Source organism: Capillibacterium thermochitinicola, assembly GCF_013664685.1.
Lineage (GTDB): Bacteria > Bacillota > UBA4882 > UBA10575 > UBA10575 > Capillibacterium > Capillibacterium thermochitinicola.
The window spans coordinates 56,007-113,677 of record NZ_JAAKDE010000003.1 but is presented as its reverse complement, the minus strand read 5'-3'; the positions used below and the strand labels follow the sequence as shown (position 1 = coordinate 113,677).

General features: G+C 49.6%; 62 protein-coding genes and 1 tRNA gene (2 of these 63 cut by a window edge). 49 read left to right on the top strand and 14 right to left on the bottom strand.

Annotation, left to right across the window (positions count from 1 at the left end; genetic code table 11):
• The 36 genes from G5B42_RS02010 to hpf form a co-directional block, all read left to right on the top strand.
• Positions 1-690, top strand: partial view of a DEAD/DEAH box helicase gene (locus tag G5B42_RS02010; RefSeq protein ID WP_181338779.1) — the final stretch only. The gene continues 1,095 nt to the left of window position 1, outside the view; the window shows 690 of its 1,785 coding nt (coding positions 1,096-1,785); the start codon falls outside the window, past its left edge; the stop codon is at positions 688-690.
• 46 nt (positions 691-736) lie between these two features.
• A complete protein-coding gene (locus G5B42_RS02005; protein WP_181338778.1) occupies positions 737-1,480 on the top strand; it encodes a ComF family protein in 744 nt (247 codons plus the stop codon).
• Positions 1,481-2,076: 596 nt separating this feature from the next.
• Positions 2,077-2,379 (top strand): flagellar biosynthesis anti-sigma factor FlgM, encoded by a 303-nt coding sequence (gene flgM / locus G5B42_RS02000; protein WP_181338777.1) that lies wholly within the window; start codon positions 2,077-2,079, stop codon positions 2,377-2,379.
• A gap of 2 nt (positions 2,380-2,381) precedes the next feature.
• Positions 2,382-2,792 (top strand): flagellar protein FlgN, encoded by a 411-nt coding sequence (locus tag G5B42_RS01995; protein ID WP_181338776.1) that lies wholly within the window; start codon positions 2,382-2,384, stop codon positions 2,790-2,792.
• Between the two features lies 1 nt (position 2,793).
• Positions 2,794-4,224, top strand: a complete 1,431-nt coding sequence (gene flgK / locus G5B42_RS01990; RefSeq protein WP_181338775.1) for a flagellar hook-associated protein FlgK — start codon at positions 2,794-2,796, stop codon at positions 4,222-4,224.
• A 30-nt stretch (positions 4,225-4,254) separates the two neighbouring features.
• Complete coding sequence (gene flgL, locus G5B42_RS01985) at positions 4,255-5,139, top strand: flagellar hook-associated protein FlgL (protein ID WP_181338774.1); 885 nt, start codon at positions 4,255-4,257, stop codon at positions 5,137-5,139.
• A gap of 35 nt (positions 5,140-5,174) precedes the next feature.
• Complete coding sequence (gene fliW, locus G5B42_RS01980; RefSeq protein WP_181338773.1) at positions 5,175-5,630, top strand: flagellar assembly protein FliW; 456 nt, start codon at positions 5,175-5,177, stop codon at positions 5,628-5,630.
• Between the two features lie 158 nt (positions 5,631-5,788).
• Entirely contained in the window at positions 5,789-6,022 is a 234-nt protein-coding gene (gene csrA, locus G5B42_RS01975; RefSeq protein WP_181338772.1) for a carbon storage regulator CsrA, read from the top strand.
• A gap of 143 nt (positions 6,023-6,165) precedes the next feature.
• Positions 6,166-6,765 carry a hypothetical protein gene (locus tag G5B42_RS01970; RefSeq protein ID WP_181338771.1) on the top strand — a complete coding sequence of 200 codons (600 nt, stop codon included), beginning with the start codon at positions 6,166-6,168 and terminating at the stop codon, positions 6,763-6,765.
• The gene (locus G5B42_RS01965) at positions 6,752-8,344 is read left to right on the top strand and encodes a motility associated factor glycosyltransferase family protein (RefSeq protein WP_181338770.1); all 1,593 of its coding nucleotides are present in this window, start codon (positions 6,752-6,754) and stop codon (positions 8,342-8,344) included. Before G5B42_RS01970 ends, G5B42_RS01965 begins: the two co-directional genes overlap by 14 nt.
• A gap of 79 nt (positions 8,345-8,423) precedes the next feature.
• Positions 8,424-8,606: a hypothetical protein gene (locus G5B42_RS01960; RefSeq protein ID WP_181338769.1), complete on the top strand. Its 183-nt coding sequence runs from the start codon at positions 8,424-8,426 to the stop codon at positions 8,604-8,606.
• 15 nt (positions 8,607-8,621) lie between these two features.
• The gene (gene pseB / locus G5B42_RS01955; RefSeq protein ID WP_181338768.1) at positions 8,622-9,611 is read left to right on the top strand and encodes a UDP-N-acetylglucosamine 4,6-dehydratase (inverting); all 990 of its coding nucleotides are present in this window, start codon (positions 8,622-8,624) and stop codon (positions 9,609-9,611) included.
• Positions 9,608-10,771 carry a UDP-4-amino-4,6-dideoxy-N-acetyl-beta-L-altrosamine transaminase gene (pseC, locus tag G5B42_RS01950; RefSeq protein WP_181338767.1) on the top strand — a complete coding sequence of 388 codons (1,164 nt, stop codon included), beginning with the start codon at positions 9,608-9,610 and terminating at the stop codon, positions 10,769-10,771. Before pseB ends, pseC begins: the two co-directional genes overlap by 4 nt.
• 22 nt (positions 10,772-10,793) lie before the next feature.
• Positions 10,794-11,531 (top strand): cytidylyltransferase domain-containing protein, encoded by a 738-nt coding sequence (locus G5B42_RS01945; protein ID WP_181338766.1) that lies wholly within the window; start codon positions 10,794-10,796, stop codon positions 11,529-11,531.
• 1 nt (position 11,532) lies between these two features.
• Entirely contained in the window at positions 11,533-12,654 is a 1,122-nt protein-coding gene (gene pseG / locus G5B42_RS01940; RefSeq protein WP_181338765.1) for a UDP-2,4-diacetamido-2,4,6-trideoxy-beta-L-altropyranose hydrolase, read from the top strand.
• Between the two features lie 5 nt (positions 12,655-12,659).
• Positions 12,660-13,061, top strand: coding sequence for a glycerol-3-phosphate cytidylyltransferase (gene tagD / locus G5B42_RS01935; RefSeq protein ID WP_181338764.1), 402 nt, complete (start codon positions 12,660-12,662; stop codon positions 13,059-13,061).
• Positions 13,062-13,090: 29 nt separating this feature from the next.
• Positions 13,091-14,122, top strand: coding sequence for a TylF/MycF/NovP-related O-methyltransferase (locus G5B42_RS01930; RefSeq protein WP_181338763.1), 1,032 nt, complete (start codon positions 13,091-13,093; stop codon positions 14,120-14,122).
• 39 nt (positions 14,123-14,161) lie between these two features.
• Complete coding sequence (locus G5B42_RS01925; RefSeq protein WP_181338762.1) at positions 14,162-14,974, top strand: hypothetical protein; 813 nt, start codon at positions 14,162-14,164, stop codon at positions 14,972-14,974.
• A gap of 17 nt (positions 14,975-14,991) precedes the next feature.
• On the top strand, positions 14,992-15,999 hold the full coding sequence (locus tag G5B42_RS01920; RefSeq protein ID WP_231133160.1) for a glycosyltransferase: 1,008 nt from the start codon (positions 14,992-14,994) through the stop codon (positions 15,997-15,999).
• 19 nt (positions 16,000-16,018) lie between these two features.
• Complete coding sequence (locus tag G5B42_RS01915; RefSeq protein WP_231133147.1) at positions 16,019-17,446, top strand: CDP-glycerol glycerophosphotransferase family protein; 1,428 nt, start codon at positions 16,019-16,021, stop codon at positions 17,444-17,446.
• A 101-nt stretch (positions 17,447-17,547) separates the two neighbouring features.
• On the top strand, positions 17,548-18,573 hold the full coding sequence (locus G5B42_RS01910) for a glycosyltransferase (RefSeq protein ID WP_181338759.1): 1,026 nt from the start codon (positions 17,548-17,550) through the stop codon (positions 18,571-18,573).
• A 32-nt stretch (positions 18,574-18,605) separates the two neighbouring features.
• Positions 18,606-20,045, top strand: a complete 1,440-nt coding sequence (locus G5B42_RS01905) for a CDP-glycerol glycerophosphotransferase family protein (RefSeq protein WP_181338758.1) — start codon at positions 18,606-18,608, stop codon at positions 20,043-20,045.
• A 1-nt stretch (position 20,046) separates the two neighbouring features.
• Complete coding sequence (locus G5B42_RS01900) at positions 20,047-21,192, top strand: glycosyltransferase family 4 protein (RefSeq protein ID WP_331274014.1); 1,146 nt, start codon at positions 20,047-20,049, stop codon at positions 21,190-21,192.
• 60 nt (positions 21,193-21,252) lie between these two features.
• Positions 21,253-21,993, top strand: a complete 741-nt coding sequence (locus G5B42_RS01895) for a cytidylyltransferase domain-containing protein (RefSeq protein WP_181338757.1) — start codon at positions 21,253-21,255, stop codon at positions 21,991-21,993.
• A gap of 17 nt (positions 21,994-22,010) precedes the next feature.
• Positions 22,011-23,186, top strand: coding sequence for a UDP-2,4-diacetamido-2,4,6-trideoxy-beta-L-altropyranose hydrolase (gene pseG, locus G5B42_RS01890; RefSeq protein WP_181338756.1), 1,176 nt, complete (start codon positions 22,011-22,013; stop codon positions 23,184-23,186).
• Positions 23,187-23,376: 190 nt separating this feature from the next.
• A complete protein-coding gene (locus G5B42_RS01885; protein WP_331274013.1) occupies positions 23,377-24,243 on the top strand; it encodes an ATP-grasp domain-containing protein in 867 nt (288 codons plus the stop codon).
• Between the two features lie 57 nt (positions 24,244-24,300).
• Positions 24,301-25,221: a class I SAM-dependent methyltransferase gene (locus tag G5B42_RS01880; protein WP_181338755.1), complete on the top strand. Its 921-nt coding sequence runs from the start codon at positions 24,301-24,303 to the stop codon at positions 25,219-25,221.
• Positions 25,222-25,234: 13 nt separating this feature from the next.
• Positions 25,235-25,807 carry an HAD family hydrolase gene (locus G5B42_RS01875; RefSeq protein ID WP_231133145.1) on the top strand — a complete coding sequence of 191 codons (573 nt, stop codon included), beginning with the start codon at positions 25,235-25,237 and terminating at the stop codon, positions 25,805-25,807.
• Between the two features lie 178 nt (positions 25,808-25,985).
• The gene (gene pseI, locus G5B42_RS01870) at positions 25,986-27,038 is read left to right on the top strand and encodes a pseudaminic acid synthase (protein WP_181338754.1); all 1,053 of its coding nucleotides are present in this window, start codon (positions 25,986-25,988) and stop codon (positions 27,036-27,038) included.
• A gap of 229 nt (positions 27,039-27,267) precedes the next feature.
• Positions 27,268-28,098, top strand: a complete 831-nt coding sequence (locus G5B42_RS01865) for a flagellin N-terminal helical domain-containing protein (RefSeq protein ID WP_181338753.1) — start codon at positions 27,268-27,270, stop codon at positions 28,096-28,098.
• Positions 28,099-28,229: 131 nt separating this feature from the next.
• Positions 28,230-28,607, top strand: coding sequence for a flagellar protein FlaG (locus tag G5B42_RS01860; protein WP_181338752.1), 378 nt, complete (start codon positions 28,230-28,232; stop codon positions 28,605-28,607).
• 11 nt (positions 28,608-28,618) lie between these two features.
• Positions 28,619-30,046, top strand: a complete 1,428-nt coding sequence (fliD, locus tag G5B42_RS01855; protein WP_181338751.1) for a flagellar filament capping protein FliD — start codon at positions 28,619-28,621, stop codon at positions 30,044-30,046.
• A 30-nt stretch (positions 30,047-30,076) separates the two neighbouring features.
• Positions 30,077-30,475: a flagellar export chaperone FliS gene (fliS, locus tag G5B42_RS01850; protein ID WP_181338750.1), complete on the top strand. Its 399-nt coding sequence runs from the start codon at positions 30,077-30,079 to the stop codon at positions 30,473-30,475.
• Between the two features lies 1 nt (position 30,476).
• A complete protein-coding gene (locus tag G5B42_RS01845; protein ID WP_181338749.1) occupies positions 30,477-30,851 on the top strand; it encodes a hypothetical protein in 375 nt (124 codons plus the stop codon).
• A 168-nt stretch (positions 30,852-31,019) separates the two neighbouring features.
• Positions 31,020-31,289 (top strand): zinc-ribbon domain containing protein, encoded by a 270-nt coding sequence (locus G5B42_RS01840; RefSeq protein WP_181338748.1) that lies wholly within the window; start codon positions 31,020-31,022, stop codon positions 31,287-31,289.
• 396 nt (positions 31,290-31,685) lie between these two features.
• A complete protein-coding gene (gene hpf, locus G5B42_RS01835) occupies positions 31,686-32,213 on the top strand; it encodes a ribosome hibernation-promoting factor, HPF/YfiA family (RefSeq protein WP_181338747.1) in 528 nt (175 codons plus the stop codon).
• A gap of 84 nt (positions 32,214-32,297) precedes the next feature.
• Here the strand turns inward: hpf and G5B42_RS01830 are convergent, their stop codons facing one another.
• The 4 genes from G5B42_RS01830 to spoVAE form a co-directional block, all read right to left on the bottom strand.
• Positions 32,298-33,269: a GNAT family N-acetyltransferase gene (locus G5B42_RS01830; RefSeq protein ID WP_407926895.1), complete on the bottom strand. Its 972-nt coding sequence runs from the start codon at positions 33,267-33,269 to the stop codon at positions 32,298-32,300.
• Positions 33,226-33,567: a GNAT family N-acetyltransferase gene (locus G5B42_RS01825; protein ID WP_181338745.1), complete on the bottom strand. Its 342-nt coding sequence runs from the start codon at positions 33,565-33,567 to the stop codon at positions 33,226-33,228. The genes G5B42_RS01830 and G5B42_RS01825 overlap by 44 nt, the downstream gene beginning before the upstream one ends.
• A complete protein-coding gene (locus G5B42_RS01820; RefSeq protein WP_231133144.1) occupies positions 33,567-34,484 on the bottom strand; it encodes a DUF2156 domain-containing protein in 918 nt (305 codons plus the stop codon). The genes G5B42_RS01825 and G5B42_RS01820 overlap by 1 nt, the downstream gene beginning before the upstream one ends.
• Before the next feature lie 84 nt (positions 34,485-34,568).
• Entirely contained in the window at positions 34,569-34,928 is a 360-nt protein-coding gene (gene spoVAE / locus G5B42_RS01815; RefSeq protein WP_181338743.1) for a stage V sporulation protein AE, read from the bottom strand.
• Between the two features lie 576 nt (positions 34,929-35,504).
• On the opposite strand from spoVAE, the gene G5B42_RS01810 reads away from it, so the two are divergent.
• Together G5B42_RS01810 and G5B42_RS01805 are read left to right on the top strand one after the other, a co-directional pair.
• Positions 35,505-37,364, top strand: a complete 1,860-nt coding sequence (locus G5B42_RS01810) for a transglycosylase domain-containing protein (protein WP_181338742.1) — start codon at positions 35,505-35,507, stop codon at positions 37,362-37,364.
• 143 nt (positions 37,365-37,507) lie between these two features.
• Entirely contained in the window at positions 37,508-38,047 is a 540-nt protein-coding gene (locus tag G5B42_RS01805) for a lytic transglycosylase domain-containing protein (RefSeq protein WP_231133143.1), read from the top strand.
• A gap of 123 nt (positions 38,048-38,170) precedes the next feature.
• On the opposite strand, the gene mnmA is transcribed toward G5B42_RS01805, so the two are convergent.
• From mnmA to G5B42_RS01775, 6 genes are all read right to left on the bottom strand, one after another.
• The gene (mnmA, locus tag G5B42_RS01800) at positions 38,171-39,253 is read right to left on the bottom strand and encodes a tRNA 2-thiouridine(34) synthase MnmA (RefSeq protein WP_181338740.1); all 1,083 of its coding nucleotides are present in this window, start codon (positions 39,251-39,253) and stop codon (positions 38,171-38,173) included.
• Positions 39,254-39,272: 19 nt separating this feature from the next.
• Positions 39,273-39,713 carry a Fe-S cluster assembly scaffold protein NifU gene (gene nifU / locus G5B42_RS01795; protein WP_181338739.1) on the bottom strand — a complete coding sequence of 147 codons (441 nt, stop codon included), beginning with the start codon at positions 39,711-39,713 and terminating at the stop codon, positions 39,273-39,275.
• Between the two features lie 17 nt (positions 39,714-39,730).
• On the bottom strand, positions 39,731-40,903 hold the full coding sequence (gene nifS, locus G5B42_RS01790; RefSeq protein WP_181338738.1) for a cysteine desulfurase NifS: 1,173 nt from the start codon (positions 40,901-40,903) through the stop codon (positions 39,731-39,733).
• A gap of 178 nt (positions 40,904-41,081) precedes the next feature.
• Entirely contained in the window at positions 41,082-42,026 is a 945-nt protein-coding gene (ligD, locus tag G5B42_RS01785; RefSeq protein WP_181338737.1) for a non-homologous end-joining DNA ligase, read from the bottom strand.
• Positions 42,027-42,839 carry a non-homologous end joining protein Ku gene (ku, locus tag G5B42_RS01780; protein WP_181338736.1) on the bottom strand — a complete coding sequence of 271 codons (813 nt, stop codon included), beginning with the start codon at positions 42,837-42,839 and terminating at the stop codon, positions 42,027-42,029.
• A 166-nt stretch (positions 42,840-43,005) separates the two neighbouring features.
• The gene (locus G5B42_RS01775; RefSeq protein WP_181338735.1) at positions 43,006-44,133 is read right to left on the bottom strand and encodes a GNAT family N-acetyltransferase; all 1,128 of its coding nucleotides are present in this window, start codon (positions 44,131-44,133) and stop codon (positions 43,006-43,008) included.
• Positions 44,134-44,311: 178 nt separating this feature from the next.
• Between G5B42_RS01775 and G5B42_RS01770 the strand changes: the two genes are divergently transcribed.
• Entirely contained in the window at positions 44,312-45,622 is a 1,311-nt protein-coding gene (locus G5B42_RS01770; RefSeq protein ID WP_181338734.1) for an N-acetylmuramoyl-L-alanine amidase, read from the top strand.
• Here the strand turns inward: G5B42_RS01770 and G5B42_RS01765 are convergent.
• The 3 genes from G5B42_RS01765 to groES form a co-directional block, all read right to left on the bottom strand.
• Positions 45,612-46,121: a DUF2284 domain-containing protein gene (locus tag G5B42_RS01765; protein WP_181338733.1), complete on the bottom strand. Its 510-nt coding sequence runs from the start codon at positions 46,119-46,121 to the stop codon at positions 45,612-45,614. The genes G5B42_RS01770 and G5B42_RS01765 overlap by 11 nt on opposite strands.
• Positions 46,122-46,299: 178 nt before the next feature.
• Positions 46,300-47,925 (bottom strand): chaperonin GroEL, encoded by a 1,626-nt coding sequence (gene groL / locus G5B42_RS01760; protein ID WP_181338732.1) that lies wholly within the window; start codon positions 47,923-47,925, stop codon positions 46,300-46,302.
• A 64-nt stretch (positions 47,926-47,989) separates the two neighbouring features.
• Entirely contained in the window at positions 47,990-48,277 is a 288-nt protein-coding gene (gene groES / locus G5B42_RS01755) for a co-chaperone GroES (RefSeq protein WP_181338731.1), read from the bottom strand.
• 476 nt (positions 48,278-48,753) lie between these two features.
• Between groES and G5B42_RS01750 the strand changes: the two genes are divergently transcribed.
• From G5B42_RS01750 to G5B42_RS01715, 8 genes are all read left to right on the top strand, one after another.
• Entirely contained in the window at positions 48,754-49,110 is a 357-nt protein-coding gene (locus G5B42_RS01750) for a P-II family nitrogen regulator (protein WP_181338730.1), read from the top strand.
• Positions 49,111-49,150: 40 nt separating this feature from the next.
• Entirely contained in the window at positions 49,151-50,332 is a 1,182-nt protein-coding gene (locus tag G5B42_RS01745; RefSeq protein ID WP_181338729.1) for a cation:proton antiporter, read from the top strand.
• A 67-nt stretch (positions 50,333-50,399) separates the two neighbouring features.
• Positions 50,400-50,486, top strand: a tRNA-Leu gene (locus G5B42_RS01740).
• 303 nt (positions 50,487-50,789) lie between these two features.
• A complete protein-coding gene (locus tag G5B42_RS01735; RefSeq protein WP_181338728.1) occupies positions 50,790-51,848 on the top strand; it encodes a TolC family protein in 1,059 nt (352 codons plus the stop codon).
• Positions 51,849-51,854: 6 nt separating this feature from the next.
• Positions 51,855-53,264, top strand: a complete 1,410-nt coding sequence (locus G5B42_RS01730; protein WP_181338727.1) for a TolC family protein — start codon at positions 51,855-51,857, stop codon at positions 53,262-53,264.
• 47 nt (positions 53,265-53,311) lie between these two features.
• The gene (locus tag G5B42_RS01725; RefSeq protein ID WP_181338726.1) at positions 53,312-54,352 is read left to right on the top strand and encodes an efflux RND transporter periplasmic adaptor subunit; all 1,041 of its coding nucleotides are present in this window, start codon (positions 53,312-53,314) and stop codon (positions 54,350-54,352) included.
• A gap of 16 nt (positions 54,353-54,368) precedes the next feature.
• Positions 54,369-55,052 (top strand): ABC transporter ATP-binding protein, encoded by a 684-nt coding sequence (locus G5B42_RS01720; protein WP_181338725.1) that lies wholly within the window; start codon positions 54,369-54,371, stop codon positions 55,050-55,052.
• On the top strand, positions 55,049-56,260 hold the full coding sequence (locus G5B42_RS01715; protein WP_181338724.1) for an ABC transporter permease: 1,212 nt from the start codon (positions 55,049-55,051) through the stop codon (positions 56,258-56,260). Before G5B42_RS01720 ends, G5B42_RS01715 begins: the two co-directional genes overlap by 4 nt.
• On the opposite strand, the gene G5B42_RS11755 is transcribed toward G5B42_RS01715, so the two are convergent.
• On the bottom strand, positions 56,251-56,418 hold the full coding sequence (locus G5B42_RS11755; protein WP_231133142.1) for a hypothetical protein: 168 nt from the start codon (positions 56,416-56,418) through the stop codon (positions 56,251-56,253). The two genes, G5B42_RS01715 and G5B42_RS11755, sit on opposite strands and share 10 nt — an antisense overlap.
• Positions 56,419-56,580: 162 nt before the next feature.
• On the opposite strand from G5B42_RS11755, the gene G5B42_RS01710 reads away from it, so the two are divergent.
• Complete coding sequence (locus G5B42_RS01710; RefSeq protein WP_181338723.1) at positions 56,581-57,087, top strand: nitroreductase family protein; 507 nt, start codon at positions 56,581-56,583, stop codon at positions 57,085-57,087.
• Positions 57,088-57,146: 59 nt separating this feature from the next.
• Positions 57,147-57,671, top strand: the beginning of a protein-coding gene (dnaX, locus tag G5B42_RS01705) for a DNA polymerase III subunit gamma/tau (protein WP_181338722.1). The gene runs 1,170 nt beyond the window's last position; only the first 525 of its 1,695 coding nucleotides appear in the window; the start codon lies at positions 57,147-57,149; its stop codon lies off the right edge, out of view.

Here is a 57,671-nt window from a genome sequence, read left to right as displayed (position 1 = left end):
TTGTATAACAACCCGGTGCTCAATGCCGCTCTGGACCGCGTCGTGCTGCCGACGGGAAAACAGGTTTACCTGACCGCGACCCCCGATCGCTCCTGGCGTCGCCGGGCGGCACAGGGGGCAATTGCTGTGACCAAGCTTCCCCTTCGCCACCACGGCCAGCCCCTTCCCGTTCCCCACCTGGTTCGTACGGCCATACCAAGTAGGGATGACCAGCCTCTTCCGGCGTTGGTCCGCGATTTTATCTTGACCCGGCGGACGCAAGGACGGAAAGGACTGATCTTCCTGCCCACCGTGGAAGCGGTCGAGACTTTCGCAATCCGCCTGAAAAAGGCCTTCCCCCATGAAGCTCCCTACATCAGTCATATTCACGCGCGGGATCCTTTCCGCCGTGCGAAGGTGGAACAGTTTTCCTCCGGGATCCTTTGGCTTTTAGTCACGACCACCCTCCTGGAGCGGGGGTTGAATTTTGACCGGTTGGATCTGATGATTCTCCACGCCGACCAGGAAGCCATTTTTTCGGAAGAGACTTTAATTCAGATCGCCGGCCGGGTAGGGCGCAAGGCTGAGGACCCCGGCGGTGCGGTTTATTTTGTCGCGCCGAAAATCACTCCAACCATGAAAGCAGCCCGCAACGCGATTTTACGGATGAACCGGGAAGGGGCGAAAGCCCGGCCCAATTTAAAAGATTAAAGAAAAAAGGCAATTAACCGATATACAAAATAAGTAGGGGGTTTAATTGCGGACACTCGTTCAATCATTGTTGAAACTGTTCTATCCCCCACTGCCTTCTTGTGTGGCGTGCGGGACAACTTTTACCTCCATTTATCCTCTGGCTTTTTGTCAGGGCTGCCTGGACCGGATTCCTTTTGTCACCAAACCGGTCTGTTCCCGTTGCGGCCGTCCTTTGCGTGGCGGAGATCATGAACCCTGCCATGAGTGTCAAAGTGAGATGTACTATTTCGAACAGGCAATGGCGGTGGCCGTGTACGACGGTTATATGCGGGAATTGCTTCATAGCGCGAAATATGATTTCCGGCCGGATTTGGCCCGGGGACTGGGTACGATTCTGGCGGTTTGGGCTGAGAACGAAATCCGCTTGGAGGGGATTGAGGCGGTGATTCCGGTTCCTCTGCATCCGGAGAAATTGGCCGTCCGTGGCTACAACCAAGCGAAACTGATGGCAGAGCCACTGGCCGCGGTCTTACGCCGTCCGCTGTATACCGGAGTATTGCAGCGGGTGAAACCGACGGTCAGCCAGAGTAAACTGAGCCGCCGGGCGCGGAAAGAGAACACCAGGAACGCTTTTGCCGTTGTGGATTGTCCGGCGGTTGCCGGCAAAGAGGTGCTGTTGGTTGATGATATTCGCACGACCGGGTACACCCTTTCCGCCGCCGCCCGTGCCCTTTTAATTGCTGGTGCGCGCCGGGTGAAAGCATTAACCATGGCGGTGGGGGTTACGACTGAGCGGTGGCAAGGATAGGTGCTCATGCTGGCTGTGGGTCAAGGTTCCCTGGAGATTCTCGGGGGAAAGGTTTTTATCGTAAACGTATAAAGATACAAACATGGATTCCGGTTGTACAAAGACCAAGGGTTAAGGCAAAAAAATTGTCTTTCCAAGGGACGGAACCAAAAGTCAGGAGGGGTCCTTTTTGAGTTTGCAGAACTGCAAGCGCTGCGGGAAACTTTTTAATTCCAAGGGGCATAGTGTTTGCCCGCAATGCGTGGAAAAGGATAATGCCGATTTTGAGCGGATTCGGGAATATATGTTGACGCATCCAAACGTCTCTGCTCTGGAGTTAAGCCGGGAAACGGGAGTAGAACCGTCGGTTATTACCCGTTTTTGGCGGGAAGGCCGTTTCATTACTCGGGAAAAGCAGGAAGGGGACTTTTTATGTGCGGTGTGCGGCGTCTTAGTTCCGGCCGGACAGTCTTGTCCGGAGTGTGCCAGAAGGAATAATTCCTTCCGACTAAAGTCCAACAAAAAATAAACAAAAAATTCCACTAAACATCTCCCGGGGGTCAACCGATATAACCCTTGAGAGATGAACCTATGGAATGGGAAAGGGGTAAAGTTAAATGCTCATCTCAAATCAGCAGGTTAACTCGGTAATCAAAGCCTATGAAGTGACGAGAAACCAAAAAAACCGGACTATTCAACCGACCGAGTCCGTCCGACGGGGTGATTCCTTGTTGTTATCACCGGAAGCAAGAGAGCTCCATTTGATTCAGAAAAATATTGCACAAACACCGGAAGTCCGTTCGGATCTTGTGGCCAAACTTAAAGAATCGATTGACAAAGGGGAGTATCAGGTCAGCAGTGAACAAGTAGCCCACCGGATGTTGGTGCGGAGTTTAGTCGACCGGATCGTGGGGGGATGACGTTGTCTACAGAAGTGCAAAAACGGATGACGGAAGAGCTTAATCTCCTCCAGCAATTAGTGGATTTGGCCGTCGCTAAAAAAGAGGCCCTCTTTGAAAATGATTTGGAAGCTCTAAGGAAGATTGTGGACGACGAGGAGAAAGCCCTGGCCAAGGCCGAGGGTTTACGCCCCCTGAACGTAGGAGAGATTGGTGACAGTACCGAAGGTCAGCGGTTGCGTCAAGAAAAAGCCGCTTTGATTGCCCGGCTAAAGGAGATTAATCTTTTAAACCAACAGTTATTAGAAGACGCTTTAGCGATCGTGGATTACTCTTTAAGGTTGATCCATGGCGCAGAAGAAAGTAATATGTACGGTGCCTCCGGTAAGGTTGAAACCGTTGGTAACCGTTCATTATTAAATTGGAGAGGATAACATGCGTTCCACATTTGGCAGTATCGAAACAACACTGCGGGGATTACGGGCCCAACAGTTGGCCCTGGATACAACGGGGCATAACATCAGTAACGCGAACACACCCGGTTATTCCCGGCAAGTGGTAGATATGACGGCGACTGACCCGTACGCGGTGCCCACCATGAACCGCTATCAGATCGCCGGGCAGATCGGAACCGGTGTTACGGTGACCCAGATTCGCCGGATGCGGGATCAGTTTGTCGACCGGCGGACCCAATATGAGAATTCCGCTTTGGGCTACTGGGATGCCAAACAGCGCAACTTCAGTCATTTAGAGGTGACGTTGGCGGAACCGGCGGATCTCGAAACCGGATCCAGTATCGGCTACCATCTCAATGAGTTCTGGTCGGCTTTGCAACAACTGGGGAACGCCAACCGTGCTGATAATATTGCCGTCCGTTCGGTGGTCCGGGAGAAAGCGAACAACCTTTGCGACTCGATCCGCAATACCTACCGGCAACTGGTTTCCTTGCAGAAGGACATCAGTGCGGAGATTGCGGTGAAGATCGGACGGATCAACTCGCTGGCCGAACAGATCGCCGGACTGAATGCGGAGATTGCAAAGATTACGGCGGTGGGGGACAACCCCAATGATCTTCTGGACCAGCGGGAAGTCTTAGTGGGCGAACTATCCACCTTGACCGCCATTTCAATCCAGAGTGACGAACTCAACCGTTACAATATCAGCATCTCCGGGATGCTTTTAGTTGCCGGCGACACCTCCTACCACCTGGACGTTGAGCCTGATGGTAGCGTGGTTTGGGCCCACAATGGAATGGACGTGCATTTTACCAGTGGTGAGCTCAAAGGTTTATTAGAGATGCGCGATGTGGAAGTCCAGCATTATATAGATTCGCTGAATGAATTTGCTACGACTTTGATTACAGAATTTAACACTATACATGGAGAAGGATACGATTTGGATGGTAACAACGGAATTAATTTCTTCGCCGGAACCAGTGCGGAGGATATTACCCTTGACAGTGCGATCTTGGCCGATGATGGTCTGCGGAGGATTGCGGCGGCCTATATTCCCGCTCCCGGCAGCTGGAACGGTGAAGTCGGTAACGGGGAAAATGCTTTGCGCCTTGCTCATTTGATTAAAGAAGAACCTTTGCTGCACGGGACCACCTTGTCTGATTTCTACGACAGTTTAATTGCCCAATTAGGGGTGGATGCCGAGAAAGCGAAGGTGACCCATGCCAACCAGATGACTTTGGTTGGTCACCTCAAAAACATGCAGGAATCGGTGGCCGGCGTCTCCCTTGATGAGGAAATGGCCAATTTAATTAAGTTTCAGAATGCATATAATGCCGCCGCCCGGATGATGACCGCCATCGACGAGGTTTTAGATCGACTGATCAACGGCACCGGTATTGTTGGCCGGTAGGGATAGTTTACAGCCAAGGAGGGATTTATCATGCGTGTCACGGACAGCATGATCCATATGGGCGTCCAGGATAATATTCAGAAAGCCATGGAACGCTTGAACAAAAACTATACCAGGCTGACCACGGGGAAGATGATCAACCGGCCTTCCGATGATCCGGTCGGACTGATTTTAGGAATGCGCTTAAAGAAAGGGATTAATGAGAACTCACAATACAAAGAGAACGCCAACGCCGCTTTGGCTTTGCTCAACGGGTCGGACTATGCTTTGGATGAGATGACCAAAGCTTTACACCGTTTATCGGAACTGGCGGTGCAAGCGGCGAATGGTGTCCTTGACCAAATCTCCTTGGATGCGATCGCCGATGAAGTAGAAGAACTGCGCAATCATTTATACCAGATTGCCAACACCAAACAGGAGAATACCTATATCTTTGGCGGGGAAAGAACCAATGCTCCCCCGTATGAATTGGACCCGCTGGCAACCCCGGACATTACTTGGCAGGGGTCTTCATCTCCGCTCAAAGCAGAAGTGGGAACGGGGATTGTCATGGATGTAACCGTCACTGGCGACCAGGTTTTTGGGGATTTCTTTGACCGGTTATCGGATTTTATCCACAATTTACGGAGTGGGGACCACAAGGCAATCTCCGAGAGTGACCTCGCCAACATTCATGCCCGCCTGGATCAGGTCTTGCAGATCCGGGGCGAGATTGGCGCCAAGGTGAACCGGCTGGAGAAGAATCTGGAGCGGATGGAGCTTATGGATGTTAATTTCCGGGAGCTCCTAAGTAAGATCGAAGATACGGATTATGCCGAAGTCACGATGAACCTGATGATGCAGGAAAGCGTTTATCAAGCGGCGCTGGCCACCAGCGCGCGGATTATGCGCAGTACCCTCGTCAATTACATATAAGTGCAGAGCGCCCATTGAAGTGGTGAGGTGGAAAAATGAAGGTTAAGACCAAGTTTTACGGCGAAGTTGAAGTTGCGGCGGAGGAGATTATTCATTTCCCCGACGGTTTGCCCGGTTTTGAAACGGAAAAAGAGTTTGTCTATCTCCGCGAGGAGGATGCGGTCTTTGGTTGTCTCCAATCCTGTCACCATCCGGAGACGGCCTTTATTGTACTTTCGCCGTTTAAGGTCTGTCCCGATTATGATTTTGAATTAGACGAAGAGAAACGGGAAGCGTTGGCCATCAAGAAGCTGGAAGAAGTACTGGTGCTGGCCATTGTCACCATCCCGCCGGGAAAACCGGAGGAGGCAACGGTAAATCTTTACGCGCCGATTGTCATCAATACTACTGTTAAAAAGGGGATGCAGGTCATCCTCAGCGAGAGTGGTTACCCCTTGCGGTTTAATTTATGGAAGAAAGAGAGCGCCACTTCCGTGGCCGCGGCCAAATAAGTGCGAAGTTGCAGGATCTTCCTTGGGTTTGGTGAACAGACAGATTGGAAGTATGATTTAAAGAAATCGGGGCAGTTTATCTAAGGTAAGTTAATGCTTAAGGTAACTCCTCGCCGAAAGGTTTCGGAAAACGGGAGGTTAAGTCAAGGAGGATTTAAATGCTGGTACTGACCAGGAAAATAAACGAGAGCATTATCATTGGCGACGATGTTAAGGTAACTGTGGTTGAGATCAAGGGGGAACAAGTGAAACTGGGGATCAGCGCTCCCAAACGGATCTCGGTCCACCGCGAAGAGGTGTACCTTGAAATCCAAAAGGAGAACCAAAAAGCCGCGGAGACTATGGTTGGCATCGAAGAATTGAACGCGATGTGGAGCAAGAAAACAAAGTAAAGACCAGGGTCTTTACTTTTTTTATCTAGTGGTGTTTTCTTTAAAAATAATAATTCCCAAGCTGCCCTTAACTTTTTTCCGGTTATTACCGATGAATTATATAGCTTATATAGCTTGGGAATAAAGAGCTTGGGGGAATCAACGTGCGCGTTAAAATTTTAGAACACGAGTTAGAACTGGCCAACCAACTCTCCGCCATTGAACAATTGTTTATGGCGATTGAAGAAAAATTAAAAGATACCGGTTATGCTTTTACCTCCTTAACCGTTGATGGAGAGAAAATCGAGACCGATTACGTTCTTTATCTTAGTCAGCGAATTGGGGAAATCAAGGAAATAGAGGTTGGGGTGGAAAGTTTCCGTACTATCCTGGCGGAGATAATGGCCAGTGCCGAAGATTATCTGGGAAGGGCCCGACCGGAGGTGGAAAAGCTGAGCGCCGAGTTTTACCAGGGGCCAACGGAGGAATCCTGGCATAAATTCACCCAATTGTTAGAAGGGCTCCAATGGCTTTTGGAGGTAGTGACCACCCTGGAAAGCTACCACCCGGAAAAACAGAATACTCCGGGTTGGAGCGGGGAATTTGATGAAAAAATTAAACAGCTACAAGAAGCGCTGCAAAACTCCGACCACGTGTTGTTGGGCGATCTTTTGCAATACGAAATATCACCGCTCTTTTCCGCAATAGATAAAGAGATTAAAGAATTAATGAAAACCGAGGGTTATGCCAATGATCCTAATTGACAACCTTAATTTTTTGACCGAACGGTTTCCCCAGCTTTGGCAGGCGATTAAACCCCTGGAGGGAAAGGTTTTTCCTGCGCTTGAAGTTACGACGGCGCGGAACGGGATGCCCACTTTAAAGGTGGAAAAGGACGGGAAAAGCCTTTATCTGCACAGTAGTTACAACCCGGAAGCGGAGGCCGAACGTTTTGTCGACCAATTTACCGGGGTCGAGAAATACCGCCATGTCTTCTTTTTTGGGGTAGGCTTGGGCTACCATGTAGAAGCTTTTATGCGCAAATACCCTAATTTGGGTTTTACCATTTACGAACCGGTGCCGGAGATCCTCGTTACTTATCTGGCGAGCCGGCCGCTGGCCAACTTGCCGTTAAAACAGCTGAAAAACTTTTATGTGGAAATGGAACCGTCCAATCGCCCAATCTTGTTGCAAAACTTTACTGACTTTAGCGACGGTAACGTCTTATTTGTAGCCCTGCCCAGTTACGAACAGGCTTTTCCGGAGCTGACCAAAGAATTTCTGGCCAGTTTCCAAAGGACGCTGGCGGCAAAGCGTTTCAATCTCAATGCTAACGCTACCTATCAGCGCAAATGGACGATAAACAGCATCCGCAACTTCAAGCATCTCTTAACTACCCCTAATATACTCCGGGAGAAGGACCGTTTTCAGGGGATCCCGGCGTTGATTGTTGCCGCCGGTCCCTCCCTGCTGGACGAGATTGAAAACCTGCGCCTAATCAAAGAAAAAGGACTAGCTTATATCTTCTCGGCCGGGTCTGGGTTGGTGCCGCTTCTCAATAACGGGATTTACCCCGATGCGGCCACTTCCTATGATCCCAACAGGTTTGACGGGGTTTACCAGCAGGTTTATGAAAAGCAAATTACCGAGATCCCATTAATCTTTGGCAGTACAGTCGGGATCTCTATCGATAAATACCCCGGGCCGAAGGCCCATATGATCAACAGCCTGGACACCGTTGCTCCGTATTACCTGCGGTTAAAAGACGGAGCTGAACTCCAGACTTTCCACGATAGCAGCACCGTGTCGGTGGTCCTGGTCCAACTCTTAAAGCACCTTGGGTTTGACCCGGTGATCTTTGTCGGCCAAAACCTGGCATTCCGCGGGGAATACCGCTATGCGGGAGGGATCCCTTATTATAAGCCTGAGGTGACGGAAAAGTGGCGAAAAAAAGCGATCCTGACCGAAGCGGTGGATGGCGGACAGGTTTATACACTCGAGGATTACAACCAGATGCGTTCCGAACTGGAACGGGTAATCACCCACCATCCAGAGGCGGAGTTTATCAACACCACCAAGGGCGGGGCGAAGATCGCAGGAACAACCTTTATCCCTCTGGAGCAGGTGATCGCGGAACGGTTGACCCGGCGCGTGGTCGAGCCCGGTTGGTTCCCGGCGGCAACATGCGAATATGACGGGGAGTATCTCCAGCAACAGCATAAAAAGATGGAAGCGGAGTATCGTTCTCTACCGGAGACGATTTCCAGGTTAACTAAAGCCTTCTCCGCCTTGGAAAGGTTGGGGCCGGGGGGGGAACAGTGCTCAACTCCACAAACAGATTGACCGCTTCAACCGGGAACTGAGGAAACTGAACCGGAACCAGTTTTACAAGGTCTTTATTCAGCCCAGCAGACGGGTGGAGTTGGAACTGATCGTGAAAGAGATCGATGAAATACGCTTTGAAACCGATCCGGTCCACAAGAGTGAAAAGATCACAAAGATCTTTAAGCGTCTCGTCACCAACTTGCAAAGTGACTTCCAAACGATGGCTAAAGAATACGAGACAATGAAGCAGTTTGTTACCGCATACGGTAAAGTTGAGTAGTTGGGGTGGGGTCAATTGTTTGATGGAAAAACCGTATTAATCACTGGGGGAACAGGTAGTTTTGGACGTTGCTGTGTCCGGACTTTACTGGAGAGGTATAAGTTAAAAAGATTGATCGTTTTTTCCCGTGACGAACTGAAACAATACGAAATGCAACAAGTCTTCAAAGCACCGCAGATGCGTTATTTTCTCGGCGATATCCGGGACGCGGACCGTTTAAGCCAGGCAATGCGCGGGGTGGATTATGTGATTCACGCCGCGGCGTTAAAACAGGTGCCGGCGGCGGAGTATAACCCGATGGAGTTTATTAAAACCAACATTAACGGTGCGGAAAATGTGGTGAAAGCCGCGATCGAAAACGGTGTAAAGAAGGTAATCGCCCTCTCCACCGACAAAGCGGTGAACCCGATCAACCTCTATGGGGCCACCAAGATGGTTATGGAGAAGCTTATTGTAGCGGCCAATAACATCGCCGGCGGACTCCAGTCCCGTTTTGCCGTAGTCCGTTACGGAAATGTGATCGGTTCCCGCGGTTCGGTGGTGCCCCTCTTTAAGAAACTGGTGGCCGAAGGAACAAAGGAATTACCGGTGACCGACCCGCGAATGACCCGGTTTTGGATTTCAGTTCAGGAAGGCGTGGATTTTGTCCTAAAAAATTTCGCCAGGATGCAGGGCGGAGAGGTTTTTGTGCCGAAAATTCCTTCGATGCGCATCACCGATTTAGTGAAATCCTTTGGTGAAGATCTGAAGATGAAGATCATTGGGATCCGGCCCGGGGAAAAACTGCATGAACTGATGATCCCGGCCGAAGCATCCCATTTAACCCTCGAGTTTACCGATTTTTACCTAATCCAACCACCGATCCACACTTTCGGCAAACCTGACTACCAACATCTACCAACGGGAGAGGTTGGACGCCAGGTTGTCGAAGGATTTGAGTACCGTTCCGACACCAATCCGGTCTTTTTGACGGTGGAAGAGCTAAGAAGGCTGGGTGCAGAATGAAGCAGATTCCATACGCCCGTCAGGATATTAACCAGGAAGATATCCAAGCGGTACTGAAAGTTCTCCAGTCCGACTGGTTGACCCAGGGCCCGGCGATCCAGCGGTTTGAAGAAGCGGTAGCGGCATACTGCGGAGCGCGTTACGCCGTTGCTGTGAGCAATGCCACCGCCGCCCTGCATCTGGCCTGCCTGGCGGCGGGCTTGGGGCCCGGTGATCTGCTCTGGACATCGCCCAATACCTTTGTCGCCTCGGCCAACTGCGGTCTTTACTGTGGGGCCGAAGTTAACTTTGTCGATATTGATCCGCAGACTTATAACATGAGTGTCGACGCTCTTGAAGAAAGACTTGTTCAAGCGGCCAAAAGCGGTCGGCTGCCCAAGGTTGTTATCCCTGTGCACTTTGCCGGGCAATCCTGCCGGATGGCGGAGATCCGGAAGCTGGCGGACCAGTATAACTTCACGGTGATTGAGGATGCCGCCCACGCCATTGGTGGCAGTTACCAGGGGAAAAAGGTCGGTGCCTGTCAGTTTTCCGACATGGTAGTCTTCAGTTTCCATCCGGTCAAGATCATCACCACCGGCGAAGGGGGGATGGTCCTAACCAACCGGGAGGAGCTCTACGAAAAGTTACTGCGCCTCCGGACCCATGGGATCACCCGCGACGAACGATTTATGGTAAGAACCAAGGAAGGACCTTGGTATTACCAGCAGATTGACTTAGGGTATAACTACCGGATGACCGATATCCAGGCGGCTTTGGGTTACAGTCAGTTGCAAAGGATTGATGAGTTTGTCCACCATCGCCGTTATTTGGCAAACCGTTACGATCAAATGCTCAAAGACCTGCCGGTGACCTTGCCGTGGCAGGATCCCGAGACCTATTCGGCTTATCACCTTTATGTGATCTGTTTACATCTTAATCAATTGCAAAAATCCCGGAAGCAGATCTTTGAAGAGCTAAGGGCAGCCGGGATCAATGTCAATGTGCATTATATTCCCGTGCACACCCAGCCCTACTATGAGCGGTTAGGCTTTAAAGCCGGCGATTTCCCTAAAGCTGAAGAGTATTACCGCGAGGCGCTTACGCTTCCGCTCTATTATGGACTGAGTGAAGAGGATCAGGATTATGTAATAGAGAGATTAGAGGAGATAATAAGATAAACGTGGATAGAGGAGGACAATGATGTCAACCGCAATAATTGTCCAAGCCAGGATGGGTTCCACCCGGCTGCCGGGGAAGATCATGAAAAAGGTCCTGGGTAAACCCTTACTCGAATATCAGTTGGAAAGGTTATTACGGGTAAAACAGGCGGATCAGGTGATCATTGCCACGACGGATAACGGCGAGGAACAACCGATTGTTGACCTGTGTCAAAGATTGGGTGTTCCCTACTTTCGTGGTCCGGAGCATGATGTCCTGGCCCGTTACTACAGTGCCGCAAGCCAATTTGGCGCCGATGTGGTCGTTCGGATTACTTCCGACTGCCCTTTGATCGATCCGGCGGTGGTTGATAAGGTGATTGGCTTTTATCTGGCGCATCAAGCGGAATACGATTACGTTTCAAACACCTTTTCCAATCGGACTTACCCCCGGGGGATGGATACGGAGGTCTTTTCCTATCAGGCGCTTAAGGAGGCATACGAAGAGGCGACAGACGAAGCGGAGCGTGAGCATGTTACCATCTTTATCAAGAGACATCCGGAACGTTATAGAATAAAGACTTTGCCTTATGAGAAAGATTACAGCCATTACCGGTGGACGGTTGATACACCGGAGGATTTTGCGCTGATCGAAAAGATCATTACCGCGCTCTATCCGGTTAATCCCCATTTTACCCTGGAGGATTGTTTGAAACTAATAGAAGAAAATCCTGAGTGGACAAAGATCAACGCGCACATAAAACAGAAACCGGTGAAGTAAAATGAAGGTGTTTATTCGGACTGATGCCTCCGCCCAGATTGGCACGGGACATGTCATGCGTTGTCTCACATTAGCCGGCGACCTTAGACAATTCGGGCTGGAGGTTTCTTTTATATCCCGGGTGTTGCCCGGAGATTTATGTGATTATGTGGAAAGCAAAGGGTTTACAGTCTATCGTTTGAACGATGAAATAAATTTAACGGGAGACTACTGGGCATGGCTGGGTGAAAACTGGCGGGCAGATGCAACGAAAACCCGGGAAATAATCCTTAACCAAGCTGGAGTGCAATCCGATATAGGTAATGATGGTGTTTCGAGGCAAGCTTCTTGCCTTGATGAGGGTCTAATCAACCAAAGTTCAAAAATTGCGGCGCAGGTGTTTTCTGATCCGGGTTTAAAACCGGGTCCAAACATAAATTTAGTTGTTGACAGCTATGCCATAGATTACAAATGGGAGCAGTTCCTTCGACCCTATGTTAACAGGATTATGGTCATTGATGATCTGGCCAACCGCCCCCATGATTGTGATCTGCTCTTGGATCAAAACTACTTCCGGGGGATGGTACACCGGTACAACGGCTTGGTTCCCTCGACCTGCCGGAAACTGTTCGGGCCCGAGTACGCTCTTCTTCGCCCCGAGTTCCACCAGGCGAAAAAAACTTTACGTAAACGGGACGGGAAGATCCGGCGGATTCTGATCTTTTTTGGGGGGAGCGACCCGACCAATGAGACGAAAAAGGCCCTGGAAGCAATCAAACTGTTGAACCGCCCCGAGATTGCCGTGGATGTGGTGGTTGGGGCAACTAATCCACATAAAGAAGAAATTAAGAAAATCTGTAGCGAGATGCCCAAAACTAACTACCACTGTCAGGTAGAGAATATGGCGGAGTTGATGGCGGCGGCGGATCTGGCGATCGGTGCCGGGGGTACCACCACCTGGGAGCGGCTTTACCTGGAATTGCCGACGATTGTTATTGCTGTAGCGGAGAATCAGGTGGAGACGTTAGAGACACTGGGAGAAGCGGGAATGGTGTGGTATTTGGGGAAAAATAATGAAATCCCTTTAAAAAGCTTAGCTAATAGGTTAAAAACCTTGTTCTCTGACTTAATGCAAAAGGGGTGAAGATAGTGAAAACCGTTATTACTTATGGGACTTATGACTTGTTGCATGTCGGGCATATAAACTTATTGCGAAGGGCAAAGAAATTAGGTGATTATTTAATAGTCGGTTTATCTACTGATGAATTTAACGCAATAAAAAGAAAAAAAGCTTACCATAGTTACGAGGAAAGAAAGGCAATTTTAGAAGCGATTAAATATGTCGATTTAATAATTCCGGAAAAAAATTGGGAGCAAAAGAGAGAGGATATTATTAAATACAAAGTGGATATTTTTGTCATGGGTTCGGACTGGGAAGGGAAATTTGATGATTTATCGGATTTATGCGAGGTAATATATTTACCCAGGACCGAAGGGATTTCAACAACGAAAATCAAGAAGGATCTGCAAGCTGCCAAGGCGGTAATTTAGTATCTATTGTACGCAAGGAAGGGATAGTGATGCAAGACAGTAAAATAAAGGTGTTAATTTTTGGGACAGGGGAAGGTTCAAAAAAAGCCTTAGAGATAATAGATTTGGAAAAAGTACAAATTCTTGCTTATTTGGATAATAACCGAGCCAAGCAAGGAACGGTCCATAATGGAGTTAAAGTTGAAAATCCTATAGCTGTTGATAAGTATGATTATGATTATATTGTAATTGCCAGTATATATAATCAGGAAATAACAGATCAACTTTTAAAAATGAATGTACAAAGAAGTAAAATTATCCAACTATTTCAGCCAAAGCCAAAAGGGGTAAAAGTTCTGGTAAAAGAAATTTATGAGGATAATATGAAATATATAAATATCCTGAAGGATGAATATTTGTCTGTTTATTTTAAGAATTATGCTATATGCAATATGATTCCTTTCGATATGGAAAGAAATAAGAAACTATATAATTATCCAGATTATTTAATTAAAGGGATAGATTATGTTCGTGTATCGACAGTAGAATTGATTGCAAGGGAAGTGAGGGAAAGAAAGATTGAAGGGGCAATTGCCGAACTAGGGGTCTATAAAGGAGATTTTTCCAAACTTATAAATGATTTATTTCCAGATAGAATATTTTATATATTTGATACTTTCGAAGGTTTTTCTCAAAAAGATGTTGAGATCGAAAAATCCAGAAATTTTTCACAAGCTAAAGCCGGACATTTAGGAGATACAAGCGTTGAAATAGTTGTGGACAAGCTGTCGCATAAAAAGAATGTAGTTATTAAAAAAGGGTATTTTCCCCAAAGCGCGACTGATCTAGCTGATGAATTATTCTCCTTTGTTAGTATAGATGTGGATTTGTACAAACCTACTTATGAGGGGTTGCATTTTTTTTATCCAAGACTTTCCAAAGGGGGTTATCTTTTAATCCATGACTATAATAATGCCTATTATTCCGGTGTGAAGGAAGCAGTTAAACAATTTTGGCGGGAAACGGGTATTAACTATATTCCGCTAAGTGATTATTTGGGTAGTGCCGTTTTTATTAAGTGAATAAATGATAATACGTCTAGTAATAAGGGAGTTTGATAAATGGAACTGAGTATTTCGCCGGAATTTGTTAAAAAATTTAGTATAGATAATATTACGTTTAAAGGCAACGTACTGGAATTTGATATTAATAATGAGTACCCTCGCGAGAATATTAACTGTTTTGTTAAGAGGAATATAATTAATTATTTTACATGCGAGAATTTATTTTTCCGCTTTATATTTAATGGTAAAATTATTGAGTTTGAGCCGGAGAAACAACCTTCCTATTATTTTATTCTTAATGGGCTTTTGCTCGAAAGTATTATTAACTATCAAAATACGGAATTCATTAAAAATATATATCAACTTCAAGATTTGTATAACGCTAAAATTAATAGATTGTTTCATTTATGGAATAGTATTGACCGAAAAACACAAAAAAAGATAAAAGAGTTCTTTCGCGATAACATTATTATCTTTACGATTTATATTAATGAATTTGATAAAATATACCGTTATAAAACAAATGTACAAATAGGCGAAAAAGTATTTGGTTTCCTAAGCGGGAATAAAACAAATATAAAATATTTGAATGAAAATACCAAAGTAGCCCTTTATGGCGTAGGGAAAATTGGAAAAATGTTCAGTCTTATTCTTGAGAAAAAAAACATCGAAGTATCTGTTTATATTGATGAGTACGATACGAACGAATCTTATAGGGGGATACCGATCATTAAGTGCAGTGATTTAATTGGCAGAAATGATTTGGACCTGATTGTAGTTACTCCTGTTTATGATTTTGAACAGATTTATGAAGAGTTGAGAACTTATACTGATAAACTTATACTATCCCTGGATGAAATCATAGAGTGAAGAGGGTAGAGAAAGTGATGAACAAACTCATATCTGTAATTATTCCAATGTATAATACGGAAAAATATATATCTGATTGTTTGAACTCACTCTTAAAACAAACATATACTAATTTTGAAGCAATAGTTATTAATGATGGGTCTACAGATAGATGTGGAGAGATCGTAAAAGAGTATATGAAAAAAGACAGCCGGTTTAAACTAATTGAGCAGAAAAACCAAGGAGCATCTGCGGCTAGAAATTTAGGGATTGAAATAGCGCGCGGAGATTACTTGTATTTTTTGGATAGTGATGACTTTATACATGAAAAAACCTTCCAAATCTGCATGTCTTGTTTCGAAGCTCAAAAAGTGGATATGGTTACTTTTGATGCTCAATGTGTATTCGAAGATGATTATTTAAAAAATAACCCTCCTGAGAAAATTATAAGAATGTCAAAGTTTTATGATCGAAGTGATGTCTCTAATGGTAATGGTCTTATGGAACTAAGCACATTTCTTAAGTTATGTTTGTTCAATAATAAATTCAGAGGGAATTTATGGATTAATATGATTGATATGGATGTAATAAAAAAGAATCGAATTAGATTTGATAATAAAATTACTTACTATGAGGATTGTATTTTTTTGTATTTCTTATCTAAAAATATTAAAAAAATTAAATATCTTCCTGAAAAACTATATTATCGGAGATTGACCGGAAGTTCATTGATGACGGAAAATAATACTTCGAAAAAAATAGCAGAAAATCTATTTTATTGTATAAATTTGTTGGAAGATGAGTATCAAGAAATAAATCATGAGCAAAAAATGGTAAACAAAATATTCAAGCAAATGCTTTGCGCAGCAGCTAAATTGTATAGGGATAAGAGTTTTTATGAGGCAAATGGTATAGTTGAAATCGAAAACGAACGATGGAAATTATTCTATCATTGTTTAGATAAGTACAGACAACTTATCGAAGAATATGAAAAGGAATATAATAAAGCCATAAGCGACATCGATGCTATTTTGAATCAAAACTAATGGTGGTGATAGAAATATGTTGAATATTATTATTTTCGGTACAGGAAGCAGCGCCCAGAAATTTGTAGAGATGCTTGATTCAACTAAAGTAACTATTTTATGCTTTGTTGATAATGATATCTCAAAACAATATAAAAAATTTAAAGATAGATATATTAATCCCCCCCAAAAGATACAGGATTTTCGTTATGATTACATTGTAATAGCCAGTCAATATTCCAACGAAATAATGGAACAGTTATTAGATATGGGAATAAAATACAATAGAATAATTCCTTTTGATTATGGACTCCATAATAAAAACAATATGGAATATTATAAGAAAGTTCATAGCTTAATGCTCAAGGATAAGCAACAGCATAATCACAAATTGAAAATTGCTCTTATTAATTATAATTATTCTAATTATAATGGTTTTGCCTTGTATAAATATATGCCTGATTTTATTAAGGGGAAATATGATGTGGAATTAGTTACCAGTAATGATAAAGAATATTTAAGTAAATTTGATGTAATTTGTTCTTCACATTATGATGGAATATATAATGGAGTACATTTAAATTTTGAAATGTGGCATGGATTTCCAATTAAAATATTGGGTGCTCTGCAAAAAACAGTAACTGAAAAATCCATTCAATATTATAGAAACCGCTCCCAACACACGGAACTAGTTTTTTCATATTCTCAGTTATACACTACTTTTTTTAATGCATGTTTCCCCAGTTGTGCCGATAAATATAGAATTACAGGAATGCCACGTAACGACTTATTATTTGAGGAAGGAAGTTTGGACAAACTAGAGAGTTTATGCAAAAGAAGTTTATCAGGTTACAACATAGTGTTTTATCTTCCTACTTGGCGAAAGGGAAAAAATCAGGTCATTGAAACCAGTTGCGAATGGACTAAATTATTTGGATTTAAAGATGAAGATACGGATAGAATTAAGGAGATTCTTGAAAAGAATAAATTATTCTTAGTGGTTAAACTGCATCCCTTTGAGTTTTACCAGTTCAAAAATTTAGATATATTCCAGCATGAACAGGTGTTTTTATTGTCTGAGGATATTCTTATGGAATATAAAATACATCTGTATGAGCTTATGGGATGTTGTAAAGTGTTGATAACCGATTATTCATCAATTTTCTTTGATACGCTTTTAATTGATACACCCTTAATCTTCGCGCCGACTGATTTGGATGAATATAGTGAAAATAGGGGGTTTTTATTGGAACCTTACGATTATTTAACACCGGGACCTACTGTTTTTACATTGGAAGAACTAGAAAAGGAGCTTAAAAAATACCTTAATCAGGAGGATGAATGGAAAGACAAAAGAGAGCAGGTTAAAAAATTGATATTCAAATATTATGATAATAAATCCAGCTTAAGGGTATGGACTGAAATTGATAAATATTTATCAAGCTATGAAATGAAATGGACAAATTAGGTTTGTTAATAAAAGAGGTTTGCGTATTTGGCTAAAATTTAAAAAATAAAAAGCAGGAGGACGGTTGTTTTATATATTCTATAGTCTTGAGGGAGAGAAAAATGTCTAGATTACCTGAAGTCTCCGTACTGATGTCCGTCTATAATGGGGAAGAGTATATCCGAGAGTCGATTGATAGTATATTAAAGCAAACATACTCTGATTTTGAGCTTATAATTGTTAATGATGGGTCGACAGATCAGACGAGAGAAATAATTGAGGGTTATCAGGATAAACGAATAAAATTGTTTAACTTCCAAGAAAACAAAGGGGTCGGAGCAGCATTAAAATTTGGGTTAACTCAGGTTAACGGGAAATATATTGCGAAAGCTGATTCTGACGATATTAATCATCCGGAGAGATTATACAAACAAAAGATATATTTAGATAATCATTCTGATATCGCGCTAGTAAAGACCTTGTTGGAATATTTCCCGCATAATGAGGCTGTTGCTAACAGTCAAAGATTTAACTATATCAAAAATATACTTGAGAAACAAAAGAATGATATTGTTACTCCCGAAGATATAGAAGAAAAGCTATATTGGTATTGTTGTATACCGCATACAACGATTATGGCACGAACAGAAGTAATAAAAGCTATTGGTTACGAAGAAATGAGGATTTGCGAGGATTATAAATTGTTCTATCAGATGAATAAGAAAGGCTTTAAAATGGCCACTATTCCTGAAGTACTTGTCCGAATGCGGGTTTCGGAGATTTCTGTAACTGCTGGCGCAGAAAATCAGGAATTTGTCAGTATAATGCATGATATTAAAAAGGAAGAGATAAATAGCTTGTTTACCAATCAATCGAAAGTTTACATTTGGGGTTCTGGGAGTATGGGACAGAATTTATTCAAGGTACTAAACAAATATAATCTCGAGATTGTTGGATTTGTGGACAGTGATAAAAAGAAATGGGGACAAACAATTGAGGGGAGAACTATTTTTCCTCCGAATGTACTTGAAAGTAATGGCACAAATAATAAAATTTTGTTGGCTTCACAACCAGGTAAATTTGCCATTGTCGATTGTTTAAAAAAGATGGGCTATAAACATTTACAGGATTATGTGGTTTTGTTTTAGTAATATAGAGTGACAGTGAGAAGGGATAAGTAATGGGAGAAAAAGCCATTCTCTTTGGGGCCTCGACTCTAGGGAAGGTTGCCTTGGAATATATACAGGAAACCGATGAGGGCTATGAGGTTGTTGCTTTTTGTGATAATGACAGCCGCAAATGGGGGACGAAATTTTTCGGCGTACCAGTAATTGCCCCAGAACAACTGGTAAGTTATAATTGCCAAATTATTATTACCAGCCAATACGATACTGAAATCGTTAAGCAGTTATTTGGTTTAGGGATTTACAGGTTTTCAGTATTTTTTCCTAGTCGGGGACAAAAAATAAAGGGAAAAGATGGCTATCAGATCAGGAAATATGATTATCATGGAGTCGATTTAAAAAGGGTTAATAATAAAATTGTCCTTCGTACTGTATCAAATTCTGGGTCCAATACTTTGGCTCTGTATAAGTTAATGCCTGCAGAGATATTTAAAAAATATCAAGTGGAATTGATTTCAGACCAAGAACGTGATGATAAATATTACTACAATCTGATAACCAGTAAAGCAGTTGTTTTTACTTATCCTTCAGCCATTGACCCGTCACAGATTAATATACAGTTATGGCACGGTTTTCCGCTGAAGGGAATGTCATATATGAGCAAAAGTGAAGGCCCCGGTGTTGAACAGAATCATCTTAACTGGAGTAAATTAGATGTTATTGCTTCTTATTCTCAATTCTACACTACATTGATGAATGCTTGCTACGGGGTCAGTTGGAGGAAGTATGTGGTGACCGGGATGCCAAGAAATGATTTTTTGTTCAAGGCTGACGGACGGAAAATACTGGCATCGATCCTCAAACAAGATTTTCGTGGAAAGAAAATCCTGTTTTATATGCCGACATTTAGGAGGACGATATATGGCGATGCGAACGGGAGTAGAGATATAAATTATCTTTTTGGGCTTGAAAATTTTGATGATTTAAGCTTTGATCATTTCCTTGATAAGCATGGTATCCATATGATCGTTAAGCTGCACCCTTTAGAAGAGAGTTTGGTTGTTAATGATATTTTAGAGAAAAAGCTACAGAATATTACAGTATTGACTGAGCAAAAATTAAAAGAAAAAAACATAGAATTGTATGAGACCATAAATGCAGCAGATCTGCTGATTACAGATTATTCTTCGGTTTATTTTGATTACCTTCTTTTAGACCGGCCGATAATTTACGTACCTGTTGATTTGGAAGAGTACATTAAAACAAGGGGGTTGTTACTGGAGCCTTATGATGCTTGGACTCCCGGGCCAAAATGCTTGGACCAAGCCCGTTTAGAACAAGAAATTATCCGAAATTTTACTCATCCTGAGGCGTATTCACAGGAGAGAAAGACCTTATGCAGAATAGTCCACCATTACCAGGACGGTAATTCTAGTGTTAGGGTTTGGAATTTGATTGATCAACTAATGCGTGATGATAACCCTAAAATGAATTGAGGTGAATGGGCTGAATATTTTACATCTTACTACATTTCTTCAAGGCGGGGCCGGCCGGATTTTAACAGATTTAGCTTTAGCCCAGAAGAGTAGAAACAATGAGGTTTATGTTCTCTCTAGTAAAACGTCTGAGCCAGGGTATTGTAGTTATGAAGAATATATTAATAAGTTACAGGATAATAATATACCTTTATATGAAGAGGACTCCTCTTTTAAGCGTGATCTTGGCTTGAATCTCCATTTTGCCAGCAAAGTAAGGGAGATCATAAAAAACTGTAATATTGATCTCATACACGCGCATGCTTCGGTTCCGGCTCTAACCGGTCTAATTGCTCGTTCTGGTCTTAAGAAATATATTCCGGTAATTCAAACCATGCACGGATGGGGAACGAACAAGAAACCAGAACACGAAAAAATGGATATAACAATTATGAATGGCCTTGATCAAGTTGTTACCGTATCGAAAAGTGACAAAGAGTTATTAATAGAGAAAGGGGTTCAAAAAGAAAAGATTAAGGTTATTTATAATGGGATTACTCTTGAACAAAACGATGAAGTAGATCCGGTTGTGGCCGCGGAGTTGTTAGAATATAAAAAAAGAGGATATAGAATTATTGGCTGTATTGGAACTCTCTGCGAAAGGAAAAACCAGCAACTTTTGCTTGATGCGATAAAACTGTTGGGAAAAGATTATAATCTGTTCTGTGCTTTTATTGGTGAAGGTGATTTGCTCCCCAAAATGCAAAAGCAGATTGAGCAAGAGAACTTGCAAAAGAACGTAAGGCTATATGGTTACAAACCAATGGCAAGCAATTATATCAAGTATTTTGATGTATTTGTTTTGCCATCAACGAGTGAAGGTTTTGGCTTAACAATTGTGGAAGCTTTTAAAGAAAAAACTCTTGTAATAGCCAGTGATATTAAGGTGTTTCAAGAACTGATCACTGATGGCCGGGAAGGTTTTTTATTCAGAAATAACATTTTGGATTCATTAATTGAAACATTAAAAAAAGTTTTGTGCCTATCACGCTCGAAAATTGAGGAAGTTATTGAAAATGGGTTTGCTAGATATCAAAAAGAATTTACCTTAAATAGAATGATTATGAACTACGAAGACTTATATACCATAATTGTTAGCCAAGATTGATTTATATGTAGGAAGATTATTGATTGCCAAACCTGCGGATATAAACAAAGGTGGGAGAAAATGAAGAAAGTCATCATTGTCCAAGCCCGGATGGGCTCCACAAGGCTGCCGGGAAAGGTTCTCCGGGAGGTACTGGGCAAGCCGCTCCTCGAATACCAACTGGAGAGGCTCGCCCGGGTCCGCTCGAGCGACATGGTGGTGGTGGCCACCACCGATAAAGAGCAGGACAAACCCATCGTAGACCTCTGCCGCCGCTTGGGGGTCCTCTTTTTCCGGGGGCCGGAAGAAGATGTCCTGGCCCGCTACTACCTGGCAGCCCGGGAATTCGGGGCGGAGATCGTAGCACGGATCACCGCTGATTGCCCCATCATCGACCCCGCCGTGGTCGACCAAGTCTTCCGGTTCTACCTGGACCACGCGGGGGAGTATGACTACGTCTCTAATGCCCGGCGGCGCACTTACCCCCGGGGCATGGATACAGAGGTCTTTTCCTTCCATGCTCTGGAAGAGGCCTACCGGGAAGCCCGTCGGGAAGCGGAACGGGAACATGTGACGATCTTCATTTACGAACACCCGGAACGGTACCGTTTGGGAGGTGTCGAATACCATCAAGACTACAGCCGGTACCGGTGGACCGTGGATACGGAAGAGGACTTCCAATTAATCGAAAAGATCATTACCGCCCTCTACCCGAAAAATCCCGAATTCACTTTGGAAGACTGCCTTCAACTGCTGGCAAAATACCCGGAGTGGGAGGAGATTAACGCCCATATCAAACAGAAACCGGTGCAAAACCGGTGATTAATGAGGCAAGACCAATGAGTAATAAGGCAGAACCGATGATTAATGCCTTTATCCGTGTGGATTCGTCGGAAGAGATGGGTACCGGGCACCTGATGCGTTCGCTGACCCTCGCCGGGGAACTGCGGCAAAGAGGCGTTCCGGTCCTTTTTATCTGCCGCCGGCTGCCCGGAGCCTTATACGATTACGTTGAGAAAAAGGGGTTTACTGTTCATCTCTTGCCCGCGCCGCTTCTGGGCAAAGAGGGCTATTGGGAGTGGGCCAGGCAGAACTGGCGGCAGGACGCGGAGGAGACCGAAGCGGTCATAAAAAAGCACCGGCTGGCGAGGAAAACCCGCCGGCCACCGCTGCTTTTCCGTGCCGCCCGGCCGCCGGCGCTTTTCGGCTGCGTCCGGCAGGGGCTGACTGAAGACGGCGCCGGGTTCATGGTCGAGACTATTCTGGCCTCCTTTGCGGATTCCCGGGAGCGGCCAGGGATTTTGCTGGTCGTTGACCACTATGCGTTGGATGCTGAGTGGGAGAGGTTTTTACGGCCGTCGGTTGACCGGATCCTGGTCATTGACGACCTGGCGGACCGCCCCCATGATTGCGACTTCCTGCTGGACCAGAACTTCTACCCCGGGATGGAGCGGCGTTATAAAGGATTGGTGCCGCCGGGATGCAAACAATTTTTGGGGCCGGAATTTGCCCTGCTCCGTCCGGAGTTTAAAAAAGCCCGCCGGAAACTGCGGCGGCGAAAAGGAAAGATCCGGCGGCTCCTGGTTTTCTTCGGCGGGACCGATCCCGGGAACGAGACCGCCAAGGTCCTGGCGGCGCTGGCCCTTTTAAACCGCCCGGAACTCAAAGTCGATGTGGTGGTCGGGACGAAGAACCCTCATAAAAAAACCATTGCCGAATCCTGCCGGAACCTGCCGGGCGTACGGCTTCATTGCCAGACGGGGAAGATGGCGGAGCTTATGGCCCGGGCGGATCTGGCCGTGGGAGCGGGCGGAACGGCGACCTGGGAGCGGTTGTACCTGGAACTACCCACTGTCGCGGTGGCGGTCGCCGTCAACCAGGAGGAGACCCTGGCGGCACTGGCGGCAGCAGAGAAACTTTGGTACCTGGGCAGAAGCACGGAGACAACTCCCGCCGTTTATGCGGAGGTTTTAGAGAAGATAATCAGCGCCAGTGAGAAACAGGAATCGCGTTGACGGGTAAAGAAAAGAATTGTTGCACAAAGAGTTGATGAGCAAATAGTTGATATGTATAGAGTTGTGAGTTAATTGGCTAAAGCCGGCAAGCATGGGGGTGGAAAAATGAAGATCCTGGTCACTAGTATCTCCCGGAAGGTCCCGCTCCTTTTGGCGGTGAAAGCGGCCGGCCGGAAACTGGGGGGGGGAAGTGACGGTTACCGGCGCCGACCTTGACCCGGCCTGCCCCGGCCAGTATTTTACGGATTCATTTTGGCTGATGCCCCCCCTTGAGCAACTGACGGTGGAAAAATTCCTTGGCGGCTGCCAAGAACGGGGGATCACCCATGTGATCCCCACCCGGGACGGGGAATTGCTTTATTTTGCCCGGAACCGGCATTACCTTGCCGGCCACGGGATTTGGGTCCTGGTTTCCGCCCCGGAGGCGGTGGAGACCTGCCTGGACAAACTAGAATTTTACCGGCGGCTTTCCCGGGCGGGCTTTCCGGTGATCCCCACTGCAGAACGGATTTCTGAGGTAAACAGCGACCGCCTGGTGGTAAAGGAACGCTATGGGGCAGGGGGTAAACAAATCGGGCTCAACCTGACCTGGGAGGAGGCGGCCAGGCACGCCACCGGCTTGTCGGCTCCGGTTTTTCAACCTTATATTCAGGGAGAGGAGATCAGCGCCGACCTTTACGTGGACCGGCAGGGGCGGACCAAAGGGGTCATCCTGCGCACCCGGGACCTGGTGGTCAACGGTGAGGCGCAGGTCTCCACGACCTTCCGCGATCCGCGCCTGGAGGAACTCTGCGCCGCCCTCGCCGGGGAACTGGGGCTTTACGGCCATGCGGTCTTCCAGTTCTTCCGGGACGAAGAGGGCGCTTACCATCTTATTGAGGCAAACCCCCGGTTCGGCGGGGCGTCAACCCTGAGTATCGCCGCCGGCCTGGAGAGTTTCTACTGGTTCCTGCTGGAGACCATTGGCGGTGATCTCGATGCCCATCTCTTCCAGCGGCGCGGGGAAAAAAGACTGGTCCGTTACCCCGCGGACTTAATTTTTGATTATGAAAGATAAAGATTTCACCCTATGGAGCGCTGGAATGCCTACACCATTTTCACAAGGGGAGTAGCGATGGAGAAGGAACATGTCTATATAGATTACTGGCAGGTCGGAGACAAACAGGTTATAAACTGTCAAACCTGCGGCTTTAATCATATTTATCCATTCCCCGATCGGGAGGAACTGGAAACGTTCTACAGGGAAGAATACCACCAGAAAGTCAAGGCCTTCCCGTATGAGAAAATGACTAGTGAGGCCGTACTAAATAAATTGGCGGAAGTGGGAAAAAACCGGCGGTTTCAGGAGATTTATGAAGATGTTGCCCGCCTCAAGCAAGCAGAAGGCCGGAGGATGCTGGACGTCGGGTGCGGTAACAACCTGCTGGCCAGGTTTTTTCTGGATAGGGGCTGGACAGTGTACGCGCTTGAGCCCAACAGAGCGGCTGCAGAATATCTCCGGAAGTTTAATCTGCAGGTATTTGAAACTTCTGCGGAAAAGATGGAGACCTGCGGCATTAAAGATGTTACTTTTGTTAACATGTCGTTTGTCCTGGAACATATTTATGAACCGTACCGGGTGTTGTCTTCCCTCCATAAAATCATGGCCCCTGGCGGGCTACTCCGTGTTTGCGTGCCCAATGATTTCAGTGAGGGGCAAATGGCCTACGCCGAGTATTACCAGGAAACCTACAGGTGGGTATATCTGCCCGACCATATCAATTATTTCACCTTCGATTCGCTCAGCCGGTTGCTGGCTCGCACGGGATTCCGGGAAGTCTACCGGACCACCAATTTCCCCCTGGAGTTTCTCCTTGCCGCCGGGCTTAATTACTATGCGGACGAAGAGGCCCGGAAAAAGGTCGGCCCTCTGGTGACCGGGTTTGAAAACTCCTTCAAGAAAACCGGCCGGGCTACCCTGTTGAAAAAATACTATGAAACCTTGGCCCGGTTGGGCTTGGGCCGTTCAATATTCATGTATGCTGTAAAAGAATAGCAGGTGGATTTAGATGATGGCAGGCTTGGTGCTGGTTTTTGACCTGGACGATACCCTCTACGAGGAATTGACTTTTGTCAAAAGCGGTTTCCGGGCGGTCGCCGGGTACCTGGGAGAAACCGGCCGGATCCCGGCAGCGGAGGCCCTGGAGTTTATGTTGGAACGGTTAAAACAGGGCAGGGAAGGGGTATTTGACGATCTCTTGCGGGAATACGGGATCTTCAGTAAAAGACTGGTCCGCAAATGCCTCTCGGTTTACCGGGGACACCGGCCGGAGATCACCCTGGCGCCCGATGCCCGGCGGTGCCTGGCGCGTTTCGCCCATTACCCCAAATACATCGTGACCGACGGCAACAAACTGGTACAGGCAAATAAGATCAAGGCCCTGGGGCTGGAGGATAAAGTTGTTTTCGCCTATATCACCCACCGTTACGGCCTTAAACACGCCAAACCGTCGCCCTATTGCTTCCTTAAAATTTGTGAGCGGGAGGGGTCCCCCCTGGAAAAGTCGTGTATTTCGGGGATAATCCCCATAAGGATTTTGTCGGGATTAAACCGCTGGGTTTCAAGACCGTCCGGGTCCTGAAAGGACCCTACCGGGGAGTGGAGAAGGGAGAAGAATACGAGGCCGGGCGGAGGGTGCGCACCCTGGATGAAGTGGATGAAGAGTTTTTACAGAGCTTACTCAGGTGAGACAGGGGACGGTTCCCTGTCTTAGGGTGAGACAGGGAACCGTCCCCTGTCTTAGGAAAGGAGAGAAAAGTGTGGATCCGATAAAGATAAACGGGCATTGCATCGGTAGAGAACACCCGCCTTTTATTATCGCGGAGATGTCGGGAAACCATAACGGCTCCTTGGAAAGGGCCTTGGCCATTGTTGAAGCGGCGGCGGCGGCCGGGGCCCATGCGGTGAAGCTCCAGACCTACACGGCAGATACCATGACTCTTGATCTTGAGGAAGGCGAATTCTTCATCGACGACCCGGAGAACCTCTGGCAAGGGAAGTCCCTCTACCGGCTTTACCAGGAGGCGGCCACCCCCTGGGAATGGCATGAAGCGATCTTCAAGCGTTGCCGTGAGCGGGGGATTATTGGGTTTAGCACTCCTTTTGACCAGTCGGCGGTCGAATTTCTGGAAACCTTGAATGTTCCCTGTTACAAGATTGCTTCCTTCGAGAACATCGATCTGCCATTAATCAAAAAAGTGGCGGCTACCGGCAAGCCTTTGTTTCTTTCGACGGGGATGGCGACTCTCGCCGAGTTGGACGAGGCGGTACGGGCGGCGCGGGAAGCCGGATGCCGGGACCTGATTCTCCTCAAATGTACCAGTACGTACCCGGCCGACCCGAAAAACACTAACCTGCGGACCATCCCCCATATGCGCGACCTTTTCGGTTGCCAGGTCGGGGTCTCCGATCATACTCCGGGTATCGGGGTAGCTACCGCAGCGGTAGCTTTGGGCGCGACGGTGGTCGAAAAGCATTTCACATTGAACCGGGCTGATGGGGGTGTTGATGCCGCTTTTTCTTTGGAACCGGCGGAAATGAGGACCTTAGTGGTGGAGACGGAGCGGGCCTGGCAGGCTTTAGGCCGGATTAGTTATGGCCCGGCAGAGGATGAAAAACCGTCGTTAAAACACCGCCGGTCTTTGTATATTGTCAAAGATCTGAAAGCGGGCGATGTTTTGACTGCGGAGAATCTCCGGGCGATCCGGCCGGGATTAGGTTTACCCCCGAAGTACTTTCCCATTGTGATGGGAAAAAGGGTAAAAAGGGATGTGCCACGTGGGACACCGTTGGCCTGGGAACTGCTCTTATGAAACTGATAAAGCAATCTAGTAATCTGAGTTAAGATATAATTATAGGTGGATTCAATCGGGTTAAAAATTTGATTCCGAAGAAAAAAATCTCAAGTATCCTCTAAAGCTTTTCGCCATCCTTCCGATATAGATAATGAAAGCGGAACACGGAATGTTTCGCGGCTCTTTGAACCTTTGGAGCGGCCGGCCAAAGGGGTAAAGAGAAAAAAATGTCAAGGAGGAATTTTTAATGAGAATTGTCAACAACATCTCTGCGATGAACACCAACCGGGTGCTGAGCGCGACCGACAACGCCATGGGGAAAACCCTGGAGAAACTGTCTTCCGGTTTGCGGATTAACCGGGCGGCGGACGACGCGGCGGGGCTGGCGATCTCCGAGAAGATGAGAGCCCAGATCCGCGGCATGAGACAAGCGATCCGTAACGCTCAGGACGGCATCAGCTTCATTCAGACCGCTGAAGGTGCCCTCAACGAAACCCATGCGATTCTAAACCGGATGCGGGAACTGACGGTGCAAGCGGCGAACGGGATTTATACTGATGAGGATAAGGACAAACTGCAGGAAGAATTTGACCAACTGCGTGCTGAGCTTGACCGGATTGCCGACACCACTGAATTTAATACGCAAAAGTTGTTGAATGGGACCTTTAGTGGAACGTCAATTGCATTCCAGGTTGGTGCTAATGAAGGTCAACGGATTAGTACCGAAATTGGCAGTATGAGAGCGGCAGATTTGGGCATCACTAGTGGTCTTAGTATCGGTGCCGGTACGAAATCTGATGATTTGGATAACGTCCTTGAGAAAATTGACGATGCAATTGACAAGGTCTCCGCCGAACGGTCCAAACTCGGTGCCATCCAGAACCGCTTGGAGCACACCATCGCCAACCTCAGCGTCACCATGGAGAACCTGGCCGCTTCTGAGAGCCGGATCCGCGACGCCGATATGGCGCAGGAGATGACGGAGTTCACCAAGCACCAGATTCTCATCCAATCGGCAACCGCCATGCTTGCCCAGGCCAACATGAAACCGCAGGCTGTGTTGCAACTTCTCGGTTAATTTTTCCAACCTATAGGTTTGGTTTCCGGGCCGGCCGGTTCTCCGGCCGGCTTTTCCATTATTACGTAATTGTCTTGTTGTCTTACGAATGGTCGTGGTTCTTATTCCCAATACTAGCGGGGGTGAAAAAAATGCGGGTCGAACGGATTCAACCCGAAATAAGGCAGGCAGAAGGATCTGTTGTTAAAAATAATATCCAAAATGAACAGGGCAAATTATTGGAACCTTTTTTAACGCCCCTCTCCCGTTTCGTACAACAAACAAAAGAGGAAGAGGAAACTACTTCTTTAGAGCGGCTGGAAGAAAAGGTCAAACAGCTGAATGAAATGGTGGAGATCTTTCATAAGCGGATCCACTTTCAGATACATGAAGAAACGAACCGGATCATGGTTCAGGTGATCGAAAAAGCCACCGACGAGGTGATCTCCGAAATTCCGCCGGAAAAGATCCTGGATCTGGTGGCGCGGATTGAAGAGATGATCGGTTTGATCGTTGACCAAAGGGTATAGGGGGGTAGAAGATGGCTGGGAGTTTGTCAATTACAGGAATTATCTCTGGCTTCGATACCGATGCCATGGTTAAGGCCATTATGAACCAGGAAAGGCTGCCCCTGACTAAACTGGAGTCGCAGAAGAATACGCTTAAGGAGCGTTCCGACGCTTGGCGTGAGTTGAACTCGCGGCTTTACAAGCTGAAGGACGCGGTGTACAACTTACAGTCTTTCATGGCTTTCCGTGCGCAGAAAGTTACTGTTTCCGATGAGAAAAAATTAACGGCAACCGCTACGGCAGAGGCGTTGCTCTCAACGTACCAACTTAACATTAAGAGTTTGGCCAAAGCCCATTCGGTGGCTTCCAACTTGATTGATGAAACAACCACCCTTTCGGGCGGAACGATCCGGATCACGATTAACGGGGAGAGTAAAGAGATTACGATCAATCCGGAGGGTGACACCAACGGGGAACGGCTAAACGCCATTGCCCGCCAGATCAACCAAGCCCAGGCCGGGGTCACGGCTTCCGTTGTTAAACTGGCCGAAGGAGAGTATAAGCTCTATTTGACCAGTAAGGAAACGGGCGTCGCCAACCAAATAAGCCTGGCTGATGTGGGGGCTGACCGTGTCCTCAAAGATTTGGGCGTTTTGACTGAAGGCGGTGACATCGCCCATGAGGCGCAAGCGGCTACTGATGCCATAATTGAAGTCAATGGTGATACGGCCAATCCTGCTGTCCGGTCCGGCAACCAAATTACCGACCTCATTCCCGGAATGACCATTACGTTAAAAGAGGAAGGCACTGTTACCTTGGGCGTCGCGCTGGATCAAGATAAAATCGTCCAAAACGTGAAGGCTTTTGTTGATGCTTATAATGCGGTAATCGATTATATCAACCAGCATAAGACCTTCAGTTATAATGAAACGACCAAGACCGGGAGCAAAGGAGCCCTGTTTGGTGATTCGGCTTTGCTTAGCATTGAAACGCAGCTAAAAGGGTTTCTGTTCCAAACAGTGGAAGGGGTCGACAAAAGCGTTGGTTTATTGAGCCTGATCGGGATTAAAGGCGCTTCCGGCGTTGAGGGGGCAAAATCAGGCCGCCTGGAGTTTGATCAGGAACTGTTCAAAGCAAAACTGGAGTCCAATTTTGACGATATTGCGAGACTCTTCGGGGCGGCTTCCGATGGAACGAAGGGGATTTTTACGCGCATGCACGACGCACTCTTTGACTGGACCGGTACCGGTGGAATTTTGAAGACCAAAACCGACTCACTCCAGAAACAGATGAGTGTTCTTGATGAACAGATGACCGCGATGGAAGACCGGCTGGCAAAGCGGGAAGAGTACTATTACGCCAAATTTACGGCGATGGAAAAAGCCTTGGCGACGGTACAATCGCAAGCGGCATGGTTGAGTGCGCAGCTGACTGCCATTTCATCGAATTGGAAGCGATAGGTGAGAGGCGAGCGGAGAGGAGGATGTTTAATGTTCACCGAAACCAATCCATATATGCGTTACCGACAAACCCAGGTGGAGACCGCCGGGCCGCTTGAGTTAATCATTATGATGTACGACGGGGCGATTCGCTTCTGTAACCAGGCGAAGATGGCGATTGAAGAAAAAAACTATTTTGAAGCCAACCGTCTTTTACAACGGGTCCAGGCGATCGTTGATGAGTTAAATTTCAGTTTGAACATGGATGCCGGAGAGATTGCTGTTAATCTGCGAAGTTTGTATGATTTTATCACGGCCAAACTGGTGGAAGCTAACATTAGGAAAGATATTGCGGAGATTGACCGGGTGGTCAATCTCCTGACCGAATTACGTAGTTCTTGGGCTCAGCTCCAAAGCCCGCAAAAAAAAGTAGTATCGGCAGGCGAGTAAGATGGAATGGGATGGTCTCGAGCTCATGGATGGGCTCCGCTTATTAGAGAACTGTTATGACCGGTTAGCACAGGTCGTCAAGGACGAACAAGCCGACCCCAAAGTAATTACTTCTCTTGTGGACGAGGCAGAACAAATTGTAGTATTACTAAACTCCATTCTGCAGAGAACACCGCTGGAAGGGGAAAAGGAAGAGACACTCAAGACGGTGAAGGAAAAAGCCGATGCCATTGTTCAGCTTCTTCAACAAGAGATGGGGACCATTGCCGAAAAGTATGCCCAGATTAAAACGGGACGGCAAGCAGTAGATGCCTATTATCCGCAGCCGGTCGGTTTGGGTTATTCCGAAGGGAAGTTTGTGGACCGCAAGGAATAAGAAGTGCATCATTTATTATTTTCCCTTTTCTACTTGCATATTTCCTGATTTAAGGTATAATTGTTCATGAAGGTGTCTTGGTTTGGCGTTCACAGGAGGGATACTTTAAGTATCAGAACGGATGGAACCCGGACAAATTTATCCTTAGGAAAGGAAGTAGTTTTTTTAATGGCTTACGAGGACAAGACATTGGTATGCAAAGAGTGCGGTGCGGAGTTTGTCTTTACCGCGGGCGAACAGGAGTTTTATGCGGAAAAAGGGTTCACTAATGAACCAGCACGTTGTCGGGAATGCCGTCAACAAAGAAAGCAAAGAGGCCGGACGATGACCGAGGTCGTATGTGCCAACTGTGGAGTAACAACTCAGGTACCGTTTACGCCCTCCCAGGATCGCCCAGTCTATTGTAAAGAATGCTATGATGCGATAAAAGCTAGCTAAATGCAACTTTAATCCAAGCTGATTAGCGATAATAAGAAGAACCTCCTCTGCCCTCCAGGGGAGGTTCTTTTTTTAGTTCTTTGGACAATTGCTCTTACAAAAGTTGTGGGATAAGCCGATTATTGAAAAAAGAAGATTCTTATGAGGTAGATTTGGTCAATTAGATGAGCAGATTTATAAAGTTACTATCAAAGGGAACCGGCGAGGTAAATTAAACGTTTCTCAATTTAAGGAATTACCATTATTTCCAGAGGAAGCGAAGGATTATTTTTCCCGACCGGGAATATATCTAATATAACCTTTCTACCGCTATAAGGGGGTGGGGAACCAAACCAAATTGGGTATATTATTCATGACGCGGTACCTCTCAAAACGACAAGGGAAGGAGTGGAAAGGATGGACATTAAGGTTTTTGGGAAAAACCTTGAGGTAACTGATGCGCTCCGTGATTATGCGGAAAAGAAGGTGGGGAAAATCGCCAAGTTTTTTGCGCAACCACCGACGGCGCTGGTTACTCTGTCGATCGAACGGGGAGTCCATGTTGTCGACATCACGATCTCCATCAACGGTCTTTTACTGCGCGGGGAAGAAAAAAGTGCCGATATGTACAGTTCCGTTGATGGGGCCGTTGAAAAGATTGAACGCCAGATTCATAAGTACAAAACGAAGATCAACCGGAAGATCCGGGAAGAGTACCGGATCATCTCTCCCACACCAGCTGATACTGTTGAGGTAACCGCTGAACCGAAGATCGTCCGCACCAAGCGGTTTGCGATTAAACCTATGTCGGCCGAAGAAGCCGTCATGCAAATGGAGTTACTGGGCCATGACTTTTTCGTCTTCTTCAATCCGGAGTTGGAAGAGGTCAATGTCGTATATAAACGCAAAGACGGTAATTACGGGTTGATCGAGCCGGAGTTCTAGGGAAGAAGAGAAACATATACAATTAGAAAATTTAGAAGGAAAAGAACCGGTTCTGGCCTTAGGCTGGAACCGGTTTTTTGGTTGCTAGAAATATTCGTTGATAAAATTGCTCGCCGGTGGAAACAGGGCCGTAAGTACTGCTAAGCATTCCGGGTGGTCAAGGGTGAGGTCACCGCGGGCGGCCAGCTCTGCCGGATGGGCGTTTCCCGTAACGAGGCGGGTGAGGGTGGCAACCGGGCAACGAACGGCCGGTTTCTCACCCGCGGTTTTTGTTACCCGCATTTTTCCCCCGGCCACGTTGATCCGGTACTGGCCGTTGTTTTCCGGAAGGAGAGGGTCGGTGACTTCCATTATCCATTCAGCAGTCAGCGGTGGATAGACACAGGCTTCCAGCATTCGCGGCACACTGGTGATCCGTCCGAGGAAGACCGGTTCTGTCCCCGGGGGAATGTACGGGGTTAGTTGTTCCATGCCGTTTGCCGGGACGGGGCAAATTATATTCGCTTGCTTGACACCTGCGTCCGCGCTTGCCGTTTGGGTGGCGGGGATGACAGGTGTGGCAGGGACGGTGTACGCGGCGGGCCAGGAGGCGCCGGTCAGTCCGGTGGCGAGATAATTCAGAAAAGGGGCTTTGAGAGATGGATCAAGGGTGATTAGCTCCCGCAGGATTGGCCGGCCGTTGGTCGGCGGCAGGACCAAAGCGTAACCCTGGGGGGTGCCGGTTCGGTCAGTGGCCAACCATGTTTTGCCTCCGTATAAAGTATGGTCCAAAAGGAGGCATGTCCAGTCCTGGGCCGAACGTCGTAAACCGCCGTCGATGCACGCAAAGGAACGTTCATAGATTTCGGCGAGCAGCTTAAGTTTTTCCTTCGCTTCGACTTGGCGGAACCGCCACGGGGAGTCGCCCATAGGGTTGAGGGATGTTTCAACCGTCCGGTTCGGGGCCGGCGGCAGGTAATAGAGGCGGTGGTCGGCCCATTCTCCCCAGCCGAGCCTGGTGTAAAACTTGGTGTTAAAGGGGAGCAAAAAAGTGAAGTAGATCCCTTTTGCGGCCAGGTGGCGAAGGGCGTACGTCAGTAATGTTTTCGCCAGCCCCTGTTGGCGATAGGGGGGGGGCGGTGGCCAAGGCGATCAAATAAGCCGAAGGGTAGTTCTGCCGGCGAATCTTGATCATGCGGGGGGACAGATGGAGGTCGCAGACCAATTGTCCATCCAGGAAGATCCCCAGCCCGTCGTCGGGTTGAAAACGGGCCTGGAAATACCAGTCTAAAAAGGCTGGGAGGTCCTCAAAACAGACCTCCCAGAGGGTACGGGCCTGGCCCATGTCGTGTGGTTTTAATGGCCTGATCTCCATTATGCGCCCACCTCAACCACGGTGAATTTTTCGACCATACGGAACGGATGGTAACGTTCTTTTGCCTGGCGCAAACCGGGGAGCCCCATATCATCTTCGCGGTTGATATACTTGGTGTCAGCCCATTCGCGCGCGATAAACTGTTGGTTGATGACCGCATAGATCCCGGAAAACTCGGCATTGGCCTTTTCGAAATGGACAATGGCGGTGTCTTTGTTCAGGCGGCTGCCGATGGCAAAAGCTTGGATTTCGCCGTAGACTTCCAAGGCCCCGCCTTTCAGGTTGAGGAGGGAAAAATGTTTAAATGCCTCTTTAAGGGCGAGACGCTCCTCATGCACCTCCGGCTGCCCGGTTTTCTCGGCCGCCCAGTGTTCAAACAGGCGCAGGCAGGCCGGAAAATGTTCCGGGGTCAGGGAGTGGTAAGTGAAGGGATAAAACTGTTGAAAACGGTTGATGTGGTTCCGCTTCTGCTGGTATTTCCGTCCGCGCAGTTCAATCAGGTCTTTTGTCCGGTAGAGGTAATCCCAGTATGTACGGTCGGGGATGATCCGGTACCGGTCGGTGGGAAACAGGGACAGCAACTCCCGGGGGACCGCCCGGAAAACTGCCGCTTGGTTCTGCCGGTGGAAATAGGCGTGGATCCGCTGCAGGATCGGGGCGGGGTCGACGCCGGGTTTAATGAGCGGTGCCAGGCAGTAGGTCGCCTCGTGGTAGGTACAGAGGAGTACGGCGTAGTCCGCAGTTTGGTCGATTTGGACTTGAAAAGAGTCCCGCCAAAGAAACAAAGAGGGTGGGGCCAAATCGGAGACTTCAATGTAAAAATCCTTTATGAAAGCGGAATACTGCTCTATGTCGTCTTCTGTTATCTGATGAAAATTAATGATCAAAACCCCCCCTGCTTGTACTAAAACCCCCATGCGTTTGGGGGTTCAATTTAATTATACCTCTTTCCTTACTTTAGAGAAAGGGGGGATTTTCCATCAATGACTTTACATGCGTGTTCAGCCTTTCGGCTTGAAGACCAGCGCGACGAGGAAGCCGAAAATAATTGCGGCCGTAATCCCGGTGCTGGTCAATTCGAACATGCCCGTCAAGACCCCGATGACACCGTTTTTCTCCGCTTCGGCGATGGCCCCTTTGACCAAGGCGTTGCCAAAGCTCAAGATCGGCATGGTCGCCCCACCCCCGGCGAATTCAACCAACCGGTCATAGAGGCCGAGGCCGCCCAGGATGCCGCCGATCACCGTTAACGTCGACAGAATGTGCCCCATATTCAGTTTGGTATAATCCCAGACCAGCTGGGTCAGGAGACAGATCAGACCGCCAACCCAGAAAGCATTGAAATAAGTTTGCCAATTCATGATGGACCCACTCATTTCTGGTGGAGAATTGCTCATCAACAATAGTCAGAATTACCATTGGGCTGGGGAAATATACAGGGAAAGGTTGTAACTTCCCCGTAATTTCAATTTGTTGATTTCGTAATCCCAATGATCTTAAAATGTTACCATAAGATGGTACAATGAAGTCGAAGAAAAAAGAAGGAGGTAATAAAAGATGAGACAATGTCCAGATTGCCAAGTCGAGATTAAAGGATGGGAGCTGTTCTGCCCGCGGTGCAGCAGAGCCGTTTACGGAGCAGAAAAACCACGGAAGGTTAAGGAGCGAAAGTGGAGATTATTCTGGTAATCTCCACTTTCTTTTTTGGGCGGCACGTTTAGTCCCGCTGAATAGCTGATTAATAGGCTAAAAACCTTCGCAACTTAGCAACTTTCCCGACCACAGTGTGGTCTTTTTTTATGGCCGTTTTGGCTAATTTTATTTTGCTTTGTGTTTTCCTCCATCCCCTCCGCATAAAAAACCATATATAGGACAGAAAACCGGGTTTGGAACGGACATACTACAAGTGATTGAGTTCCACCCGGGGAGGGAGAGCTTTGCCACACAACAACCAGCAAACCAAACCTCGGCGTTCAAGAGTCTTTAAACTCCTACGCTGGCTGGTGGTTTTGTTCCTGATCGGCGGTTTGTCCGGTACCGTCTTTGTTTTATATAACCCCTTTATCAGTGAGGTTGATCTGCGTCAACTCCTCCGGCCTAATCTGCAGGCTTCCGTCCTGCTGGACCGGAACGGTGAGGAGCTGTTGACCCTCAGTCCGTCGCGGGTCGCTTGGACACCTTTGGAGAAAATCCCGTTGTTTTTGCGCCGGGCGGTGGTAGCGGTGGAAGACCGGCGTTTCTATGAACACCGGGGGGTCGATTTCCAGGGCGTTCTAAGGGCTGTCTACTATAATTTACGCCGGCAAGAGCGGGCCCAGGGGGGAAGTACCCTCACCCAGCAGTTGGTGAAGAATCTTTTGCTCACCAATGTGAAGACGATCCCCCGTAAACTGGTGGAGATCGGTTATGCGGTGAAGATTGAGCAAAATTACTCGAAGGATGAGATCCTGGAGGCGTATTTAAACGGGATCTACTTCGGCCACGGTGTCTATGGGGTGGAAGGGGCAGCCCGCTTCTACTTTGCCAAGCACGTCTGGGATCTGTCCCTTGCCGAGCAGGCGACGCTGGTCGGTTTGATCCGGGGGCCGGAACTGTACTCGCCCTATCGCCATCCTGACCGGGCGTTGAAGCGCCGGAACCTGATCCTGGAAGTGGTGTTGGGGCAGGGTTTGCTCACCCGGCGGGAGTATGAACAACTGTCCGCCTTACCCCTGGAGGTGGAGGAGGATCCCAGTTATTTGACCATGGGCGGATATTTTGCCGATTATGTCGTGGACTGGTTGGCGCAGCAGTATGGTTGGTCCGTTCAGTATATCCGGGCGGGGGGCTTAAGGATCTACACCACCTTGGACGCTTATATCCAACGGATTGCCGAAGAGACGATCGCCGCTTTGCCCAAGGATGAAAAGGGAGGGCCGGAAGCGGCATTGGTGGCGCTCGACCCGAAGAACGGCCAGATCCTGGCGATGGTCGGCGGACGGAATTACCGGTTTTCCAAGTATAACCGGGCGGTCCGAATGCGGCGGCAGATCGGGTCGGCCATCAAACCGTTGATCTTTGCCGCGGCGGTGGAGAACGGATTTACCCCTGATACCCTGGTCGTAGATGAACCGGTGACCTATACCGTGAACGGGCGGCCGTGGACGCCCCAAAACGCGGATGATGAATACCGGGGGGTGATTCCGCTCCGGGATGCGCTGGCCTGGTCGCTTAATACGGTGGCGGTCCGTCTCGTGGATGAACTCGGTGTGCCGACGGTCTTCGCTTTTCTCCAGCGTTTAGGGCTGCCGTTGGTGGCAAGCGGCGCCCGCAACGACAAGGCGTTAGCTCCCTTGGCGTTAGGTGGCTTGACCGAGGGGGTTACCCCCTTGGAATTATGTACTTCTTTTACGGCCTTGGCCAACCAGGGCCTGCGCTCCCAACCGTTAGCGGTTCTGCGGGTGGAAGACGCCCGCGGCCGGGTGCTAAGGCGGGGAAGTATCCGCCAGGAACAGGTGATCCGGCCTGAAACGGCGCGGGCGGTGACCGAGATGATGCAAGGGGTTATCGCTTACGGGACGGGGCAAAGCGCCGATCCGGGGCGGCCCGCGGCCGGCAAAACCGGAACCAGCAACGAAAATACCGATGCCTGGTTTATCGGCTATACGCCGGAACTCTTGGCCGTCATCTGGCTGGGCAACGACGACCGCCGCCCGCTGCGGATCGACGGCCGGGACATTGGCGGCGGGACTGCCGGCAAGTACTGGGGGAGTTTTATCCGTCAGGCACTGGTCAGGAATAGTGTTAAGTATTTTTAGGGGGAATTTAAGGAAATAGGGATTGACGGAAAGAAAAAGTATATTTACAATAGATTAAACCATACACATAATGACATGTTCATACATATAATGACATGAGTCTTCAATGGAGTACTAAGGAGGTAGTCATGGTTTTCCGACGAATGTTAAAGATTACAACGCTGACCTTATTTTTCTTTTTCTTTACTTCGCCGGCGGTTATGGATTTTATCACCGGAAAGCACGAGGCTGGGTTGGTGCATGACCCGATGGTCAAGATCGAAAGGTTTATCCGCCGCCACCACCCGGAGATCCCCCAAGAGGACCTGGAGGAGATTACGGTTGCGGTTTTGGACGCCAGTGCACACTATAATATTGATTATTACCTGATTCTTTCTTTGATTGCCGCGGAGAGCGGGTTCCGCAAAACAGCGGTTTCCCGGAAAGGAGCCCGGGGTCTGACCCAACTGATGCCGTTTAATTGTTACGATTTAGATTGGAAGGACATTAGGGCCAATATTTTCCGGGGGACGGAGTACCTGCGGCAGCAGTTGGAACGGTTTGGGACGATTCCGACCGCTTTGGCCGCTTACAACGCCGGACCAACCCGTATCGCCCGTTCCAAGGAATGGCCGCGGGAGACCCGTCTGTATGTGCAGCGGGTTACCGGGTATTATCAGGACTTAATCGGTTTGGCCAACTGAGCGCCGAAAGGGGAAAAAGCATACATAACCGTGGCCAAACTAAAAGGTATAAACCAAAACGAAAAAAACTTAAAACGCCCCTGTTCACCTGGGAACAGGGGCGTTTTTTTGGACAGAGACGTTTTATTCGCCTTTGACAATCACGCCGCCGCCGATCACCAGCTCCCCGTCATAGAGAACCAGGGCTTGGCCGGGGGTAATCGCCCTTTGGGGAGTGGCGAAATCGCAACGGAGGGTGGTGTCATCGACCATCATCACCGTGGCCGGTGCGGCGTCGTGGTTATATCGGATTTTGGCGGTTACGGCCTGTTTCGCGGTCAGGCGGTCAAAGGGGATGAAATTTAACTGGTTGGCATAGACGGTTTGTTGGTAAACCTCTTCGGCAGTGCCGACAACCACTTCATTGGTTTCCGGCCGGATCTCCAGGACATAAAGGGGTTTGCCCACCGCCAACCCCAACCCTTTCCGTTGGCCGACGGTGTAATGGATGATCCCTTTGTGCTGACCAAGGATCCGTCCCTGGCGGTCGACAAAATGCCCCGGCCCGCTGGTGGAAGGGGCGTGCTCTTCGATAAAGCGACCGTAATCGTGATCGGGGATGAAGCAGATCTCCTGGCTGTCAGGCTTTTTGGCCACGCGCAGGCCAAGCGCGGCTGCGATCTGGCGTACCTCTTCCTTGGTGTAATCACCCAGGGGCATCAGGGTGCGGGCCATCTGCTTCTGGGTTAAATTATAGAGCGCGTAGGTTTGGTCTTTTTTGCTGGTAGCGGCTTTCTTTAAGAGGTAACGTCTGGTTTTTTGGTCATAGACAATCCGCGCGTAGTGCCCGGTGGCGATGTAATCGGCGCCCAACTGCAAGGCCTTGGTCAGGAGGGATTCCCACTTCACAAAACGGTTGCAGGCAATGCACGGGTTTGGGGTCCGCCCCTGTTGGTATTCACGGATAAAGTAGTCGATGACGTGTTTCTGGAATTCCTGCCGGAAATTAAGGGTATAATGGGGGATCCCCAATTGCTGACAGACCCGGCGGGCGTCGTCGACCGCCGTCAGGCCGCAACAACCGCCGCTTTCTTCCTGGGGGGCATCTTCCGGCCAGATTTGCATGGTGACGCCGATCACTTCGTAACCGGCTTCCTGTAAAAGGTGGGCGGTGACCGAACTATCGACACCGCCCGACATTCCGACGACAACTTTAAGCTTGGTCAATTTTTCACTCCATGATCAATCAGTTTTCACCGCTGTCGGCGGTGTGTTCTTCTTCATGAATATTGTCGGGTGGGGTTAGCCCGTCAATGGTGAGCCCGTTCTTCTGGGCATAATCCCATAAGGCGGCTCTGAGGGCCTCCTCGGCTAAGCAGGAACAATGCATCTTCACCGGGGGTAGTCCATCCAAGGCTTCCGCCACCGCCTTGTTGGTGATTTTCATGGCTTCGTCGATGGTTTTACCCTTCACCATTTCGGTCAACATGGCGCTGGTGGCGATGGCCGCCCCGCAACCAAAGGTTTTAAATTTGGCATCACGAATAATATTATCTTCTATTTGCAGATAAATTTTCATGATATCGCCGCATTTCGCGTTACCTACGGTCCCAACCCCGTCGGCATTTTCGATCTCCCCGACGTTTTTGGGGTTCATGAAACACTCCATCACTTTTTGGCTGTACATTTTTTCACCTCAATACTTTATGAATTCTGGCGCACAAATTCTTCGTAGAGGGGGGACATGGACCGTAACCTTTCGACGAAGGCCGGCAGTTTGGCCAGGACCACATCCATCTCCTCCCGGGTGTTATTCTCACCAAGGGTGAACCGGACCGAACCGTGGGCCTGCTCATGGGGAAGCCCCAGGGCCAGCAAGACATGGGAAGGATCCAGGGAGCCAGAAGTGCAGGCGGATCCGCTGGAAGCGGCGATGCCTTCCATATCAAGGAGGAGAAGCAGGGATTCACCTTCAATAAACTCAAAGGAAAAATTCACGTTATTCGGCAACCGCTTTTCCCGGTGTCCATTCAAGCGGCAATAGGGGATCCGCGCTTTGATCCCGTCGATCAGGTAGTCGCGGAGGGCCTTGATCTTCGCGTTTTTCGCCTCCATATCTTGACAGGCCAAGTCGAGTGCTTTGGCCAGCCCGACAATACCCGGCACATTTTCAGTTCCGGCCCGCCGGTTCCGCTCCTGACCCCCGCCGTGGAGCAGGGGTGGAAGCTTCAGGCCGCGCCGGACGTAAAGAGCGCCGGTGCCTTTCGGACCGTAGAATTTATGCCCGGACAAAGACAAGAGGTCAATATTTTGGGCGTGGACGTCGATGGGCAGGTGGCCGACGGCTTGTACCGCGTCGGTATGGAAGACGATCCCGTGTTTTTTGGCCACCGCACCGATCTCCGCAATGGGCATGATCGTCCCGATTTCATTGTTGGCATACATGATCGTGATCAGGATAGTCTCGGGGCGGATCGCCGCTTCCACCTGTTCGGCCGAGACCAATCCGTCCGGGTCCACTTCCAGGTAGGTGACTTCAAAGCCGTTTTTCTCCAGGTACTGACAGGGATGAAGGACGGCGTGGTGTTCAATGTTGGTGGTGATGATGTGGTTGCCTTTTTCCTTTAACGCTTCGGCCATCCCTTTAATTGCCCAGTTATCGGCCTCGGTGCCGCCCGAAGTGAAAAAGATCTCATTGGGTTGGGCGCCGAGGTGTCCGGCGACGACGGCACGAGCGTCATCGATCGCTTTCTTGTTGCGCTGGGCGACCTTATATATGCTGGAAGGGTTCCCATAGTGCTCGGTGAAGTACGGGAGCATTGCTTCCAACACTTCCGGTTTCACCGGGGTTGTGGCCGCATGGTCCAGGTAAATCATTTTTTGCGAGCTCCTTTCCGCCGTATCAAGATAAAACAGATGATAATCCGTAAAAAGCGTGTCAACACGGGGTTTTTTAATCCCTAGTTATTTACTAGGAATACCAAGACCAGAATAACATTCTCCTTTCTCTTTGTCAATGCTTTTATGGTTAAAATATGAATTTACCGGGCTGTGGTTAGCCCAGATTTTCGACCCGGCAGGCGGCGGGCGGACGGTTTCGCAGTCCTTTGTAGCGGGGATGACGCAGGTGCCGGTCTGGTGTAACGGCGAGATATTCCACTTCACAAACCAAACGGGGTTCCAGCCAGTGGAGGTTGGACAGCATTGGCGGGTCGGCCAGCGGGGACTCTGTCCGTTTTAAACCGGCGAAGAGGGTGAGAAGATGGTTGATCTCACTTTGACTAAAGCCGGTTCCGACCAATCCGTAGGAGTGGAGCTCTTTTCCGGCGTAGAGCCCGACCAGGATGGCGGAGAGATCGGACCGTCCTTGCGGGTTGGTGGTGTATCCGCAGATGACAAAGTCGTTGTTCCTGACGACCCGGGCTTTTTTCCAGTAAGGGCTTCTCTTGCCGGGAAGGTAAGGGCTGTTCTTGTCTTTGCCAACCACACCCTCCAGCCCTAAAGCGGCCACCTGTTTAAAGAGGGCGGTGCCCGCATGGGGGATGGGCGTGCTGATCATCAAATGAGGGCTGGGGTTAACGACTTTGTGGAGCAGTTCTTGCCGGGTGGCGAGGGGTTGGTTCATCAGGGATTCCCCTTTAAGGTAGAGGAGGTCGAAGGCGACGTACAGAACGGGATTGGTCCGGCTTGCTTCCCTGATGCCGGCCGCGGAAGTGGTGTGCATGCGGCTTTGCAGCCGGAAAAAACTGGGTTTACCGTCGGCGAGGGCGATGATCTCCCCGTCCAGGACCACATCGCTTACCTTGACCTGGCGGTGCAGGTTATCAAGCTCCGGATATTGGAAGGAGATCTCCCGTCCGTTCCGGCTTTGCAATCGGGTGGTTGCGGTCAAAAAAGCAAGACAACGGATCCCGTCCCACTTTAGTTCAAAGTGGTAGTCGGGGGAGTCAAAAGGTGGAGCGCTCACGGCGAGCATGGGTGCGATCTTTAAAGGCAGCATCTATCCGGTCTGTGTTTTCTTTCTTTTTTTCGCGGGTTTTTTCTGAGCTTCTGTTGCTTCTAAACTGGCACGGAGGGCTTCCATGAGGTCCACAACTTTGGCCGTTTCCGGAGCGGTTGGGACCGCCACTTCTTCTCCGGCGATCTTGGCTTGGATCACTTCCATCAGTTTGGACCGGTATTCGTTGTTGTATTTTTCCGGGTTGAAGGCGGTGGAAAGATTGCCGATGAGGCTGTTGGCCATACTGATCTCGTTTGGATGCAGTTTGACTTCTTTAACCTCGGCGGCGAGCAGTTCCGGGGCGCGGATCTCATCGGGGAAAAACATGGTCGCCATGACGAGAAGCTTTTCCCACGGGCGCAGACAGGCGAGGACGGTTTTGGACCGGATCATCACCTGGGCAATGGCGATTTTCCCCGTCTCTTGCATTGCCTGTTTAAGCAGGTTATAGGCCTTTTCCCCGCCGGGGTTTGGGGCCAGGTAGTAGCTGCGGTCGAAATAAATGGGATCGATCTCGGACAAATCCACAAAATCCAGGATATCGATGGTCTTGGTGTTCTCACCGGGCAGCAGTTCAAAATCTTCATCCCGCAGGATAACGTACCGCCCCTTTTCGTATTCGTACCCACGGACCAGCTCGTCCGCGCCAACTTCCTTTTGGCAGACCGGGCAGTATTTCCGGTACTGGATGGGTGTTTTGCAGGTGGCATGCAATTGATTGAAGTGAATCTCCTTGCGTTCGGTGGCGGTGTACATTTTGATCGGGATATTGACCAGTCCGAAACTGATTGCGCCTTTCCAGAGTGTACGCATGGTAAACCTCCTGTTGACGGCAGTCAAAGTTATTATCTCCCAGGAGGCGGCCACGTACTAAAAGCAGGCCAGAAAAAAAGCCGGGAAAATCCGGCAAAGGGAGGCCTGTCCTTTTGGTGGTTAATTTTTTGCCCAAGTTCTTCGGTAAGCTTTGGGCATTAAGGGGTTAAAGGTCCTTCTTATAAACCCGGTAGGTTTTGTAGTGGAGTCCGCCGGCCCGTTCGGCACCGCGGCGCATCGGGATGTTAAACTCCGCGATGGTTGAACCTTCGCCGTAGGTGAACCCAAGCTCTTTCGCTTTGAGGAGGAGATGGTAGAAAAGGGTCCCGGAGACGCCCTTTTTGCGGTATTCGGGAATGACAAATAGCAAAAATACACGGGCACCGGAGATACGGTGGCGGTTGAATAAAAATTTCGCCCAGCCAATGGGGAAGGGAAAGCTGCTGTTTTTCATCAGCACCCGGTGGTAATCGGGGATCGAAGCGGCAAAGCCGATCGGTTTTCCTTCCAGGTTGCGGGCGATGGGAATCAACTCCGGAATGATTAAATCTCTGAGTTGGAAAGCGTAGGCCCGTAAATCCTCCAGGTTGGGCGGGGAAAGATCGCCCCAGTCTTCGGGACGGGCGTGTTCCAGGATGGTTTTAATATCAGCCAGTTCGGCCTCGATGTTGTTCCGATCGAAGCTGTTGACCCGGAACCCGTATTTGTTCTGGGCGTAGCTGACGACCCGTTCAGTTTTCCGGACATCGATCCGTTTCAGATCGTAATGGTAGGCGTAATAATCAACGTCTTTCGTAAAACCGGCTTTTTCGAAATAGGTGGCATACTCGGGCGGATTATAGGCGTTCATGAGGACCGGCGGTGAATCAAAGCCCCAAATGAGCAGCCCGCGGAGGTTCTCGCCCTTGGTCGGGGAGATTGGCCCTCTCACCAGTTGGATCCCTTGGTTGGCCAACCAGGTACAGGCATGATTAAGGATCATGGTACTGGGTTGTTCGTTGGTCGCTTCAAAGAGGGCAAGGTATCCTTCTTTTATGGACTTACCTTCGTTTTCGGCCTGGTCAATCCCCACCATTACCCGGCTCAAAGGTCGTCCGACTGAATCGCAGGCCAAAAAGAGGCGGTAGGGGCCACGCGTCAGCAAAGGGTTGAACCGGGGGTCCAGTTGTTTTTTGACCTCGTTCAGCAAAGGGGGAACCCAGTTTGGATCGTTTTTATAAAGATTCCAAGGTAGCCACAGGAAGTCACGCATGTCGTTGCGGGTGACGACTGGTTTAATGGAGATGCGATCCATTAAAACCCCTCCAATAATCTCTCTTCTCTGTAAAACTCCGCTAATATTAACAATTATTATAAACTTTTTTCGGGACCGGATCAAAGGTTGGTTGCTGGATCCGGCATTTTTGGACGCGTTTTACTTCTAAATCCGCTTACCCATTCATAATTTGTAAAGAGAAAGCCGGGGTGGCGGAATGGTTACCAAAAAAAAGTTCTTCTGGATAACTATTGTATGGCGACGGGAGTATCTTTTTGCCATCATCTTTCTTTTTGTCTGTGGATTTTTCTGCGGTTTGACCCGGCGGGACGAGCCCGTGGACGCGCCGTCGCTGTTACCATCGGCGGTTGCGGGGAAAACGATCATCATTGATGCCGGGCACGGGGGATTTGATCCGGGGGCGGTCGGCCGTAGCGGTCTGGAGGAGAAAACGGTCACCTTGGACATTGCCAAAAGGTTAAAGCGTTATTTTTCCCGGGTGGGCGTCTATGTGATTATGACACGGGAGAAGGATATTGATTACAGTGCGATGCCGGAAGCAGGCGCTTTAACCAAGAAACGACGGGATTTGCTCTACCGGGTGCGGATGGCCAACGAAAGCAATGCCGACCTCTTGATCAGTATTCACGTCAACAGCTTTCCGCAGTCGATCTGGTCGGGGGCCCAGTGTTTTTACGACAGTGAACTACCGGAGAGTAAACGGCTGGCCGAAGCGATCCAAAACAGTTTGGTGACCAGGCTGGGGCCGAACCGGCGGAAAGCTCAGAGTGCCGACTATTTAATTCTCAAGGCGACCAAAATACCATCCGTCACGGTGGAAGTGGGGTTTATTTCCAACCCGCGGGAAGAAGAATTACTGGCCGATCCGGAGTACCGGGAGAAACTGGCTGAAAGTATCTTTTACGGGACCGCGGTCTTTCTTACCCAGGAAGCAAGATCGGCGGCCCCGGTGGCGACGACGGCGGGCGGGGGCGCCGGGGGAACGCTGACGGCGAAAGTCTATCCCGAACTTACCTTTCCCACTCTGGAGCCGGGGACGGCATGTTTATACTTTGCCACGCCCAACAATGAGGATCTGAGTTTTAAACCTGAGATCCGCCCCTTGCCTGAACTGGAGGAGAAGAGTAAGTTGCAGAAGGCCCAGGTGATCCTGGAAGAATTGGCCAAGGGTCCGGGCGAAGGCAGTGTCCTTTTACCATGTTTGCCGGGGGGCAATTGGGTCCATGGCTTGCGTCTGGAGGGCACACGGGCGGTGGTCGATGTCAGTTCGGAACTGGGCACCTTTATTAACGGGGGCGGCGCCTCCGAGATGATGGCCATTTATAGCCTGGTTAATACGTTGGCGGTGAATCTTAACTTAAACGAGGTGACCATCCTGGTCGACGGGGTGAAAAATGCGACCCTGGGTGGGCACTTTCTGCTGGGCGAGCCAATTAAACCCCGGCCGGAATTGGGACCGACCGGGGCGCAAACCGCGGGAGATACGGGTAATTATCTCAGGCGATGAAGACCGCCGAGTACCAGTTTTGCTCCTGGTTTTCGTCTTTTAAGGTTTGAATCGGCAAACCGAATTGCCGGACAGTCCGGAAAACATCAATTCCCACACTGTGAAAGGCGGGACGGGCTTTCTTCGGATGGACGCAGGGCTGCCCTCTAAAGCCGGCGCACTCGGCACAGAGGGCACAGTCACTGAGGGACAGGGCGAAGTAGTAGCCGTCGAGGAAGGCTTCCCGTTCAATGGCAAAGGAGACCTCTTGCGACTTTTTTTTGTCGGTGGAGTGGATAATGACCCCCCAAGAGTAGGCGGAGAAGACTTTCTGGTACTCCCAAGGTTTGAGTGATCCCGGGCGCGAGGGGCAGGTATGGCCTTTTCCCCAGTCGGCACAACCGAACATACACTTGAGGATGGTCCGGGAATCAAAGACGATATCGTCCAAGGTGAAAAGGACGGCGTGATCGGCACCGAGCTGGAGCGCCCGGTCTACGTAGTATTGCTTATCCGGCATCGAACCACTCCTTAATGAACATTGTTTCTAGACTGATTATAGCACAAAGAGCTGGTTGCCGGGTAAAGAAGTCAAGGTTTCCTTGCGAGCTGAGCAAAACTCAGTTAAGGGCGGGTGAGTAAGTAAGGCTTGTTTTTAAGCATAAAAAAAGAAGGGGCAAAGCCCCTTCTTTTGCTTTTTAATAATCCATTCCGCCCATACCAGGGTTGGGCATTGGTTTCTCTTTCTCCGGAATGTCGGCAATCAGGCATTCGGTGGTCAAGAGCATGCCGGCAATGCTGGCGGCGTTCTGCAGTGCGCTTCTGGTGACCTTGGCCGGGTCGACGATTCCGGCTTGAATCATGTCGACAAACTCGCCGGTCATCGCGTTATAACCTTGGCCTTTGGGCAGGTTAAGCACTTTTTCGGCGATGACGGAACCTTCGGCGCCGGCGTTCATCGCAATCTGTTTCACCGGTTCGGCCAAAGCGCGACGCACGATGGAAATACCGGTGGCGATATCGCCGCTCTCTTTCTTTTGCAGCTCTTCCAGAACCGGCGAGATCTGCAGGAGCGCGACACCGCCACCCGGGACAATTCCTTCCTCCACCGCTGCACGGGTTGCGGAGAGCGCGTCTTCAATCCGGTGCTTCTTCTCTTTCATTTCCGTTTCGGTTGCGGCACCAACCTGGATGACGGCAACCCCACCGGACAGTTTGGCCAACCGTTCTTGGAGTTTCTCCCGGTCGTAGTCGGAAGTGGTCTCTTCGATCTCCAGCTTGATCTGGCTGATCCGGTTCTTAATATCCTGGGAAGAACCTTTACCATCAACGATGGTGGTTTCTTCTTTCGTCACTTTAACCTGGCGTGCTTCGCCGAGCATATCCAGGGTGGCGTTTTCTAAGGTCATGCCGACATCCTCGGAGATAACCTGCCCGCCGGTGACGATGGCGATATCGCTGAGCATTGCTTTCCGCCGGTCACCAAAGCCGGGAGCTTTCACCGCGACCACGTTAAGGGTACCGCGGAGTTTGTTCACGATCAAGGTGGCCAGGGCTTCGCCTTCCACATCCTCGGCGATGATCAACAAGGGTTTGCCTCTCTGGACCACTTTCTCCAGGATGGGGAGGAGATCTTTGACTAAGGTAATCTTCTTGTCAGTGATGAGGATATAAGGCTCTTCCAAGACAGCTTCCATCCGCTCGGAGTCGGTCACCATGTAGGAGGAGATGTAACCCCGGTCAAAGAGCATACCTTCAACCACTTCCAGTTTGGTCTCGATGGTTTTGGACTCTTCTACGGTGATGACGCCGTCTTTGCCGACTTTCTCCATGGCTTCGGCGATTAATTTGCCGATCTCTTCATCGGAAGCGGAGACAGAGGCCACCTGGGTGATGGCTTCTTTCTTGTCCACCGGTTTGCTGATCTTCTTAATTTCCTCTACCACAACCTGAACGGCTTTATCGATGCCGCGTTTCAGCATCATCGGATTGGCACCGGCGGCCACGTTCTTCAAACCTTCCCGCACCATAGCTTGGGCCAGGATGGTCGCCGTGGTGGTACCGTCACCGGCGATGTCATTGGTCTTGGTGGCTACTTCCTTCGCCAGCTGGGCACCCATATTTTCAAAGGGATCTTCCAATTCAATTTCCTTGGCGATGGTCACACCGTCGTTGGTGATCGTCGGGGAACCATATTTGCGCTCTAAGACAACATTCCGCCCTTTGGGGCCAAGCGTAATTTTAACGGCATCAGCAAGTTTATTGACACCACGCTCTAAAGCGTGCCGTGCTTCCTCGGCATAAATAATTTGTTTACCTGCCATTTTCTCACCCTCTTCATTAGTTTTTAAAAAAGTTGTCCAATAACTTGTTCAAACTTTAGCGGATTTACTCGAGGATCGCGAGGACGTCGCTTTCCTTCAGCACCATGTATTCTTCGCCGTCCACCTTGACTTCGGTTCCGGCGTATTTGGCAAACAGGATTTTGTCGCCAACTTTCACTTCCATGGGGACTTTCTGGCCGTTATCCAGGGTCTTCCCAGAGCCGACCGCTAAGACTTCACCCATTTGCGGTTTTTCTTTCGCGGTGTCGGGGAGGACGATACCACTTTTGGTCTTCTCCTCACTCTCGAGAACTTTGATGACGATTCTTTCGCCTAACGGTTTGATTTTCATTTTCTCCCTCCTCAAAGCTTGTTTTTAGCTTGTTATTAGCACTCATTCAAGGTGAGTGCTAATCTAGGTTTAATTGTATTAACCAAACTTGGAAAATGCAAGAAGCATAATCGGCTTGTTTCGGTAAAAAAGCATAATTTGTACTGGTTAGTCAAAAATAGCGTTCCATTGCTCCATCAGGCACCCTAAAGGGCTAAATTTTGCCTAAAACTCCAAAGTACGCCTATATTTTACGATTACTTCCCCAAAAATATACAGAATTTAAACATTGGCCCGTATTATTAAGCATTATAAAGCTTTGCCCCAAAGATAAAAACAATGAAGAGGAACTTTACCTTGAGAACGCCCCCAAGGAGAGGAACGAGTTTTCTCGCCTTATTTCTGGGCGTTTTCAATTTGACCCGGAAAGGGGAAACCGCTATGATATTTGGTTGAGTCAATAAGCAGATTTTTTAAATAATGAAAGGAGACTTACGATGCAAGAGGAAAACATTCAAGCCCTCTTTATCATCATCGATGACCCGGAGAAACTGGAGCCGGTCTTGGAAGTCTTGCTGGAATGCGAAATCCGGGGCGCGACGATTATGGAGACCCAAGGAATGGCGAAGGTTCTCGCCACCCATATTCCTATTTTCTTTGGACTCCGGGATTTGGCCAACCGGGAACACCAACATAACCGAACCATCTTTGCCATCTCCAAACACCCGGAAAAGATCGCGCAGGCAATGGAAAAACTGTCCGCCATGTTTCATAACTTCGAAGAGGCCTGTACGGGGATGATGTTCGTCCTTCCGGTGACCAAAGCGGTTGGTTTGGGACGAAAATTACCGTAAACATTGCTTGATGATAATTCAGGGGAAGGGTGTTTTGGCAATGAATGTTATCTTATATTTAGGAATAATTTTAATCACCGGTCTTGTTGCTGGAAAAGTAGTTAACCATTTAAAACTACCGGCGGTCACCGGCTATCTCCTCATCGGTTTACTGCTCGGCCCGTCGGTTTTTAATATAATTTCTGAGGAAACGATTACTGTCTTAACGCCAATCAATTCGATTGCTTTAAGTATTATCGCCTTTTCCATCGGCGGCGCACTATCGCTGAATGAAATAAAGAAATGCGGGAAAAGCGTGATGGTCATTACTGTCACACAGGCAATGGGGGCGTATCTTTTTGTTGCCTTAACCCTGCATTGCCTCTTAGGAGTGGAACTCCATTCCGCTCTGCTATTCGGGGCCATTTCCACTGCGACCGCCCCGGCGGCCACCATTATGGTCCTCCGGGAATACAAGGCCAAGGGTCCTTTGACCAGCAATCTGTTGGCCGTTGTTGCGCTCGACGATGCCTTTTGTTTGATCGCCTTTGGCATCACCATGGCGTTGGCGAAAATCCTCGCCGGGAAAGTCAGCGGGGGAGTGGCGGCGATGATTGCGGCGCCCCTTTGGGAACTATTCGGCTCAATCATTTTAGGAATCGTTTTTGGAGTTGTTCTTTTGCTCTTGGCCACTCGGCTTAAGGAAAAACCGGATAAATTGGTCCTGGCGCTGGGAATGGTTTTCCTGCAGGCCGGTCTGGCGGAGGTCCTGCACCTTTCCGCTTTGCTCGCCGGGATGACCATGGGTTGTGTCGCGGTGAATCTCCTGCCCCACCAGGCGGAAAAGATGTTCCGGTTGGTCAGTACCGTGGATACTCCGATTTATGTCCTCTTTTTCGTTTTAGCCGGGGCCAATTTACATCTGGGCCTGTTGGCCAAGGTTGGTCTAGTTGGGGTTGCGTATATTGTCAGCCGGGTCCTTGGGAAGATCGGCGGCGCCACTTTCGGTGCGCTGATTAGTAACGCCCCGGCGGTCGTCCGCAAGTATTTGGGGTTGGGCCTGGTTCCCCAGGCCGGGGTGGCCATTGGCCTTACCTTGCTGGTCCAGCAGGGTATGCCCGAAATCGCCGGTATGGTCACCACCGTTATCCTGGGTTCGGTCGTGGTTTATGAGATCATCGGTCCGTTCTTTGCGAAACTAGCGATTGTGAAAGCCGGTGAAGCGCACATTGCCGGTAATTAACCATGATCTTTTAGCAAGTTTACCCCTTTACAAGCCGGTGTTTTTCGGTTATAATAAGTGATGCGATGCCGAAGTGGTGGAATTGGCAGACGCGCTGCGTTCAGGGCGCAGTGGGAGTACTCCCGTGCGGGTTCAAATCCCGCCTTCGGCACCAAAAAAGTTTTTTACCTCCGTTGAATGACGGAGGTTTATTTTTTAGTTCAAAAAAGAAAGGGATCGCAGATTAATATGGCGAAAGGCCGTTTTTAGGGCGGCCTTTTTTGGTATAAAAAACCTTTTGGTCTAAAGTTGGGGTTGAAAGGAACAATCTAGACAAAATGGCGTTTATTTGGGTGATACTGAAGAAACAGGGGTTTGGCTTGCCGACTCTGCTGGCAAACCTTGGGCACCCTACCTTTATAAAAAAACAGTGTTTTTGTCCCTTTTTTATTCGGCTTGAACATAGGAGGGAGAACGGTTGCGGAAGAACATAATCTATGCCATGCTCTTGGGGGCGCTGATGGCGCTGGTCATTTCCCCGCTGGTTCCGGCGGCAGCCACGCAGGAGTTAAGTTTGGCGGAAGCGCTGGCGCTGGGGTTGGAGGCGAACTACGGAATTAAAAAGGCCTGGCTTACTTGGGAAAACGCCCGTCTTAATTATGAGCGAAACAAAGTCACAAGTACACTGGCCGGTTCGCGTCACACCCAGTTACAACTGGAATTAAATCTGTTGCAGGCGGAAGATAATTACCGGCGGACCAAAAACCAAGCGCTGCTTCAGATTGCCCGGAAGTATTTGGAGGTGCTCCAAACCGAGCAGGAAATAACCTGGCGCCAGAAACGGCTGGCGTGGGAGACGCTGACCCTGGAGCAGCTCAAACAGCGGGTGGCCCAAGGGTATGAGACCCGTTTGGCCTTGATGCGACAAGAGAACGAGTACCACCGCGCCCGTCTCGAGTTGAAAAAGGCGGAAGACAGCTATGAACAGTTACGGCGCCAGTTGGCGAAGGAGATCGGCTGGCCGCCGGACGGACCCGTCTTCCGTTTGCAGCCGGTGGAAACAGCGCTGACCTGGGAATTAAGCGAAACTGACTGTCAAAACCGGGCCCGCGCAAGCAGCCTTAGTCTGCGGGCGGTGACGCTGGAAGTAGAGCTGGCCCAGATTGCGCTGGAACGGGCACAGCTTGGTTCGGTACCGGCGGTTGAGCTCCAAGAACTTAAGAACAATCTGCAGCTTGCCTTGCTCCGCCAGGAAGAAACTGCGTGGGAGCTGGAGAACTCCGTCCGTCAGCAGTACGCGGCTTTAAAGCAACTGACGGAGGATTTGGCGTTGAACCGGGTTCATTTGGCCGCGGTCCGGGCGAATTTCGAAAAGGTCCAAAAACAATATGAAGTGGGACTTTTGAAGGAAGTAGACCGCCTGGCGGCCGAGGCCGAACTTCTCCAGGCCGAGTACCAAATGTTTAGTGCCGTTACCAATTATCAGCTCAAAAAGTGGGAATTCCAACAAATGCTGGGTCTGGACCTGGAGGTGTAAACGACCATGAAAAAAGGTAAATCTTTGCGTGTTTTCTGCTTTTTCCTGTTGCTGGTTCTCCTGGTCCGGCCCGTTCAGGGGCAAGAGGCTGCGGAACCGGACAGTTTGGCTGCAGTGATCGCCTGGGGCCTCGAACATAGCCCGTCCCTGATCACGCTGCGGCAAGAGGTGGAGCAGATCCAGCGGGAACTGGCCACCATCGAAACGAGTCTACGCTGGCAACTGAACTTAGACGGAGGCTTAAGCCTGTCCGGAACAGGAGAGAAGGCGGAACCACTCTCCGGCCGTGAGGAAACGGAACAGGTACGGGCCGGAATTACCGGCCGTAAAGCCTTCCGGTTCGGGCTTGCTTTGGAACCGCAGTTAACTTTAAAGAAGGATTTAAACACTGCGGCCGAACCGGAGGTCGGCTTTTCCTTCTCCCTCAACCAACGGCTTTTTCCTTGGGTCCCCTCGGCGGAAGAGCAGAGGTACCTGCGAACCCTGATTAATTTACAAAAAGCGGAGGCGAATCTGGCTTGGCAAGCGACCAGGATGAAGATTGAGTGGCTGGAAGGTTACCTTAATTTATTGCGTCTGGCGGAACAACTGGCGGTGGCGGAAGCCGAGTACGGCTTTGCCGTTGATGAGCTGAGGTTAACCCGGGAGCGGGCGGCGATCGGGGAAGCCGGCGAGATGCAGCTGCTCAGCGCTCAAGTCGCTTTGAAACAGGCGGAATACAAACGAAAACAAGCCGCCAACCGCTATCATGAGGCCGAGCGCCAGTGGCGGCTGGCGCTGGGGTTGCCGGCGGATTACCAAGTGAAGTTGGAAGAGGACAATAGTTACCTCCGGCAACTGCGGGCGGAGGTGCAAACGCAACCTGTGACCGCGCAAGACCATGCGGCCTATTTACAACGGCTGGAAGCCACCCATCACCAACTGGCCGCGAAACGTTTGGACCGTGCCCAGTTGGAACAGGATTGGCGGTGGAAACAAGGGGAGTATTGGCCGCAGGTGAACGGGGGCGGAACTTACGATTCATCCCGGCAGAGCTGGACCCTTAACCTGAACCTCAATTATCGGTTGTGGGACGGGGGGATCCGGCGGCTGGAGCGGGAGATGTACGAAGCCCGGCTGGAAACGGCGGACCGGGAGGAAGAGAGTTTACGCGCCCAGTTGGACACCGAACTACGGAGTTTGCTGAACGAGGTCGACTTGGCCGAATTGCAGGTCGAGGAGAAGGAGCTGGCTTTGGCCAAAGTGCGCTTGGAAACGGAGGTTTACCGGCGACAACGGGAAGCCGGTTTTCTGACCGAAAAAGACTGGAACTTGAAGCTGCTGGAGGAGAAAAGCGCAGAAATCGGTTATAAAGCAGCGACGGATCAGGTCTTGTTGAGCAAGCTCCGGCTGTTCCATTTGGTTGGCATGCTTTAAGCGCAACAACCGTTCCAAGGAAGGGTTTAAATAGAGGGGGTTCACCGATGAAGAAGAGAAAAAAACGTTGGCTCCTACCGGTAATTCTGTTTTTAGTGGTTGGTTTAGTGATCGTCTTTGCGGTTCAGGGCCGCCGGGCCAAACTGACCGGAAGCGGACCATTAAACCAGGAAATTCCGCCAAACGCCGTAATGAAGGTGGAAAAGGGCGATTTCCAAAAGACGATTACGGCCAGTGGCTATTTATCGCCCCAGCAGAGTAAGGATTTGGTTTTCAGTGTGAGCGGGCGCGTGGTCACCGATTACCTCCAGGTCGGGCGGCAGGTGAAGAAAGACGAGGTTCTGGTGGAGCTTGATTCCACCCGGCAAGAACTGGATTACCTCCAGGCAAAACGGGCCTATGATTTGGCGCTGATTAACGGTTTGGAACGGGAGATTAAAGAGGCGGAGTTAAATCTGAAGCTCGCCGAGAAGAACTTGACCGCCACGAAGTTACGGGCACCCTTTGACGGGATCATCACCCGCGATCTGGTGGATGTCGGCGATTACGTGGGGACGAGCGAACAGAGTGTGGTCGGGACGATCATCGCGGATGGTCCCTATGAAATTGAAGTGAAGATTAGTGAGAACGAAAGTCCACAGGTGGTGGTCGGGCAGCGGGCCGTTATCAGGGTGGAGGCGATTCCGGACCGGCGGTTCGAAGGCCGGGTAAAAGAGGTTGCCCTGCAGGCGGTGAACGAGAACGGCGTGGTCTCCTTACCGGTTAAGATTGTGTTGACCGAAGAATCCCCTTTGCTGAAACCGGAGTATTCGGCCGAAGTGGAGATCATTGTTGAGGAGATCAAAGACCAGGTGATGGTGCCGATTACTGCGATTTTTAATAACCGTGGCCAGGAGCAGGTGATGAAGATCGTGAATAACCAACCGGTACCGACACCGGTGGTAACCGGCCCGAGCAACGGATTTTCGGTGGTGATCCGGGAAGGGCTCGCGCCCGGTGATGAGATCATGATAAATACCTACCAGTTCGCCGGGAACAACAACTCCAATCCGGGTCAGCGTCAACCGGGCCCGCGCGCGGGAATCTAATTCGGCAGGTGAGAAGATGTTAATTCGCGTGGATAATTTGCAGAAGATCTACCGGATGGGTCCGGTCCAGGTAGAAGCCTTGAAAGGCGTTTCCTTTCAGATAGAAGCCGGGGAGTTTGTGGCGATCATCGGGCCGTCGGGCTCCGGGAAATCAACGCTCATGCACATCCTGGGCTGCCTCGACCAGCCGACCGCCGGCCGTTACTACCTGGATGGGCAGGATGTGAGTACGGTTTCCGATAATGAACTGGCCGCGATTCGGAATAAAAAAATTGGTTTTGTTTTCCAACAGTTTAATCTCCTACCGAAAGCCACCATTTTGCAGAATGTTTGTGTTCCCTTGATCTACGGCGGGGTCCGGGGACGCCGCCGCCAGTTGAAGCTGGCGGAGGAGGCCTTGCGCCAGGTGGGGCTGGGCGAGCGCTTACACCACCGGCCCAACGAGATCTCCGGCGGACAAAAACAGCGGGTGGCGATCGCCCGCGCTTTAATCAACAACCCGTCCTTGATCTTGGCGGATGAACCCACGGGGAACCTGGACTCCAAGACCGGACAGGAGATTTTGGGCATCTTTCGCCAATTAAACCAGAATGGGCACACCATTATTATGGTCACCCATGACCCGGAGATTGCCAGACAAGCCCGCCGGGTGATCCAGATCCGGGACGGTCTGGTGCAGAAAGACGAGGTGATCGCATGATTCTCGCGATTTTACGGATGGCCTTTGACAGCTTGACCGTGAATAAACTCCGTTCTTTCCTCTCGATGCTGGGCATCATTATCGGAGTGGGCGCGGTGATCGCCATTGTTTCGGTGGGTTCCGGGGCCCGCTCGCAAGTGACCAACCAAATCTCCCAGTTGGGCTCCAATTTAATTACGATCAGCCCGGGGATCCGCCGGGGAAGCGGCGGCCGGATCAGCTTTACCGCCACGGACGTCTTCACCATGGAACTGGCCGAGCAGATCCTGCAAAACTGCCCTTCGGTGGGGCGGATCATGCCGAATGTGCAGACCTCCGGCCTGTTGATTGCTGGGAATGCCAACTACCAGACGCAGGTGGTCGGGGTCACCCCCGTTTATCAGCAGATTTACGACTTCTATCCGGCCCGGGGCCAGTTTATCACGGAAGCGCACGAGGCCAACGCCACCAATGTGATGGTCCTGGGTTCCGGTTTGGCGAAAGAGCTTTTCCCCAATACGGATCCTTTGGGGCAAACGGTTAAGTTGTTCGTCCGTAACCGGCATCTCCTATTTGTGGTGGTCGGCGTGATGGAGGAGAAGGGGACCGGCGCGTGGGGGAACATCGAAAACCAGGCCTTTATCCCCGCCTCGGTCTTAATGAAGAAGATCAACAACCGTAAATACGTCAACGGCTACACTGCCCAGGCGGTTTCGGCGGCGGCGGCGAAAGCGGCCGTGGGTGAGATTGAATACTTCCTCACCCGTTACCTGGGCGGGGCGGATAAGTTCCGGATAACCAGCCAGGAGCAGCTTTTGGAGACGATTAGCCAGGTGACGGGGACCTTAAGTCTGATGCTGGGCGGGATTGCCGGCATCTCTCTCCTGGTGGGCGGGATCGGGATTATGAATATCATGTTGGTTTCGGTGACGGAAAGAACCAGGGAGATTGGGATCCGGAAAGCCCTGGGGGCCAAAAGACGCCATATTCTGGCCCAATTCATCATTGAGGCGCTGACGATGAGCGGGCTTGGTGGTCTCCTCGGCATCGGCCTCGGCTGGTTGGGGGCGGCCGGGGTGGCGCGGATCGGCGGTTGGCCGCTGGTGGTCACCCATACCTCGGTCTTGGTGGCTTTCTCCTTTTCCCTACTGGTTGGGTTATTCTTCGGGATTTATCCGGCCCGGAAAGCTTCGAAACTGGATCCGGTCATTGCCCTAAGTTATGAGTAAAAGCGCAATGTGTTAGAGTAAAGCTGTAATGGGTTGCGCGAGTAAAGCCCAAAGCCTTCGTGTTTTTCATCAGGATGATGTGGGCGAACCGGAGAAAGCGGGAGGAGTTCGTAAAAAAAGAGCGCTGTGGTCGGCGCTCTTTTTTCATCGGCTTTCATCGGCAAAGTTTTCTTAAAACTGCCGCTTTTTCCTTCCCAACGGGGCTGACCTGTTGTATAATGAACGTTAATATCTGTGAGCAGGATTCTGCCGCCTTTTATGGAAGATCCTGAAGATACTCTGAAGGAAAAAGGAAGAAAATATAGTCCGAGGTGAAAAGGATGGATGTCATGGCGGCAATCCGTGGGCGGCGGAGCATCCGCAAGTACGAAAGCCGCCCTCTTGCGGAAGAAACCTTGAGGCAGGTCCTGGAAGCCGCCCGCCTTGCCCCTTCAGCCCGGAACCGGCAGGAGTGGCGGTTTGTGGTGGTGAGGGATCCGTCCCAGATCCGGCGGGTGACAGAGGCGGCCGGCCAGCCCTTTATCGGGACTGCACCGGTGATCATCGCCGGGGTCGCCCTCAACCCCGAACGGGTGATGCGGTGCGGAGTACCGACTTATGCGGTGGATTTGACGATTGCCTTGACCAATATGATGCTGGCGGCGACCGCCCTTGGTCTCGGCACCTGTTGGATCGGCTCTTTTGACCAGGAAGAGGTGAAAAGGGTCCTGGCCATCCCCGCCCACTATATGGTGGCGGGATTGGTGCCCCTTGGTTATCCGGCGGAGAATCCGGAGGCCAGGCCGCGGAAACAACTGTCGGAGATTGTTTCCTACGACTATTTTTAGTTTGTTTCAAATAAAACGTAAAACGCTAAGTACGAAACGGAAGAAGGACGGGGAAATAATTGGAGTATCTTAGTCTTTATCGCAAATGGCGGCCACTGAGTTTTACGGAAGGCTTTGTCGGCCAGGAGCATGTGGTCCGGACTTTACGCAATGCCCTGCTGTATAACAAGGTGGCCCACGCCTATCTGTTTACCGGCCCCCGCGGAACCGGGAAAACATCGGCGGCGAAGATCCTGGCGAAGGCGGTGAACTGCACCGGGCGGGGCGAAAGCCCTGATCCTTGCAACCAGTGTCCCAGTTGCCAGCGGATCAACGACGGGGTTTCGCTGGATGTGTTGGAGATCGACGGCGCGTCCAACCGCGGGATTGACGAGGTCCGGGATTTAAGGGAAAAAGTAAAGTTTGCGCCGGTGGAAGGGAAATTTAAGGTCTATATCATCGATGAGGTTCACATGCTAACGACCGAAGCCTTCAACGCGCTTTTGAAGACATTGGAGGAGCCGCCGCCGCATGTGATCTTTATCTTTGCCACGACCGAGAGCCATAAAGTGCCGGCAACCATTCTTTCCCGGTGCCAAAAGTTT

Bases quoted from the DNA above. Each gene is read 5' to 3' on its own strand.
- groES (WP_181338731.1), bottom strand. From the start codon at position 48,277: ATGAAAATCAAACCGTTAGGCGAAAGAATCGTCATCAAAGTTCTCGAG.
- G5B42_RS01925 (WP_181338762.1), top strand. From the start codon at position 14,162: ATGGAACTGAGTATTTCGCCGGAATTTGTTAAAAAATTTAGTATAGAT.
- fliS (WP_181338750.1), top strand. From the start codon at position 30,077: ATGTTCACCGAAACCAATCCATATATGCGTTACCGACAAACCCAGGTG.
- G5B42_RS01770 (WP_181338734.1), top strand. From the start codon at position 44,312: ATGGTTACCAAAAAAAAGTTCTTCTGGATAACTATTGTATGGCGACGG.
- G5B42_RS01750 (WP_181338730.1), top strand. From the start codon at position 48,754: ATGCAAGAGGAAAACATTCAAGCCCTCTTTATCATCATCGATGACCCG.
- flgK (WP_181338775.1), top strand. From the start codon at position 2,794: ATGCGTTCCACATTTGGCAGTATCGAAACAACACTGCGGGGATTACGG.
- G5B42_RS01710 (WP_181338723.1), top strand. From the start codon at position 56,581: ATGGATGTCATGGCGGCAATCCGTGGGCGGCGGAGCATCCGCAAGTAC.
- flgM (WP_181338777.1), top strand. From the start codon at position 2,077: ATGCTCATCTCAAATCAGCAGGTTAACTCGGTAATCAAAGCCTATGAA.
- G5B42_RS01895 (WP_181338757.1), top strand. From the start codon at position 21,253: ATGAAGAAAGTCATCATTGTCCAAGCCCGGATGGGCTCCACAAGGCTG.
- G5B42_RS01880 (WP_181338755.1), top strand. From the start codon at position 24,301: ATGGAGAAGGAACATGTCTATATAGATTACTGGCAGGTCGGAGACAAA.
- G5B42_RS01875 (WP_231133145.1), top strand. From the start codon at position 25,235: ATGATGGCAGGCTTGGTGCTGGTTTTTGACCTGGACGATACCCTCTAC.
- ligD (WP_181338737.1), bottom strand. From the start codon at position 42,026: ATGCTGCCTTTAAAGATCGCACCCATGCTCGCCGTGAGCGCTCCACCT.
- G5B42_RS01905 (WP_181338758.1), top strand. From the start codon at position 18,606: ATGGGAGAAAAAGCCATTCTCTTTGGGGCCTCGACTCTAGGGAAGGTT.
- flgL (WP_181338774.1), top strand. From the start codon at position 4,255: ATGCGTGTCACGGACAGCATGATCCATATGGGCGTCCAGGATAATATT.
- csrA (WP_181338772.1), top strand. From the start codon at position 5,789: ATGCTGGTACTGACCAGGAAAATAAACGAGAGCATTATCATTGGCGAC.
- G5B42_RS01820 (WP_231133144.1), bottom strand. From the start codon at position 34,484: ATGGGGGTTTTAGTACAAGCAGGGGGGGTTTTGATCATTAATTTTCAT.
- G5B42_RS01930 (WP_181338763.1), top strand. From the start codon at position 13,091: ATGCAAGACAGTAAAATAAAGGTGTTAATTTTTGGGACAGGGGAAGGT.
- pseG (WP_181338765.1), top strand. From the start codon at position 11,533: ATGAAGGTGTTTATTCGGACTGATGCCTCCGCCCAGATTGGCACGGGA.
- G5B42_RS01825 (WP_181338745.1), bottom strand. From the start codon at position 33,567: ATGGAGATCAGGCCATTAAAACCACACGACATGGGCCAGGCCCGTACC.
- G5B42_RS01920 (WP_231133160.1), top strand. From the start codon at position 14,992: ATGAACAAACTCATATCTGTAATTATTCCAATGTATAATACGGAAAAA.
- pseC (WP_181338767.1), top strand. From the start codon at position 9,608: ATGAAGCAGATTCCATACGCCCGTCAGGATATTAACCAGGAAGATATC.
- G5B42_RS01845 (WP_181338749.1), top strand. From the start codon at position 30,477: ATGGAATGGGATGGTCTCGAGCTCATGGATGGGCTCCGCTTATTAGAG.
- G5B42_RS01945 (WP_181338766.1), top strand. From the start codon at position 10,794: ATGTCAACCGCAATAATTGTCCAAGCCAGGATGGGTTCCACCCGGCTG.
- G5B42_RS01865 (WP_181338753.1), top strand. From the start codon at position 27,268: ATGAGAATTGTCAACAACATCTCTGCGATGAACACCAACCGGGTGCTG.
- nifS (WP_181338738.1), bottom strand. From the start codon at position 40,903: ATGATTTACCTGGACCATGCGGCCACAACCCCGGTGAAACCGGAAGTG.
- G5B42_RS01910 (WP_181338759.1), top strand. From the start codon at position 17,548: ATGTCTAGATTACCTGAAGTCTCCGTACTGATGTCCGTCTATAATGGG.
- fliW (WP_181338773.1), top strand. From the start codon at position 5,175: ATGAAGGTTAAGACCAAGTTTTACGGCGAAGTTGAAGTTGCGGCGGAG.
- spoVAE (WP_181338743.1), bottom strand. From the start codon at position 34,928: ATGAATTGGCAAACTTATTTCAATGCTTTCTGGGTTGGCGGTCTGATC.
- G5B42_RS01775 (WP_181338735.1), bottom strand. From the start codon at position 44,133: ATGGATCGCATCTCCATTAAACCAGTCGTCACCCGCAACGACATGCGT.
- nifU (WP_181338739.1), bottom strand. From the start codon at position 39,713: ATGTACAGCCAAAAAGTGATGGAGTGTTTCATGAACCCCAAAAACGTC.
- ku (WP_181338736.1), bottom strand. From the start codon at position 42,839: ATGCGTACACTCTGGAAAGGCGCAATCAGTTTCGGACTGGTCAATATC.
- G5B42_RS01745 (WP_181338729.1), top strand. From the start codon at position 49,151: ATGAATGTTATCTTATATTTAGGAATAATTTTAATCACCGGTCTTGTT.
- G5B42_RS01805 (WP_231133143.1), top strand. From the start codon at position 37,508: ATGTTAAAGATTACAACGCTGACCTTATTTTTCTTTTTCTTTACTTCG.
- G5B42_RS01720 (WP_181338725.1), top strand. From the start codon at position 54,369: ATGTTAATTCGCGTGGATAATTTGCAGAAGATCTACCGGATGGGTCCG.
- groL (WP_181338732.1), bottom strand. From the start codon at position 47,925: ATGGCAGGTAAACAAATTATTTATGCCGAGGAAGCACGGCACGCTTTA.
- G5B42_RS01715 (WP_181338724.1), top strand. From the start codon at position 55,049: ATGATTCTCGCGATTTTACGGATGGCCTTTGACAGCTTGACCGTGAAT.
- hpf (WP_181338747.1), top strand. From the start codon at position 31,686: ATGGACATTAAGGTTTTTGGGAAAAACCTTGAGGTAACTGATGCGCTC.
- G5B42_RS01725 (WP_181338726.1), top strand. From the start codon at position 53,312: ATGAAGAAGAGAAAAAAACGTTGGCTCCTACCGGTAATTCTGTTTTTA.
- pseG (WP_181338756.1), top strand. From the start codon at position 22,011: ATGAGTAATAAGGCAGAACCGATGATTAATGCCTTTATCCGTGTGGAT.
- G5B42_RS01840 (WP_181338748.1), top strand. From the start codon at position 31,020: ATGGCTTACGAGGACAAGACATTGGTATGCAAAGAGTGCGGTGCGGAG.
- G5B42_RS11755 (WP_231133142.1), bottom strand. From the start codon at position 56,418: ATGAAAGCCGATGAAAAAAGAGCGCCGACCACAGCGCTCTTTTTTTAC.
- G5B42_RS01860 (WP_181338752.1), top strand. From the start codon at position 28,230: ATGCGGGTCGAACGGATTCAACCCGAAATAAGGCAGGCAGAAGGATCT.
- fliD (WP_181338751.1), top strand. From the start codon at position 28,619: ATGGCTGGGAGTTTGTCAATTACAGGAATTATCTCTGGCTTCGATACC.
- G5B42_RS01965 (WP_181338770.1), top strand. From the start codon at position 6,752: ATGATCCTAATTGACAACCTTAATTTTTTGACCGAACGGTTTCCCCAG.
- G5B42_RS01730 (WP_181338727.1), top strand. From the start codon at position 51,855: ATGAAAAAAGGTAAATCTTTGCGTGTTTTCTGCTTTTTCCTGTTGCTG.
- G5B42_RS01765 (WP_181338733.1), bottom strand. From the start codon at position 46,121: ATGCCGGATAAGCAATACTACGTAGACCGGGCGCTCCAGCTCGGTGCC.